The organism is Embleya sp. NPDC059237 (assembly GCF_042754105.1).
Classification (GTDB): Bacteria; Actinomycetota; Actinomycetes; order Streptomycetales; family Streptomycetaceae; genus Embleya.
The window spans coordinates 285354-343024 of sequence record NZ_JBHZAE010000011.1; the positions used below are offsets into that span (position 1 = coordinate 285354).

Sequence of the window (57671 nt, forward strand, 5' to 3'; positions counted from 1 at the left end):
GTCGATGGTAGGCCGGGCGAGTTGCAGGGACAGGACCCGCCGCAGCCGGGCGTGGTCGGGTCCGTCACAGGGCGGCACGGTCCGGGCCGCGAGCGGCACGTCGCCTCGGGCCGGTCGGGTTCCCGACCCGGCCGTAGGCGGCGGTTATCCGAGTCGTCGGGGCACGGGGAAGGGTGGGATCCGTCGCCGGGCGTGGGTGACGGATCCGGGGGTCATGCCGGCACCAGGGCGGGCAGACGCCTGGGCAGTGCGACGCTGAGGGCGAGGGCGATCGTGCCGACCGCCGCGCTGATCACGAAGGTGGTCGTGTATGCGTCCCAGGTCGGTATCGGCGTGCCGGGAACGGGGTCGGAGGCGAGCACGCCGGCGCCGATCTGGCCGCCGAGGGTGGCTCCGACGCTGCGCAGGACGAACGCGGTGCCGGCCACGCTCGCGGTGCGTTCGGCGGGAACGACGCTGACCACGATGTTCATCGACTGGGTCGTGCTGAAGCCGATGCCGATGCCGCAGACGGCGCCGGCGAGGTAGAGGGCTGCGGAGTTCCCGTGGGCGAGGAGCAGCAGAAGGCTGGAGCCGACGATGAGCGCGGTGCTCAGCGTCATCACGCCGCGGGTGCCGAAAAGACGCTCCAAGCGAGGGGTGAGCGGAGAGCTCACCAGAGCGAACACCCCCAGGGGCAGGAGCAGGAGACCGACGGCGGCGGTGTCGGCTCCGAGTCCGTATCCGGTGCTCGTGGGCAGGCTGGCCAGGCTGGGTACCACGACGTACAGCGCGAACGTGCCGAACCCGACGACGAAGGCCACCACGCAGGTCAGGACGACCGGCCGGTTCCGGAGTCCGCGCAGGTCGATCAACGGGTGTGTGGTGCGCAGTTCGGCGGGCACGAACACGGTGAGCAGTACGGCTGCGATCGCGACGCGGACGAGGAACGGCTCGGAGGTCCATCCGTGTTCGGGGGCGACCGTCAGGCCCAGCAGCAGGGCGACCAGCCCGCCCCCCAGGAGGACGGCGCCGAGCCAGTCGATCGATCCCCTGCCTGCGGGTGGGCATTCGGGCACGATCCGACAGACGGCGACGAGTGCGACGAACATGAGGGTCAGCGGGATCCAGAACAGCCAGGTGAACGACAGCGTGCTGATGATCCAGCCGGATGCCAGGAGGCCGAAGGCGGCGGCCAGTGCCGTGGCGCCGACTATCAGGCCGATGGCGGCCTTGATCCGGTGCGCGGGTTGGGTGTCGTTGAGCAGGCCGATGGAGAGGGGTTGGAGTCCGGCACCCACACCCTGGATCATCTGGCCCGCGATCAATTGCCCCACCGAGTCCGCGGTTGCGGACACCACGATGCCGACGAGCACGATGGCGACGACGCCGATGAGGACCCGGCGCTTGTCGGCGATGTCGCAGAGGCGGCCGATGATCGGGGTGGCGACGGCGCCGACGAGCAGCAGGGCGGTGAAGGCCCAGGTGATTGCCTGGGGCGAGGCGTCGAGATCTGCCCGGATCTGCGGCAGTGCCGGGATCAGCATCGACTCCAGGGCGGTGTAGACGGAGAGCACCACCGTGAGGACAACGGGCGTCGCGCCCGCTCTTGCCGTACGAATGGATCTGACTTCAGCGTTCATGACGATTCTCCTGGTCGGGGATCACGGCAGCTGGTCGGTGTTGGGGTGTGTGGGGGGAACGCCGCTCGTCGTGGCAGGCGTTCGGCACTGTCATCGGTCGGGCACGTCCTGGACTCGGACGGGGCGTCCGGGGACGGCTCGATGATCGGGCCGGGGGTGGTGTGGGCGGCCTCCCTGACGGGCGCGCGGCTCCGCAGGGGGTCTATCCGAGCTGTTCGGCGAGGTGTTCGGCACCGGCGGGGAAGGGCTGCATCGCGTATCCCTCCGGTGGTTGCGTCCCGAGCAGGTGTCGCACGAGGTGATCCCACGTCCGGCGCGTGACGTAGTGGCCGCGGCCCATGAAGCTGTGTTCGACGCCGGGGACGATGAGCAGGTCGAAGTCCTTGTCGGCGTCGATGAGGGCGTCGACGAGGTTGAGGGTCTGGTAGGGCAGGACGTTGTCGTCGAGCTCGCCGTGGACGAGCAGCAGCCGCCCGGTCAGATTGGCGGCGAGGTTCGGATTGGCGACGTCGGCCCACTGCTCCGCGGTGCCTTCGCCGAGGTAGGTGTCGGCCCACAGCGCCAGGTAGTGACGGATGTCGTGATTGCCGCACAGGGCAACGCCGACCTTGTAGAGGTCGGGGTGGGTGAGCATCGCCCTGACGGTGGCGAAGCCGCCGCCGGATACTCCGGCGATGCCGACCCGGTCGAGGTCGATCCAGGGGTGGCGGTCGGCCAGTTGGTGGATCGCGGCGACGTGGTCCTCGATGAAGCCGGCGTTGCCGAGGTTGCCGTAGGAGGCGTCGTGGAAGGCCTTGCTGCGGCCGGGGGTGCCGCGTCCGTCCATGGTGACGACGGCGAATCCCAGGGCGGCGAGCGCTTCCGGCGACACGAAGTGGGGGTTGGAGAAACCCGCGGTGGCGCGCATGATCTGAGGGCCGGGGTAGGCCGAATCGACCAGCGGATATCGCCGCGAAGGATCAAAACCGTGGGGGCGCCAGAGTGTGCCGTGGATGTCGGTGACCCCGTCGGCGGCCTTTGCGCTGAACCGCTCCGGTGGCGTCCAGCCCGCGGCGACCAGCAACGCGGTGTCCGGTCGCTCGAGTTCGACCACCGTCGCGCCGGCGGCATCGCGCACGACGGTTCTCGGCGGTGTGTCCACGGCGGAGGCCGTGTCGAGGAAGTAGGCGCCGGACGGGGCGGCGACGACCTCGTGATCGAACGCGTCGTCGTTGTGATTGGTGAATCCGGTGCCGTCGAGTCCCACGGTGCACAGCTGCCGGGCGTAGGGTTCACCGGGCACCAGCCCGGACGTGAGGAACAGGACGGTGCGGTTGTCCTCGTCGACGTGGAGGATGCGGCGGACCGCCCACGCCCCCGTCGTGATCCGGGTCGGCTCGTCGGTCGACGCGGAGCCGGGCCGCGGGAGTGCGGGGTAGAGGTACAGGTGTCCCCAGCCGTCGCGCTGGGAGTACCACAGGACCTCACCGGTGCTCAGCACTCGGACCATCGGTCGGTCGAAGATCAGTTGTGCGGGTTCCACGCGGGTGGTGCCGTGTTCGTCCACGAGGAGGTCGACGGCGCCGGTGTCGGGATCGAGGCGGTACAGCCCGAGCGAGCGGGCGTAGCGGGGCTGTCGCAGGAAATACAGGGCTGCGCCGTCGTGGGACCACCAGACCCAGCCGCGCGCGAACGGGGACAGGTGGCCGATGTACGAGGGGCCGGTCGCTTCCCACACCACCGAGCGGCGCGTCACGTCCAGCACGACGAAGCGGGCGCCGGCGTGCTGTTCGTCCTGGGGCATGGCGTAGCGGAACGAGTGCGCCACCGGCGGCCCGCCGTCGCGGGGGGTCGACTCGACCAACACCTGTTCGCGCAGGTGCCGTTGGTCGATCCGGTGGGTGATCAGTCGGCGCGAGTCGGGCGACCAGGCCAGCATCGGGGGCGCGGTGACGCCCGCGTTGCGAAGCATGGTCCGCGACAGTGCCACGTCGAGGTTCGATCCGTAGTCGAAGTACTTTTCGCCGTCGTCGGTGAGAGCGAACTCCTCGGTGTGGTCGGCGGAACGCACCCAGATGTCGTGGTCGCGCACGAACGCGACCCATTGGCCGTCGGGTGAGGGCCGCTCATGGATGGCGGCCTGGTCGGGCGCGTCGATCCGGATGCACCGGTCGTCGTCGGGTACGTACCGCCATCGGGTGTCGAACGCGGTGAATTCGACGGTGTCGCCGCTGCGGCTGATCGAGGTGAACGGAAGATGTGCTCCTTCCACCGCCGTGCCGGAGGCCGACGACAGGGCCGCGGCCAGCCGGTCGTGATCGAACGCTGCCTTGCGATCGCCGGCGGCGGGGTCGACCAGTACGAATCGCCGACCCTGTGCGGTGTCGACGCGGTACCAGAACCTGTCGGTGCCGTCCTCGCGGTTCGGGCGGATCTTCGCGCCCGGAACGAGGCGCGCCGCGTTGTGCGGCAGCAGTTGTTCGGCGCGGCGGTAGTCGGCGGTCGTGAGTGTGGTCACGATGCACCCCTTTTCAGGCAGTTCGTTGTGATGAAAGCCCAGGGAGACTTCGCCGGATCCGCCTACCGGGGCGGAATCTGCCGAAGGATGAGATCGAGCCCGTGCTCGAAGAGTTCTTCCTGGGTGAAGGCGGGAAGTCCCAGCCCCAAGGCGTGCAGCGTCGGATACTCCTCGGTGGGGAGGGCTTGCATGCTCCGCTGTGCCTTCGACCACGCGTCCGGGTCTGCGTCCGACGGCTTGCGCGTCGGATACAAGGTGGCGGCGCCGATCGTGAAGCGGATCAGGGTGGCGACCATTCCCACCGCGTCGCGTACGCCCATGCCGTGGTCCAGCAGGATGGCGTAGAGCGTCTCGCTGATCCGTAGGTCGCTGGGGCCGGAGGCGTCGACGGCGAGATGGATACGGGCGACTTCGGCGTGTTCGACCAGCAGTCGGAAGTACGACCGCAGCAGCGTGTGGATGCCCTCGATGCCCTCCTCCACCGCCGGGACCTGCACTGCGGCGATCGCGTTGTCGTATACCGCGGCGAGGACCTCGTCCTTGCTGCGGAAGTGGGTGTACAGCGACATCGGGCGCACGTGGAGTTCGTCGGCGATGCGCCGCATCGTGATCGCCTCGATGCCGTCCGAGTCCATGATCGCCGTCGCGGCGGCGACCACCCGCGCCCGGTCGAGGGATCCGCGTGGCGCGCGTTTGCGCGGAGCGGTGGGTTTCGAAGGACTGTCGTCCATGGTGTCGCTCCCGAGGTTTGCCCAGCCGACCCCTTGAGGCCGCTAGCCGTACGAGTACCGTACATGTACGGTAGCAAATGTCAACGCGAAACGCCGAGACGCCGAGACGGCGATCGTCCGACTTCCGGTCGGGCCACGGGCGACGACGAACGCCCCGTGTCACCGAGTACCGCCCCCCTTCTCATCGAAATGGCTGGGGAGATCCGGCGGCGTGGACACCACGTGAAGGGAAAAGTCATTGTTGGAAAAGTGGAGCGCCTCCATGCAGTACGAGAGGGTTCTGGAGCACCTGCGTGCGTTGCACGGGCCCGGATTCGGTGGGCCCTCGAGCCTTCGGGAACCGCACGTGACGCGCGACGGCACCCGCACGGTGGTGACCGCGGACGTCCTGCACAAACTCGCGGGAGCGCCGCGAACCGCCCTGTTCACCGCGGAGGACGGCCGATTCCGGCAGGTGTCGGCGCCCGGCGCCTCGGCGCGGGCGGGGCGGTTCTCCCCCGACGGGCGCACGCTGGCATTCCTGTCGGACCGCGCGAACAAGGGCGTGTACCAGTTGCACCTGTGGGCGCAGGATCGACTGGGTGAGGCGCAGGCGGCGCCCGCTGTGCCGGGCACGGTGGAATACCTCTACTGGTCGCCGGACGGTCGACGCATCCTGCTGGGCGTCGCCGGTCTCGGCGCCGAACTCTCCGGCGGACAGGGATCGGGCACCAACCGCGGGGGCATCGACGACGCGCCCCCGTGGTTCCCGCGCGTCGACGCCGGCGTCGCCGACGAGGCCTGGCGCAGCCTGTGGCTGTACACGCCCGCCACCGGCGTACTCGAACGCCTCTCCCCCGAGGGCCTGAACTGCTGGGAAGCCGGATGGTGCGGGCCCGGGCGTGTCGCGGCGATCACGTCCGAGGCGCCCTGGGAGGACGCTTGGTACGGCGCGGTCCTGAGCCTGATCGACCTGGACGGCGCGGTACACGAGGTGTTGGACAGCGAGGTTCAACTCGGGCTGCCCACCGGCTCGCCGAACGGGAGTTGGGTGGCGGTCGCGGAGGCGGTGTGCAGCGACCGCTGGCTGGTCGCCGGTGACTTGCTCCTGATCGACGGCGTCTCCGGTGCGGTGCGGCGGATCGACACGCGCGGCACCGACGTGACCCGCCTCGAGTGGATCGACGACGAGCGGCTCGGCTACCTCGGGCAGCGCCGGTTGCATTCGGTGGCCGGCATCGTCCGGATCGACGACGGCAGCGTCCGCGAGGTCCTCGTCACCGCGAACGCCTGCGGTGGCAGTACCTTCCACACCGACGGCGCGTTCACCGACGACGGCCGCGTGTGCACGATCCAGGAGTCCTACCGGCTGCCGCAGCAACTGGTGCTGTCCGGAAGCGACGGCGAGCGGGTCCTCGCGTCCACCGCCCATCCGGGCACCGACTACCTGCGGTCGGTGGCCGGCACCGCGGAGGCGGTGACCTGGAACGCCCCCGACGGCACGGAGATCGACGGCATCCTGTGCAGGCCCGCAGGAGAAGGGCCCTTCCCCTTGGTCGTGAACATCCACGGCGGCCCGATCTGGCAGTTCCGCGACATGTGGTCGATGAAGTACCCGTGGGTGCCGCTGCTGGTGTCGCGGGGATACGCGGTGCTCAACCCCAATCCCCGCGGCAGCAGCGGCCGCGGACAGACCTTCGCGAACCTGGTCGTGGGCGACATGGGCGGCGACGACACCCGGGACTACCTGTCCGGGATCGACGCGCTCGTCGAACGCGGCGTCGTCGACGGGACCAGGGTCGGCCTGATCGGCGCGAGTTACGGAGGCTACATGTCGTCGTGGCTCGTCACCCAGGACACGCGGTTCGCGGCGGCCGTGCCCATCTCCCCGGTGACCGACTGGTACAGCCAGGGCTTCACGAGCAACATTGCCGCGTGGGGCAACCGGTTCCTCGACGCCGACCCGGCGCAGCCCGGATCCCGCGTGCACACGCGCAGCCCGGTGCTGCACGCGGGCAAGGCCCGCACACCGTGTCTGAACATCGCCGGCGCCCTGGACAACTGCACCCCGCCGACACAGGCGCAGGAGTTCCACCACGCGCTTCGCGCGCACGGCGTGCCCTCGACGCTGGTGATCTACCCGCAGGAGGGACACGGGGTGCGGGCCTACCCCGCGCAGATTGACTTCATGGCCCGCATGCTGGACTGGTTCGAGCGCTACATGCCCGGCGAACACGCTCTCGGGACGCACCGGAACAAGGAGCGGACGAGTGTCTGACTACTGGATCGTGGGAGCGCGGATCGTCGACGGCACGGGCAGGGATCCGGTGCACGGGCCGGCGATCCACGTCGAGGATGACCGCATTACGGCGCTGGGCAGGCCGCCCGCGGGTGCGCGGGCACTCGACGCCCGGGGGCTGACGATCACGCCGGGGCTGATCGACGCGCACGTCCACCTGGGCCTGTCCAGTGACATCAACCCGAGTCTGCGGCGGGAGCTTTCGGTCGCCGAGCTGGCGGCGGACATGTTCGACAACTGCGGCCGAACCCTGGACGCCGGCTTCACCACGGTACGAGACACCGGAGGCATCGACGCCGGGCTGGCACGGGTGGTGGCGGGCGGAAAGGTACGCGGGCCGCGGATTCTGCAGTGCGGGCCGGTCCAGTGCCAGACCGGCGGCCACGGACACTTCGCCGCCGAGTGGGAACCGACGGCCAACTGGTACGACCACGACATCCCCGGGTTGCGGTCGATATCGCTCCTGTCCGACGGGCCCGAACAGATGCGCAGGAACGTGCGCGAGACGTTTCGCCGCGGCGCCGACTTCCTCAAACTGTGCGTGACCGGCGGCGTGATGTCGACACACGACAAGATCGGCGACACCCAATTCACCACCGAGGAAATCGCGGTCGCGGTGGCCGAGGCGAACGCTCGCGGCAGCTACGTCACCGTCCACGCGCACAACAACGCGGGCATCCGCAACGCGGTCCACGCCGGTGTCGCCTGCGTGGAACACGGTTCCGAGATGGACGAGGAGACCGCCGGCCTGATGGCGGCGAAGGGAGTGGCTCTGGTGCCGACACTCGCGACGATGCACGCACTTCTCCAGGACGCCACACGGGCCGGCCTGCCGGCGGGAATCGCAGACCGGGTCGGCCCCGTTCTGCAGGGTCAGATCGACGGACTGCTCGCCGCCCGGGCCGCCGGCGTCAGGACCGGCCTGGGCTCCGACCTCATCGGCGCCGACCAACGCGGCCGCGGCCGCGAGTTGACCCTGCGCTCGGACATCGAGAGCCCGATGCTCGCGCTGGAGGCGGCCACCCGCGTCAACGCCGAGATCCTGCGCATCGCCGACCGGGTGGGGACCGTCGAGGTCGGCAAGCTCGCCGACCTCACCGCGTGGGCGAGCGACCCCCTGGACAACCCCGAGGTGTTCGGCGAACCCGACAACGTCGCGCTGGTGATCCGGGGTGGCCGCGTCGTCAAGGAGGCCCGCTGATGGCCGCGCTCACCTACGCCGCGCCGTCGGGCCCCTACCCCGTCGGAGTGCGGGACGGCGAGGTCCTGGACACGACATATCCCACGCTGCGGCCCCAGGACGCGGGCGGACGCCGCCTCATGGTTCGCGTCTGGTACCCCGCACTGACGGACGGCGGGACCTTCCGCCCCTACCTCGTGGACGACGAGGCGCGGTCGCTGCGGTGGCTCACCGAGGCGACGGGCACACCCGAGGAGTGGGTGGACCGACTGGCCGACGTGAGGACCCACAGCGTCGCCGGCGCGAAACCGGCGGGCCGCGGGTTCCCGACACTCGTGTACTCGCACGGCGCCGTCGGTTGGGTGTCCCAGAACACCCCGCTGATGGAACACCTCGCGAGCCACGGATACATCGTGTGGAGCGTCGCGCACCCGGGAGAGGCGTGCGGCGTGCGCTATCCCAACGGCGACACGGTCAGATACGACGACGCGTTCAACGAAACATTCCTCGGCACGGTCGCGGACCCGCACTACCTGGACAGGATCACCGGTGACGTCGCGACGCGCTTCGCGCAGACGCCGGCGTTCCTGGACGAGCACACCATGGGCCCGTGGTCGCAGCGCTGGGTCGACGACATGCGCGCGGTGATCGACGCGCTCGAGGCGGGTGCGGTCGCCGGCGCCGGCGGCCTCGCCGAAGCCGGCGACACGTCCCGAATGGGCGTGTTCGGCATGTCCTTCGGCGCCGCGGCGGCCGCCTCGACCGCGCAGCAGGACCACCGGGTGAAGGCGGTGGTCAACCTCGACGGCGGGCAATTCCTGTCGGACCTGCTCGACACCGACATCCGCGTGCCGTTGCTCCACCTCGCGACCGACATGCGCGTGCAACTGGAGGCCATGGGCTTCCCGCCCGTCACCGCGATCGACGCCAACGAGTTCTTCTTCGAACCCCTTCGCACCGCCGGCACGAGAGGTGACGTACACCGACTGCGCATGACCGATGTGAGCCACCTCGAACTGACGGACCTCGTGCTGATCCCGGCCCACGACCGCGCGACCGTACTGCCCGGCGGCGGAAAGGCCGAGGCGCAACGCACGATCGACCTCGTGAACGCCTTCATCCGCGCCTACTTCGACGCGGCACTGCTCGGCATCGACAACCGCTTCCCGCAACCGCAGATGGCCGAGTTCCCCGAGGTCGTGCCGATCGACCTCGCCCCCGTCCGTACATGGGCACTCGCGAACACGAACCCCCCGACGCATCCGGGGACCTAGCCCACCGAGCCCTGCCCACGGCAGCCCCGCGAGCCAGGCCGGGCAACCCCGGCCGGGCACGGGTCCGGTCAAGGCGCAGGACGGCCGACCGCTCGCCGTCGCCGCGGGCGTCGCCGAACGCCGGCTCGCCCGCGGCGCGTTCTCACAGGGTGTCGGACACGGTTCGCCGGGCCGCGCCGAACCGTGCCGTCACCCGTGGAACTCATCTGCATGGAGGAGGACTTCGTGAGTGTCCGAGATCGGTCGGTGGGATCGCGCCGCGGCGTCGCGTCGGCGGTGCCGCGGTGATCCCTCCGTACACAGACACGATCCAGCAACTGGTCGACTCGCTCGCCGCGCGGATCCACCAGTCGGTCGCCGTGGACGACCGGCGCGGCAGCCTCATCGTGTCCAGCCGCCACTACGGTGACGAGGACAGGCTCCGTATCGACGTGGTGCTGTCCCGGCACCTGCCGGCCCGCGTCGCCGAATACCTCGACGGCTTCGGCATCTCCACCTCCGACAAGCCCCTGTCGATACCCGGCAGTCCGGCCCTCGGCCTCGATTCCCGACGGTGCTATCCGATCCGTGATCACGGACGGCTGCTCGGCTATCTGTGGCTGATCGACGAAGGCGCGGAGCGCTTGGACGAGTTGGTCGGTGCGTACGTGCTCCGGCTGTCGGCGCGGATGCGGGAGCGGATGCTCCAGGTGGCCGAGGAGGAAAGGCGACGCCGGGCCCTGGTGGCCGACCTCCTGGGCGGGGGCGAGGACTCCGCTCGCGCCGCGAAGGACCTGGTCGATCGGGGGCTCGTCGACGCCCGGGACGAGATCGTGGTCATCGCCACCGACGCGACCACCGACCCCGAGACGGTCGCGGCCGTGATCATGGATTCCACCGGCCGGGCCGGCGACGACGGGCCGGCCATCGGCCTGCTCACGGCCGCGCCGGGCGATCGCGGTGCGGTCCTGGTGACCGGCCGAAACGAGGTGGAACGCACGGCGGCACGGCTGGCCGCGGCGATCCGCAAGGGTGTGCGGCAGCGGGACGCCGGAGGTGATGGCGTCGTCGTCGGTCTGAGCGCCGTCGGCTCGCTCGGTCAGGCTCCGGATCTCTGGCGTCAAGCCGTGCTGGCGGCGTTCGCCGCCGCCGAGTTGCCGGAGTTGGCACCGGTTTCCTCCTGGCGGGACACCGGTGTGTACGGTCCGCTCATGCTCGCCGCGATGGCATCTCCCGAGTCGGTCGTGCCGCCCCGGATCGCCGACCTCGGTACCTCGCTGGCCCACACCGCCGAGGTGTTCCTGGATGCCGCCGGGGACACCGCGACGGCATCGGAGCAGTTGATGATCCACCGGACGACGTTGTACTACCGGCTGGCCCAGATCGAGAACAAAACCGGATGGAACCCGAAGAACGGCGGTGACCGGTTGACCTTGCACCTGGGACTGAAGATGCAGCGCCTCCTCGACAGCGGCATCCCGGCTTTGCTGCGGGGAGAGGAACAACGCCGAGGAGGTTCCTGATCCGTGCCGATGCCGGCGGGGGCCCGGCGGCTGGAGGCTGTACACACCCCGGCCGGTGGCCGCCGGGTGAGGATCGAACCCGAAGGAAACCCACACATGACCCTCCCCACCGACCGCGAGCGTGTCGCAAGCCGGCTGCGGATCGGCTCGGAACTGCTCTACCTGTCCCGGCAGGACGTCGAACACCTGCAACTGACGCGGGACGCCATCCTGGAGCTGACCCGCCAAGCCCTGGTCGAGCACGGCCTCCGCCGCTACGAGATGCCGGCCAAGATCGGCGTCCACCCGTACGACGACGTCTTCTACCACGCCATGCCGGCCTACCTGCCGGGGCCGGGGATCGTGGGCATGAAGTGGATCGAGTGCTACCCGGGCAACCCGCGCACGTTCGATCTCCCCCAGACCACCGGGCTGCTCGTCCTCAACGACGTGGACAGCGGCGTGCCGCTGGCCGTCATGGACTCGGCGTGGCTGACCGCGATGCGCACCCCGGCGGTGACGGTCCTGGCCGCCGCGGTGCTGCATCCCGACGCCACCACGTTCGCCATGTTCGGCTGCGGCGTGCAGGGCATCGAGCATGTCCGCTACGCGGCCCTGGCGATGCCCCGGTTGGAGACCGTCCACGTCTACGACACCCACGAGGCGGCCGCGGACGCGCTGATCGCGAAGCTGCAGCCGGAACTGGACCTGCGGATCGTCAAGGGTGAATCACCCGAAGCGGTCACCAAGAGCGCACAGGTGCTGAGTTCGGCCACGGTTATCCTGCGTGAGCCGCTCGTGGTGGTGAAGGACGAGTGGGTGACCGCCGGTCAGACGATCCTGCCGTGTGACCTGAACACTTTCTGGGATCCGCGCACCGCCCACCGCGCCGACAAGTACATCGTCGACAGCATCGAGGAACACGAACTGTTCGCGTCGATGGGGTACTTCCCCGGCGGCCTGCCCGAGGTCGCCGCCGAGACCGGCGAGGTGTTGGCCGGTGTGAAGCCCGGGCGGGAGAACGCCGACGAGATCATCGTCGACAGCAACATAGGCATGGCCGTCTGCGACATCGCGGTCGGTCACGCGCTCATGCACCATGCGCTGGAGCACGGCGTCGGCGTGCGACTGCCCCTGTGATCCGCAGTCCCGGGACAGGCAAGGCGGCGCCTGCCGGTAGCCGGATCTCCCGGTCCGGACGCGACCGCCAAAAGCCGCCGCAGACACCAGCGAACCAACCGCCCTCGTCGCAAACTGCCAACTGGCGGCGAGCGGGCGGCTACCCGCGTCGTCGCTCGCCACCGAGCGGCCCGGTCGTTCGGACAGCACCTGGACCAGGGGCTGCCGGTCGGACCGAGAGGTGTCGCAAGGGCGGCGTCCGTCGGCGCCAGTGTCCGGCCGTTGGGCGGACAGGGTGCATTTCCGGGCCGGGCGCCCGCCACCACGGTTCGATCGGTGGCCGTCCGGGGTCGTAAGGTCAGGGAGGAGACACGGATGAGTACAGACGTCGTGGTGATCGGCGCGGGCGTGATGGGTTCCTCGATCGCTCTCGAACTCGCCAGAGCGGGGCGGCGGGTCACCGTGGTGGACAAGGCCGGCGGCGTCGGCCTGGGTTCCACCAGTGCTTCCAGTGCCGTCGTGCGGTTCAACTTCTCCACGCACGCCGGAGTGGCCACGTCGTGGGAGGCGCACTTTTGCTGGCGGGCATGGGAGGAGCATCTGGGTTGCGTGGTCCCGGACCCGGTACGTTTCGTGCGCTGCGGGATGGCCGTGCTGGACGTGGACGCCGCGCCGCGCGGGGTCTACTTGCCGCTGTTCGACGCGGTCGGGGTGCCGTACGAGGAGTGGGACGCGGCCACCCTGGCGGCCAGGATCCCGGGCCTGGATGCCGGGCGGTACTGGCCGCCCAAACGACTGGACGACGACGCTTTCTGGGCGGCGACCGACGATACGCTCGGCGCCGTCTACACCCCCGACGCGGGGTATGTCGGCGATCCGCAACTGGCGGCGCTGAACCTGGCCGCCGCGGCGGAGCGACACGGCGCCGAGTTCCGGTTCCGGCGCATCGTGACCGCGGTGGAGTCGGCCGGCGGGCGGGTGACCACCGTGGTGCTCGACGACGGGTCCCGGTTGGGCTGTGCGACGGTGGTCAACGCGGCCGGCCCCTGGTCCGGGCGGATCAACGATCTGGCCGGGGTGGGCTCGGACTTCACCATCGGAGTCCGCCCCCTGCGACAGGAGGTCGGCCACCTTCGGACGCCCGGCGGCTTCGGCCGGGAGGAGTCGGTCGGGATTGCCGTGGCCGACATGGACCTGGGGGTGTACATCCGCGGCGAGGTCGGCGGCGGGCTCCTGATCGGCGGGACCGAGCCCGAGTGCGACCCGCTCGAGTGGGTCGACGATCCGGACGCGGTGAACCCCAACCCGACGTCGGCCGTGTTCCAGGCGCAGGTGACCCGGGCTGCCCGGCGGTTGAGCGGGTTGACCGTCCCGAATCGGGCGCGCGGTGTGGTCGGGGTGTACGACGTCACCGAAGACTGGACGCCGATCTACGATCGGACCGACCTGGAGGGCTACTACGTGGCCATGGGCACCAGCGGCAACCAGTTCAAGAACGCCCCACTGGTCGGGCAAATGATGGCCACTCTGATCGACCGGGTGGACAACGGCGCGGACCACGACGCGGATCCGGTGTGCTTCGTCGGCCCGCACACCGGCGAACGCATCGACCTGGGCGCGTTCTCCCGACTACGCAGCATCAACACCGCGAACTCCGGAACCGTGCTCGGCTGAGCCGGGACGGGCCGCCGCGCCGGGCATGCCGACCTCGGCAGACCGGTTCCACTTGCCAGTGGCCGGGTCGAACGCCGCCACCTTTTCCCGCTCGCCGGCGGACTGCACGTTCGTGTACACCGTGTTCGGTGCCACCGCGACGTCCGAGGTCCACCAGTCGTTGATCCGGATTCCGGGCGGGGTCGCCCACTGCCCATCCGGTGGCAGGACCGGGCGCGTTGGTGGCCGTCGCGGCGGCCGATGGATGTCGGAACCCGCTCGGAATCACCCACGATCACCGGTCGTGGGGACCCGCGCGGGGCGGTTCGCTTGCCGGGGTGGGCAAGTGCGGCAGGACCTGCTGCGCAGGCATCTCGCGCATATTGGCCGACCTTTTTGACCCTCGGCACAGTGAATGTCAGGGTGTTGGAAATTGAGCGCGACGCGGGGGAATCATGGAGCCTTTGCAGCACGACGACCCGCGCCGGCTGGGGCCCTTCAACCTGATCGGTCGGCTGGGTGCCGGCGGCATGGGTCGGGTGTATCTGGGGCGCGGTCCCGGTGGCCGGACGGTCGCGGTCAAGGTGGTGCGTTCCGAACTGCTGGAGGACGGTGACGGTTTCCGTCGGCGATTCGCCCGCGAGATCGCCGCCGCGCGGGCCGTCACCGGCGGCTTCACCGCGCGGTTGGTGGACGCCGATCCGGACGCCGCCACACCGTGGCTGGCCACCGCCTACATGCCGGGCGTCACGCTCGCCGACGCCGTCTCCGCACACGGTGCGCTGCCGGGGCGAACGGTGCGCCATTTGGCGCGTGGGCTCGCGGTTGCGCTCGACCACATCCACGCCGTCGGCCTCGTCCACCGCGATATCAAGCCGTCCAACGTCTTGTTGACGGCAGACGGGCCGCGGCTGATCGACTTCGGGATCGCCTACCTGGGCGGCGCGACCTCGCTCACCCGCGCGTCTCAAACGCTCGGCTCGATCGCCTTCATGTCGCCGGAGCAGTTCGACTCGGCCGAAGTCGGTCCGGCCAGCGATGTGTTCTCGTGTGGGATCGTCCTCGCCTACGCGTCGAGTGCCAAGTTGCCGTTCGGCGAGGGGCCGTTGCCGCTTTTGCTGGCGAACATCACGCTCCGTGAGCCCGATCTCGACGGTGTACCACAGGAGTTCCGGAGCTTCATCCGGGCATGTCTGCTCAAGCGCCCACAGGACCGGCCACTGCCGAGGGAACTCGTGGCGGAACTGGACAAGATGGTCGACACCGCGGATCCGAGTCGAGAAGCGGCGGCCTGGTTGCCCGCCGATGTCGCCCATCAGGTGATGCGTGTGGCCACGGACGTGCTCGGCTCGGACTGGGACGCGCAGGGTGTGGCACGCGACAGCGGAGATCCCGACCGCCGGGACTCGGTGCAGGCCGCGAACCCCTGGCTCGGACTGACTCCCGGCGGCCCCTCGACATCCGTGGCGCCCGTGCCGCTTTCCGGCGTCGCATCCGATTCCGTCCCGCCGACGCAGCACAGGCTCCCGCGCATCCCCGGTCCTCCCGCACCCGGAATGTACGACGACCATGCCGAGGCGCCGCCCTCGACTCGGCGGCCGACGGATTCGGCCGACCGTCCGGCCGGCCCGAGTCGCCGACGGGCGCTCTACCTCGGTGTCGGCGCCCTGGCAGTCGGGCTGCCTGCTGCGGCGTTCCTGCAACAACGCCGCGATACGAAGCCGAGCACACCGGCCGGTCCTCCCGTGCTCTGGTCCCGCAGTGTCGGCTCTCCTGCCCGGCCGCTCGGCACTCCGGTCGTGTCCGGCGGCCGGGTCTTCGTCAGTGTCGCGGGGAAGGAACTCGCCGCCCTCGACGCCCGTACCGGGCAAGAACTCTGGCGCGTCCCCACCTTCGATCCCGCGTTGGAAGAGGTCCCCGTCCCGCACATGGTGCCCGTCGTGACCAACGGCCTCGTGTGCGTCGTCGACGCAAACCCCCGCACGACCGGCGTGGAACAGGACACGGGGCGGATCCGCTGGCGGGTCGAGACGGCCCCGAACCAGTCCCCCGGCTTCGGCGTCGACGGGGGGTTGCTGTGCTGGTGGAACATGACCCCTGGCGCCGATGACGCCTCTTTCTGGGCGGTCGAGCCGGCCAACGGCCAGGTCCAGTGGGGCCTCAATCTGAAAACGAGACTGTCCGCCGCGCCCACCGCGTCGGGGGATGTCACGTATCTGGTCACCAACGGCGGTGGGTTGATCGCCATCGACCTGGTGAAACACCGGGAGAGGTGGCGAACCGAGCCGCAGAGCTCCGGCGGAGCCTCGCCTCCGTTCCGCGGGAATGTGGCGTCCCCGGCCGGCTCCGTCTGCTGGATGCCCGCTTCGGGTCGCATCGATGCGGCGGACCCTCGGACCGGCGCCTTGCAGTGGAGTACGACGGTCCCCGGGCGATTCGACAACCTCGGCACCGTGGTGGCCGCCGACGGTACGTTGTTCACGTCCAGCACCGATGGCTTCGTCACCGCGCTGGCCGCCGTGTCGGGGGCGCAACGCTGGTCGCGTGCACTCACCGGGCCGCTCACGACGCCCGCGGTCGACGGCGGGGTCATGTACGTCGCCTCGACGAAAGGCCTGACCGCACTGGACGCCGGCAACGGCCACGTGAAGTGGACCGTCCCGGAGGCCAAGGGCGGATCGGCGCGAATCTGCGTCAAGGACCGCGTCGTGTACGTTGCGGACGACGCCGGAGCGCTGCGGGCGATCGCCGTCTGACCGACCACGAGCCCGCCGCCGGCCGCGGACTGGGACTCACCAGGCGGCAACCCACTGTCGGTTCGTGCCTGGGGACGCCGAACTGGATCCGAGCAGAGGAAAAGGTGTCGACCGTGAGCTCGGCCGCATCGTGGCCGTGAAGGTGTTGCCGGTCGAACCGACTCGTCAGGCGGAGTTCCGTCAGCGGTTTCGGCGCGAGGCGCGGACCGGCGCTGCGCTCTCCCACCACGGCGTGGGCTTGGTCCACCGGGACATCAAGCCGTCGAAAGTCATGGTCACCGCATCCGGTGCGGTCACGGTGCTCGGCTTCGGCATCGCCAAGGTGCTCGCGGAGTCGACGCCGCCATCGGGCTCATGGTCGGCATGCGGGACGTGCGCGCACTTCTCGACGGCCAGTCAGGGATGCTCGGCCGCGGGTACCGTCCGACGCCGGCCGGTGCGACCTGTCGGCCAGGCTTGCCGGGTGGGATGGAGAACGACCTCGTGCCGTGGAGCCGTCGCGGGCGGCCGCGCGGGGCGCGGAATGGTGCCGGTCGGCTCGTCGCCTGGGCGAACCTCATCCGCCGTACGGCCCTGTCACCGTCGGGCGCCTGCGGATCAGATGTGCGCGCCAACATCACGTCGACCTCGGGCGACCGCGTCGCACCCGCCCGCGCCCTGACTGGCGCTTCGCCGTCGACGTCGGGTGGGGCCGCACCGCCTCTCCTGCTCCCATGTCGTGTCGTGTCCGGGTCCATGAAGATTGCCGCCGCCACCGACCTGCGTTCCCGGGGGATATACCCATGAACGTTCGGCAACTCGCTGCTCTTGGCGTGCGACCGCGCGGGCGAGGCGCCGAGCCGATCGTGTTTCCGGAGCTCGCACCGACCGGGTACGCGCCCCGCATGACGGCCGACGCTCCCCACCTGGGGGTGGCCGCGGATGACGCGATCACCCTTCGAGACCGCCATCCGCTCCGTGGCGGGGGTTGGCGTCGGGCGCGAGCGGTCGATCCGCCGTCGTCGAGTCCTGGCCATGGATGACCTTGAGCGGGGCACACTCACCCCCGGGAAACGCACCACACCGCCCCCGCCGGCAGGCAAGACCCATTCGCCGTCCGGGCTCGATCCCGATGTCCCGGGTCGGCGAGGGCGGGTTTCCCCCGCGATGCGTCGCGGTTGTTGTTGTCGTCGTTACGGCACGAAGGAGTGCCGGTGGCCCGGGGAGTGATCCGGTGAGCGAACGAATTGGACTGGCCGAGGTGTTGGCGGCGGCGGAGGGTGCCGCGCCGGTGCGTTCCCTCGATGTCGTGGCACGCAACCTGCGCGAGCGTTTCGACGCGCGATACGTGTCCTTCCTGTTCGTCGACGTCGTCGGACGACGGCTGCTCCGGGTCAACGAGGCCCCTGATACCGACCACGAGCACCACACCGAAGAGGTCCCCCTCGCCGGCCGCAGCGTCTACGACGAGGTCCTGCGGGCCCAGAAACCGGTCTTCACGCCCCAGGGTGAGCAGGGGTACCGGGTACTCGCCCCCGTCACCAACCGCGGCGACACCATCGGTGTCCTGGAGCTGTTCCTCACCCACGTCACCGAGGACGTGCCGGCCCGGGTCGAGGAGGCCGCACACGCGCTGGCGTACATCATCGTCACCGACCGCCGCTTCACCGACCTCTATCACTGGGGCAACCGCACCACCACCGTCAGCCTGGCCGCGGAGATCCAACGCCAACTGCTGCCCTCCGCCCCCACCTGCGAGGCCCCCGAATTCACCCTCGCCGGCGCCCTGGTCCCCGCCTCCGACATCGCCGGCGACACCTACGACTACTCCCTCGACCACGACACCCTGCACCTGTCCGTCACCGACGCCATGGGTCACGACGTCGACGCCTCGCTCATGGCCACCCTCCTCGTCAACGCCTCCCGAGGCGCCCGCCGGGCCGGAGTCGATCTCGTCGAGCAGGCCCGCCAGACCCACCAGGCCCTCCTCGACCACGGCCGACAATCCTTCGCCACCGGCCAACTCCTGCGCATCGCCCTCGACGGAAGCAGCGTCCGACTCGTCAACGCCGGCCATCCCTGGCCCCTGCGACTGCGCGACGGAACGGTCGAAACACTGCGCCTGGCAGTGAACCTGCCCTTCGGCGTCGTCGGACAGGGCTCGTACCGCGTACAGGAACTCGACCTGCGCCCCGGCGACCGCCTACTGCTCCACACCGACGGTATGCAGGAACGCCAAGCGCATACCGTCGACCTGTCCGGCCTCGTCCGCAAAACCGCCGCCGAGCACCCGCGCGAGGTCGTCAGCACACTGGTCGCCGCCGTCGCCGATGCCTACGACGGCAAACCGCCCAAGGACGACGCCACGGTCCTGTGCCTGGACTGGCACGGCCCCCGACCGGGCCCCGGCCCCGAGAGCCGGCACCCGGACTCGTCCCGAACCTCGTACGGTCAAAGCTGATCATCGAGGGCGCCGCGCAGGTGGTTCGCGCGGCGCCCCGGCCGACCCCGCCGGGCCGCTTCGCCGCGGTCACGGCAGGCAGGGCGAGATCGTTCTCGACACGTGTGCCGGAACCCCGCCCGGACATGCACGGGCCACACGTTCCGCGGGGGTTCAGTCGGCGAGGAGTTGGGTGCGCAGTCCCGCGAGAGTGCGGGCCAGGAGACGGGAGACGTGCATCTGGGAAATGCCCAGGCGTTCACCGATCTGGGACTGTGTCAGGTCCTGGCCGAAGCGCATGGACAGGATGTCGCGTTCGCGCTGCGGGAGCGCCGCGATCAGCGGCTTGAGGGTGTGCAGGTTTTCGGCGAGGTCGTATCCGGGGTCGACGAACGAGGCGCGCGAGGCGTGGACTTCGGTGGGGCCGTCGTCGCCGGTCGGGGCGTCGAGGGAGGCGGCCGTATAGCCCGCGGCGGCGGTCAGGCCCTCGACGACCTCCTCGACGCCGATGCCGAGCTTGTCGGCGAGTTCGGCGGGGGTCGGTTCGCGGTCGTGTTCGGTGGTGAACGCGTCGCGGGCCTTGGCCAGTTCCAGACGCAGTTCCTGCAGGCGTCGTGGGACGTGCACGGCCCAGGAGGTGTCCCGGAAGAAGCGCTTGATCTCGCCGGAGATGGTGGGGACGGCGAAGGTGGGGAACTCGACGTCGTAGGAGGGATCGAAGCGGTCGATGGCCTTGATCAGGCCGATCGTGCCGACCTGGACCATTTCCTCCGCGGTCTCCGGGCGCGAGCGGAAGCGCCCCGCGACGAATCGCACCAGGGGGAGGTTGAGTTCGATCAGGGTGTTGCGCACGTACTGGTACTCGTGCGTGCCCTCTTCCAACACCCGCAGCCGGTCGAAAAAGATCTTCGACATCGCCCGCGCGTCGGTCGCCGAGACGCTGCCGGGATCGTCGACGATCGGCAGTTCGGCGAACGCGCCGTCCTCGGCGGCGGTCGCAGTCGTGTCGGGAACCGGGAAGGCGGTCGCGGCGGTGCGGTTCATGTCGGCGTCCTCCTGTTTTCGGACCGGCGGTGGGCCGGAGCATTGTGCCCCACGCTGCGGGGCGTACACCCGTTCGGGGGGTCGGATTCCGCGCCGACGACAGTGCCGCGTTCCTCGCCCCACCGGGGCCGGCGTCCGAAATACGGCATTCGCAGCGCCGAGTGCCGATCCACTCGATCGGGTGACGCTTGAGGCGCCGGCGGCCGGGCAGGTGTGCGGGCACGACGGCGTCGATTTCGGGGAGAGGTTGGTCGATGGTGTACGAACGGGCAGGTCACGGGCTCTGGGATGGATTCGCGGATTCCTGCTTCGACTCCGCGCTCGTTGATCGTCCGGACAAGGACGTGGGCGAGTCGTTCCGTATCCGTGCGCGTGGGCCGGGGCTGCACTGCGGCACCGTCCACCATCGGCCCACGTCCCTGTGAGAAAGGTCATGCCCTGGCGTCGTCGAACCCTCGTCCGCCGGCGCGTGCCGCGACGGACCGGGGCTTGTGCCCAGGCCCGTCGAGCCGTACGAGCCACCCTCGCCGACTGGGGTTGGAACGAGGATCGTGTGGCTGCGGCCGTCCTCGTCCTGTCGGAGATGTTGACCAACGCACAGCTGCACACCGACGGGGAAGTGGTCCTGGCCGTGCGCCGGACCGCGCGCGGGGTGCGGTTGTCCGTCACCGACGCCGATCCCCGGACGCCGACCCGACGCGACACCGGTCCCGAACACCAGGGTGGGTTCGGCCTGCACATCCTGGACACCATCACCACCGACTGGGGCATTCGCAAACACCGGGGCGGCAAGACCGTCTGGGCCGACTTGGTCGGCCCCCACCCCGACGCGCGCCGGCATCCGCGTCCGGTGCGCGCCGGACTCGGGGCCGCCACGATCCGGGCGGCGCTTGGCTCGATGCGTCGGGCGGGTCCGGCGGTGGCCCGCCGAGCGGCAGTGGCGCGTCGATCAAGGGCATGGGTACGGCGGCGCGGCGACTCCTCGGTGCGCGGGTGGGTCGCGGCGGCGATGCGGAGGCGGATACGGCACGGGGGTTCACGGCTGATGCTGGTAAACGTCCTCGCCGCGGTCCGACTCCGCGCGGCGGACACGCCCGCCGGGGCCGAAAGCAGCGTACGCGGTCGGTGGCTCCGCCCCGGTTGGTGAGCTTGCCGTCGAGGTTCCATTCGACGTTTTCGCGGTAGCCGATGCGCTTCTCGTACCCGGGCCCGTTGGTCGCCTGGCCGGCGCCGAAGCGGTCGACGAGCTCGGCGGCCTCGTGCTCCTCCTCGTGACTCGGGACGCGCACCAATTCCCACGTGTGGCCCTTGCTCCGGCCCTTGGCGAGGGTGATGGTGCCGAGTTCGTCCGCGTGCGGTGCGGCGTTCGTCGACGTCGGCCGCCCTATGGCCGACACGGATGGCGGGCCGCCGCTCGCTGCACTCGACGGCACCGCCGGCCAGGGCTCCGCGCCGGCGTCGGACCCGCCGGCCGGCTCGCCTGCGGGGCCCTGGGTTCGGTGCTCGCGGAGCAGCACGGGGGCGAGATCGCGCACGTCGGCGACACGATGCCGTTGACGGGCGGGTCACGGACTGGGCCGGCTGCACGCCCGTCACGGCCGGCCGCCGACAGCGCCCGGGCACGGGCAGCCTGCTCCTGCAGGGCGGATTGCATCGGGCGTGATTCGGCGGCGGCCGACTCCGTGACGTTCCCGCTCGACGACGTCCGGCATCCGCTGCCCGGCTTCCAACCCGGCCTCGACCGGTTCCTGCGCGGTTGCGCGGACCGAACCATGGCGACGTCCCGCGCCACGCCGACCTGGCAGGAGCGCTTCCGCGCGGCCCTGGACTCCGCGTTCCGAGGCGACGCGGTCGCCCTCGACCAGGTCGCCGCCCGCCTGCATCTCAGCGGCCGCAGCCTCCAGCGCGGATCGTCCGCGCACGGTACGACTTGGCGCGGCGAGGTCGCCGCTGCCTGCGAGGAACGCGCACTGAGGCTGCTGCGCGAGACCGACCTGCCGCAGCAGGCCATCGCCGCCCGCGTGGGCTACACGGACGCACGTATCCTCCGCCGAGCGATGCGCCGATGGCAGGGCGGGACCCCGCAGCCGGTCCGCGGCGTTCGGGTCGCCGAACATGTCCACGGCCTCGTACACCGTGACCTCGTCGCAAACGTGGCGCGTTCGTCCGTAGGCTTCGGCGGTGTTCGCCTACCTTCTCGCCGCGCTGTTCTTCCTGTTCTGCCTCGTCGGAGTCGTCCGCGACCGACGCCGCTTCGGCAACGCCGTTTTCCTCGGCCTGTCCGTCGTCGCCCTCGTCGTCGGACTGCTCGGCGAACTGCATCGTTTGCCCGAGCGCTTCGCCGACGCGGTGACGCTCCTGCTCCTGTTCCTACCGGCCCTGGGCCTGCTCCTGCTGGCCGGCGCGCTGGTGTCCAACGGCGTAACGATGGTGCGACGGGAGGGGGTTCGTCCCGCGAACCTGCTCTCATTGCTCGCCGGGCTGACCATCGTCGGCGTGATCGTCCTGCTCGTGACCGCCCTGTTCATCCGCTCGCGCACCCTGATCGTGATCGCCGGCACCGTGGTGCTGGTGGTCGGCTACGTGTCCTTCCTTCTGCTGTGCTTCCTCGGCTACGCCTTCCTCTACGAGCGGTTGCAGGTGCGCCGCTCGGTGGCCTTCGTGGTCGTACTCGGCTCCGGACTGGTCGGCGGCAAGAAGGTCCCGCCCCTGCTGGCCGCCCGACTCGATCGCTCGCGAAGGATCTACGACGCCCAGGTCGCGCGTGGGAACCGGCCCATGCTCATCACGTCGGGCGGCCAAGGCCCGGACGAAGATCTGCCGGAGTCGCACGCGATGGCCGACTATCTCATCGCCCAGGGCGTACCCGCGGAGCGAATCGTGCGCGAGGACCTTTCGCGGAACACCGAGGAGAACCTGCGCTTCAGCAAGACGATCATGACGAAGATCGATCCCGACTACCGGTGCGTGATCATCACCAACAACTTCCACGTCTTCCGTGCCGCACTGACCGCCCGACGTACCGGTGTCCGCGGCCAGGTGGTCGGCGCGCCGACGGCGAAGTACTTCCAACCCAGCGCAACGATCCGCGAGTTCGTCGCGGTGTTCCTGACCTACAAGGTCGTCAACCTCGGCGTGTGCCTGCTCATCGCGGTCTCCGGAGTCGCCGCGTGGCTGTGGCACTGACCGATGCCCGAGCACAAACGGCGGCCCGGCGACGCGCACCGCCACACCGAGCACGCCGACCTCCCGGCCGGATGCGTCGTCGGCGAACAGCCGTCCCCACTGCCGGCCCTCGAACGGATGTCACCGGAACTGGCTTGTGATGGTCGGATCGGTGATCAGGTCGTCGCGGGCCAGGCCGGTGACGCGCAAAAACCTGCCGTCGAGTTCGCACTGCGGTGCGATCGCGAGCCTGGGCAGCAGCCGGGCGAGCACGTCTCGTCGGGCGACGGCGCTGTCGGTGAGTTCGCCGAAGCTGTAGGACGACCAGTAGTCGCGGTAGCGCCCGTCCGGTCCGCCGTCCGCCCACGTCGGGTCGTTGCCGATGCCTGCGACCCCGACGAACAGGTCGATGTCGCGCATCACTTCACTGAACACGAGGGGCGGGATCGTCTCCAGTGGCAGCGGCGCCACGTCGTCCTCCGCGTGCCTGCCCGGCCGGCGGTAGGGACCCCCGCTCGCGTGCGCGGTGGCGACCGGCGCGTCGATCCGGTGGAATCGGACCTGGTCGGTGGCGATGTGCAGATGGCTGCCCGAGTCCGTGATCTCGTTGTCGCCGACGGCGCCGATCAGGAATTCGGCGCGCAGGCCCCACTCCGGCAGGCTCCGTATGGCCGGCGGGTACTCGTCGTCGACCGACAATCGCAGTTTGTTCGTCCAGCCCCGGGTGGCCGCCAGGGCGTGGAACAGGTGCTGCCGCAGGACGTGCGCGGTGTACCGGTTGGAGTAGGTCCCGGTGCGCTCCTCGGCGGCGGTAAGCGGGCGGACTTCGCGGTGGGCCTGCCGGAACGGCTGGGTGATCAGGTGGCGTTCGAGCCAGTCACGGGCTGCGAAGACTTCGTCGTGGGGCATCTCGATCGGGTGCCACAAACCGACGGCGGCGCCGGCCGCGGGCTCGATCGCCGTGTCGTCGAGCGTACGCAGCGCGCCGTCGGCATACCCACATGTGCGGCCGTCGACGGTCCACAGCAGGCGCCGCGCGAGGGTTCCCACGAGGGGGTGATCCAGGAACTGTGCACGCCATCGGTCGAAGCGCCAGGAGCGCCGGGCGAGGAAGAGGCGGTCGGACTGCGCGGCGAGCATCTTGGCGATGTCCTTGGCGTCCGCCTTCAGTTCACCGAGTGCGACACCGTGGTCGCGGCGCACGTCGGCGGGCGGCGCTTTGACCACCCGTCCGGCGGCGTTGCGCCAGACGATGGTCACCGTCCGGCCGGACACGGTCAGTTCCGCGGTGGCCTCGCCGAACCGCTCGACGCGTCGGCCCACTTCGGTAAGCCCGTATCCGGGGACAGCGAGCTCCTCGACCTCGGCCCGGCTCAGACCGAGGTCCGCCGCGCGAGTGTGTCGAGTGCCGCGCCGACCGCCTTCAGGGTGCTCCGGTAGGTCAATTTCACGGAGAGCCGGGCCAGTTCCCCGACGGCCGCCGGGCCGCCGAGCCGGGAAAGCGCGAAGACCGCCGCGTTGGCCACTTTCGAGCAGATCGGTCCGACTCCGGGAACCTTGCGGAGCGCGGTCTCGGCCGGCGTGCCCAATGCGCGCACGCTCTCGGGCGACTCCGGGGTGAACGCCGGCAGCCACACGAGACCGCGCAGAGCCACCATGTTGTACGGGTCGTATTCGGCGCCGACGTCCGATCCATGCGGTGTCTCCAACATGAGGGTGCGCGGGCGCCCGACCTGCGCCAACCACCGCAGGATGGCCGCAGTGGCCGCGTCCACACCGACCTCGGCCGGCACGTCCCGACCGGTCCGCTCCCACTTCTTGGCGGGCTTGGACGCGTCGGTGGTGCGGGCATGCGCGAGCAGCCGCTCCCACGCCTCGCCGCCGGCCGCGGCGTCGGCCATCGCCAAGTCGGCCCACGCCTCGCCCGGACTGAGTACGGGGCCGTCCACACGCGCCGGCAGCCGGGCGAGTTCGGGCCGTGTTTCGCGCGATCGGGAGAATTCGGCGCGGCGGCACGCGCGGGACAGGATCGGTGCCGCACATGGATCCCGCCCCCATCGGCGCTCGGGAGGGCCGTCGGCCGGATGGCGGCCGACGGCCCGTCCGGGGGCGCGCGACGGTATTCGTCCGGCCCCGGACCGCATGGTGCTACCGGAACATGCGATCGCTGCTGTTCGCCATGCGATGAGTGCCGCTGTGTGCGTTCACCCAGTCACGAACCATCTTCACGGCGTTGCCGCACTGCCAGTTGTCGTCGTAGTCGCGCACCCCCGTGTAAGCCCCGTAACCCGCGATGATGCCGTCCACGCGTGCGTCACCCAGGAGCTTGTCGACGTACCAAGGATCGTTGTAGGTGGTCGTCCAGGACAGGGTGGCCGCGAGGCGTCCGGCCGCGCGGTCCGCCGCGCCCTTCTTCAATTCGGCGCACGTGTTCCAGGTGGCCTCGGTGCAGTTGCCGAACCCCTTGGAGATGTCGCTGTCGCCGTAGTCCATCACCCGCCGGCCGGCCGGAAATCCGGAACCGGATCGGGCGAAAGCGTTTTGGACCTGGTCGCGGGTCCCGGTCGTGGTGATGCCCTCCAGTGGGCCGAGCCTGCCCTCCAGGCTCTTCCAGCCCCTGCCGCCGACGTCCGGGGTGTTGCCGCCGTGGTACTCGTAGAAGCCGTAGAGCACCTGGATCCCGGCATTGGTCAACCGCTGCGCCTTGTCCCGCAGTCCGGCGACACTGCACGTGCGGTTCGGCGCCTCCCCGCAGTAGTTCGGGTCCTTGATGTCCAGCCACACCAGCGCCGGCCGGCGCCCGCGATTGGCGTTGGACAAAATCCGGTCGATCATCGAGTCGAAACTGGGGCCCAACCGATTCTCACCGGCCGACGAACAGTCGTGCCAGGCACGCCACTCGTTCGGATTCCACCAGGCGCAGACATCGATCTCGATGGCGTTCGCACCGTGGTTGAGCGCGGCGTCCACGCCGTCGAGTGTGTCGACGCGATGCGCGATGTCATAGATCGCCTGACGCTGATCGGCCGCTGCCGCCGGAGTCGTCCCGAGTGCGGTGGTGGCGAGGAGACCGCACAGGGCGGCCATCAGCGCCAGTAACGTCCGTGGGCGGGTGACACGCCACAGGTGAGGGGTCAAGGAAGCACTCCTTCGTTTCGGCTTGCCGAAGCGCACAACCATTGGTCGCCGACATTCACGTCGGCGTTGGCGTCGCGCGCGGGGCGCGCCGGATCGGCTGCCGTGGGTTGCGGCAAAAAACGCTCGCTCGATGAGCCGATCGGGGTCCCGATCGTGATCACCGCAACCTCGTGGGCAGTTGACGAGTCGGCTGCCGGCGCCGGGTTCTCGACGCGAGCATCCACAGACGTCACGCCGCGGTCACGCTTCAGGTTGCATCGGGATTCGTACGGCCGCCGTGTCGTTCCCACGGAAGCTGCGCCCCATGGCTGCGGCCGGCGCCACCGCGGTGCCGGCGGTACCGGCGTCGTGGGCGGACCGGCGCACCATGCCACGAACACTCCCCGGTACGGGGCCGGTCGGCTTCACGGTCGCTGACAGTCGCCATCCCGTCGGTGATCGTTGCGGGGCTCGCGAGCCCATGGTGCAGGGCCGTCGCCTCGCCGGTGCCCCTGTCCGCGTCCCCCGTCCCCGGGGAAGCGCCCGGATCGTCCGCCTCCTCGAAGGCGCAAGCCCTGACCGGGGGCGGAGCCGATTCCCTGGCGGTGGGTGCTTCTGGAGGACAAGGGCGTGTTGCCGCCCGGTCGGCGGCCGGTGTTCGAGCGGATCGCGCGGGGGGAGTCCGTCCCCGATCGGGTCCGGCCCGAGGACACCGACACCATCGAGTCGGCCGGCGGGATGCGGCTCGCTTCGGTCCGCCGGTCGTTGCCGCAGAGCTTGGGCGGCCTCTCAAATACCGACACGACGGCGAGCCAGGCCGGCCAGGAGGACGACCGTGAGGACGACGGCGGCGCCGAGGCCGATCCAGGCGAACTCCAGGTCGAAGGTGGAGAACATGCCGTGAGGCACCTTTCAGGGGTGTGGGTCACGGGCCCGCCGCTCGGGGCGGCACGCAGGGTCAGAGGATCGGAAGGATGAAGCCCAGGCAGTCGTCGACGTGCCTCACCGGCTGTGTCTCGTCCGAGCCGCTCCATTCGATGAGTGCCGTGTCGACGGCCGTGGCGACCAGTGCGGCCAGGCAGGACAGTTCACCTTCGGTGTAGGCCGTTCTCGAGGTGGCGGCGATGAAGGCGCCGACGACTCGGGCGAGCGGGTCTCGCCCGTAGGCTCGTTTCACCTGAAGGCCGGGGTTGTCCCGTACGAGCCGAAGCCGTGTTCGGAGAACGCCCAGTTCGCTCTCGGGAAGGGTCAGGGCCGCCTCGATGGCCGCCTTCAGCCTCGCCGAGACCGAACCCTGCCGCGGAAGCTGTTCGAGCTGTGCGGAAAGCCGCCATGAAATGTCGTCGAGTCCCTCCCAGACGATCTGTTGTTTCGTGGGGTAGAAGCGGGCCAGGCTGGACCTGCTGATCCCTACGGCGGCTGCGATCTGCGCCGTACTGACCTCCTCGAACCCGAGTTCCTCGAGAAGGGCCAGCGCAGCGTCTCTCACATGGAAGCGGTCGATGTGAGCCGGCCGCCCCCTGGTGGCGCTCTCGGTCAAGGTTCCCTCCAGATTATAGAACAGCGTCTCATTAATCCTATCCTCTCGCGACGGCGACATGGCGAGCAGCGCCGGCTAAGCCGGCGGGTCACCCGCCAATGCTTGTCGCAGCCCGGCGGTCCGAATGCGCTCACGCGCGAATCCCCACCCAACTGCCGCCTGTGCCGACCTGCCGACTCTCCGGCAAGCCCGCTCCGCCGTCCGGCTCGCCCGACCTCGGACCCCGTCGACAGGCTCGCCGATGCCTCCCCAGACACGGAGGCCGTCACCTCTTCCCCATTATCGGACAGCGTGCTAGAAATGCTTTCGCGAGGTCGAGAGGTCGCGGCGAACACCACTCCGCATCCGAGACCCGCATCGCCCGAGCTTCGCGAACGGTGTGAACCCGCACGGGGTCGTTCGCGCCAAGCTCGGGAGGCATTCAATGTTCGGATCGTGCCGGGCTCGTCGAGAGCCGGCATCGAGAGCCGGGGCCCCTCCGCTTCGTCGTCGGACGTGTCGCGCGCAGCAGGGCTCCCGGCCATGGGATCGCCGAACGCGACATCATGCGCGTCCCCCGGCGACCGCGACCCCAGGAAAACCATCGGCGTGCGGCGTCTCGACGAAGCACGCCCACGACCGGCAGAAAGGGATGCAGATGGACCACCTCGTCGCGCACCTCGCGCACGTCGAAATCCTCACACCCAGGCTCGAGGAGAGCGTCGTGTTCTTCCATGACCTCCTCGGCATGGAGGTTGTCCTCGAACACGGCGATTCGGTCTTCCTCAGGACGTGGGGCAACTACCTCCCCTACGACCTGATCCTCACGCGGAGCCCGACGACGGGCCTCGGCCACATCGGATGGCGGGCCAGGAGCGCCGAAGCCCTCGATCTCGCGGCACGGCGCCTCGGCGCGGACAACGCGGGCCTGGGCTGGCAGGAACCGGCCCCCCGGCAGGGAAGGGCGTATCTCTTCGTCGGTCCCAACGGGCAGAAGCAGAAGCTCTTCTGGGAGACAGAGCGCTACCGGGCGCCTGGGCACCTGGCCTCGCCGCTGCCCACCCGCCCGCAGCGCAACCCCGCTCGCGGAATCGCGGCCCGCCATCTCGACCACGTGAACTTCCCCTCCGCGGACGTGCTCGGGGACGCGCGGTGGTACGAGAGGAACCTCGGCGTCTTCCTCACCGAATGGACGGAGGTGCCCGACGGAGGGCCGGCCATCTTCGCGACCCTGTCCACCGGTTCGGCGTTCCAACTGGCCTTCCTGCGCGACGACTCCGGGTATCGGGGCCGGTTCCACCACTTCGCCCTGCAGGTCGACGAGCGCGCCGACGTCTTCCGTGCCGCCGAGATCTTCCGCGAATCCGGAACCTCGATCGAATGGGGCCCGGGACGCCATGGGCACGGGGAGTCCGTCTCGGTCTACGTGCGCGAACCCGGAGGAATGCGTCTGGAGGTCGTCTCCCCCGGCCTCCAGCGCATCGCCCCGGACCACGAGCCGGTCATGTGGACTCCGGCCCAGGGATCCTCCGACTTCCACCTCGGCAACCCGTTGCCGGAGGCGTTCCTCGAAGTCCTGCCGGCCGTCTCGACCACCGGCCAACCAGCGTCCGCCATCGACGTGGCCGGACTCGGAAACCCCTGGGGCAACCCGTGAGATTCGCCAACGTCAACGGCCGCTCGACCCTCGTCACGGGCAGAGCCGGCGGCATCGACCTGGCCCGTGCCGCCGGGGACGAGAGCCTCGCCGACCCGCGCACCGCGCTGTCCCGGTGGGAGGAGGTCACCGCGCAAACGGCCGGGCTCGATCGCGGCTCGCCTCCCCCCGGGACGGCCGTCACCTGGAGCGAGAACGACCTCCTGTGTCCCTCGCCGGCACCCGGACAGATCATGTGCATCGGCCTCAACTACGTGAGCCACGCGGTCGAGTCCGGCCTCGCCATTCCCGAGCACCCGTTCGTGTTCGCGAAGTTCACGTCGTGCCTCGCGGGCCCGTTCGGACCGGTCACGATCGCCGACGACACGGTCGACTGGGAGGCCGAGGTGGTCGTGGTGATCGGACGGAGCGCCCACCGGGTCCCCGAGTCCGAGGCGTGGGGCCACGTGGCCGGCATCACCGCCGGTCAGGACATCTCCGACCGGTCGGTGCAAAACCGGCTGGGCGTGAACAGCCAACCCACCCTGGGCAAGTCCCGCCCCGGCTACGGACCGGTCGGGCCGTTCATCGTCACACCGGACGAGTTCGACGATCGGGACGACATCGGCATCACCTGTACTGTCAACGGCGAGACCGTCCAGAGCGGATCCACCAAGGACCTCATCTTCGGCATCCCGAAGGTGATCGCCTACCTCTCCGACATCGTCGTGCTGCGGCCCGGCGACCTGATCTTCACCGGAACCCCCTCGGGGGTCGGCATCGGCCGCACACCTCCGCGTTTCCTGCGCGACGGAGACGTCCTCGAAACCACCGTCGACGGGGTGGGGACCATGCGCCACGAGGCGCGTACCCGGCCGCTCGCTCCGGCCGGAATCGGGGCGGCCACCCGGTCGGGGACCAAGCAATGAGCGCGGCGTCGATCGACCTGGACGTCTGCATCGTCGGATACGGCCCGGTGGGCCAGACGCTGGCGGCCCTGCTCGGGCGGAAGGGCTGGAAGGTCGGCGTGTACGAGCGCTGGGAACTGCCGTATCCGCTTCCCAGGGCCGGGCACGTCGACGACGAGATCGTACGCATCCTCCAGTCGATCGGGGTCGCCGACCGGTTCGAGGTGCGGGCCGTCCCGGCGAGCGAGTACGACTGGATCGACGGCAACGGAGATCTCCTCTTCCGGATCGACTGGGGTAGGCCCACCACGTCGTCCTGGAGATCCGACTACATCTTCTACCAGCCCGATCTCGAGGCCTTGCTCTCGCAGGCGGCCGAGGCCCATGAGAACGTCTCCGTCCACCGCGGCTGGGAAGCAGTCGGCCTCGAACAACACGAGGACCGGGTGGAGATGACCTTCCGCAGCGGGACACAGGACGGACAGGAGTGGAAGCCGAACGGCGCCACCACGACAGTGCGCGCCCGCTACGTCATCGGAGCCGACGGAGCCAACTCGTTCGTCCGCAAGGCGGCCGGCATCACCTGGGACGACTTCGGATTCTCCGAGACGCTCTCCATCGTGGACGTCAGACTCCACGAACCGGATCGGAGGATCGCGATGCCCGCCTCCGGTCAGATGTGCGACCCCGAGCGTCCCGTGACCCTCTTCCGCTGGCTGGCCCGCGAGCACGCCCGGTGGGAGTTCATGCTGATGCCGGGGGAAGACCCCGCCGAACTCGTCAGCGAGGCCGGCTGCTGGAACAAGCTCGAACGCTGGGGCGTGACCCCCGAGAACGCGACGCTGATCCGACGGACCCTCTACACCTTCCACTCCCTTGTCGCCCACGACTTCGTCGGCGGGCGCGCGATCCTGGCCGGCGACGCCGCGCACCTCATGCCACCGTTCCTGGGACAGGGAATGTGCTCGGGAATCCGCGACGCCGCCAACCTCGCCTGGAAACTGGACCTGGTCCTGAACGGCACCGCCTCGGACGACATCCTGGAGACCTACACGCGGGAACGAGGCGACCACGTCCGCGAGATCACCCGGATCGCGATCTCGCTCGGCGCCATCCTGTGCGAGACCGACCCGCGGAAGGCGGCCGCGCGGGACGCCGAGATTCGCCGCGACGGACTGCCGCCCATACCCCCGCTGCCGGCCCTGACGACGGGCTTCCTCGGCAACGCCGACGGCGGCTCCGGTGCTCGTGGCCGGCTCGGAGTACAAGGCCTGATCGTCCACGAGGACAAGGTCAAGCGCTTCGACGACGTGGTGGGATCGGGGTGGACGCTGTTCTGCGCCGATCGTTGCCTTGCCGAGGATGCTCGCCGGATCTGTGACGCGGTGTCCGACTTCATCGGGATCAACGTGGTCTACGTCTCCAAAGCCCCCGTGGAGTTCCCGGGCTCCTATGTCGACTTCGACGGTACGTACGACCGGTGGTTCGCCTCCTCGAACGCGCGGGCGATCCTCGTCCGCCCGGACTTCTACACGTACGGACAGGCGAACACCTCGGCAGAAGTCGTCGATCTCCTCTGCGAAATGATCAGTCGCTTGCGGAACCCCCTGGATGCCGCTCCCGGTTCGCGCTGACGGCCGGGCAGTTCGAGGAGCCGGCGTGTCGATGCCGTGCGTCAGGAAGACGTGCCGGGCCGCGTCGAGAATCGGCCGCCTGCCGCGAGCCGCGTCCGCCCGCACGATGTACCGCCTTCCCTTGCCCCACCAAACCGGAGAACTTCTCTCCGCCTATGCTATCGTTCTGGAAGCGGAGAAAAGCTCTCCGCTCAAGAGATCCATCTCGTCGAAAGGAGCACGCCGTGAACGGCGCGCTGACCGTCCGGACCGTTATCGACGGCACGGAGTACACGCAGGACGACATCCGCCGGTGGGAACTGGACCGTGCCCGGAACGCGCTCGCCCTGCTCAAGGACCGGATCGGCGACGCGGCGATGCGGGAACTGCTCACCGAGGACCTCCGGGCGGCGGACGAGATCATGGCCCCGCTGCCGGACGCCTCGGGCGGCGCGTGGCGGTCCGCCGTGACCGAGATGGAGATCGGCGGGATCACCGCCGAGCAGTTCCTGACCTGGTGGCAGGGCCGGCTCGCGAGCGCCGACCGGACGGCTTTGCTCGCGGCCAATCCCGAGCACTACCTCGCCAATTCCGCCGACGGGGTGGTCGAGATCATCGAGACCATCGGCTCCGGACCGCTGCGCTTCTTCCTCACCTTCAACGACGGCGTCGAGATCGAGGACGAGGGCCACGAAACCTACCCCGTGCGGATCGGCGGCACCGGACGGCTCACGGACGGCACCGAGATCTGCCGCGTCATGCACGAGTTCGGCGACGGTCCGCGCGGCCTGCGCATCCGCCTGACGATCCAGTTCCCCGCCGGCGCCCCCGAGCACGTCTTCACCGGCCACCAGTGGCACTTCGCCTGCGAATTCCTCAACTGGCTGGAGGCCGCGCACACGACTCGCTGACGACGACCGAACGGCGGTGGGGAACCCCTCGCGCTGCCGGGTTCCCCACCCCGCGGTCCTGTCGGCACGCACCACACACCATCGAGGTCACCCCTCATGCGGCTCGGAAAACCACCCCCGAATCCAGACCCGCCCTCCTGCACGTCGCCTCTCCCGAAGCCCTCCCCGGCCTCTCCCCCGCTACGGCCCGCCCTCACCGGCCGAGTACCCACGGCAGGGCCGCCTCGCCACACCCTGCGCCGCGCCGCACACGAGTTCGGCCTCACCGCGCTGCTGCTCTTCCTCGTCGTCACCGCGATGCGATGGCTGCTCGCGCCCGACTCGCCCACGGCGATCGCGAATCCGGACCTCGCGCCGGTCGTACTCGGCGCACTCGTCGGCGTGCTGCTGACCGCGCTCATCCTGTCGCCTTCCGGGCGGTACTCCGGCGGACACCTGAACCCCGCCGTCACCGTGGCCCTGTGGCTTCTCCGAGCCTTTCCCGGGCGGGCCGTCCTCCCGTACATCGCCGCCCAGGCGGTCGGATCACTGGCCGGCACAGCGCTCGGCGGCCTCCTCTGGGGAGCCGCCGCCCGCGACGCCCCCATCGCGTACGCCGCCGTGGCACCCGCGCCGACCTGGGACGCCGCCGCGGTGTTCGCCGCGGAGGCCGGAGCCATCGCGATCGTGACGCTCATGCTCGGCGCCTTCCTGCGCCGCCCGTCCGCCCTGCCACTGCTGCCGTACGCCGTGGGCCTGGCCACCGCCCTCATCATCGCGTCACTGGGCTCCCACAGCGGCGGATCCGCCAACCCCGCACGGCAATTCGGCCCGGCACTGCTGTCCGGGAACACCACCCATCTGTGGATCTACCTGCTCGCCCCGGTGATCGGCGCCTTCATCGGCGGCGGAATCCGGCACACGCTCGCCGCACCCGCCCACCGGGCACGGGCCGGCCACGCCCCCGACACGGACTCCGACTCGTCAGCCACCGCTCCCGCGTCGGATACGCCGGCCGAAGCCGGCACGATCACCGCCCGCGGATAGCGGACATGCTCGTGCAGCCCGGTGCACGATCCGCGCTCCTCGGCCGGCGCCCGGACGCGGCCGCCGTGTCGGAGCTCCTACCGGCCGCCCGCTGACGGATCGTCCCGAGCCGGAGGGCCGGCCACCACGTGTCGCCACCGCTCGGCGCCCCGGGCCAGATCCCGGCCGATCCGGTCGAGGAACGTGCTCATGAGCGAGAGCCGCACTCCCGCCGGGGTGGCGGCGCCCAGCAGTCGGGCGCCGTCGAGGGCCACGGCGGCGATTCGGGCGTTGGCCTGGATGCTGGCCACAATGGCCTGCAACCAGACGTCGTTGTCGATGACATACAGCTCCGCTCGGCCGTGCGGGTGGCGCTCGCGCCGGATCAGCCCTTGTTCCTCGAGGTGGCCCACGGCCTTGGACACGGATGCCGGGCTGACCTGGAGGAACCGGACGAGTTCCGCCGAAGTGAGGCTGCCGGAGTCGGTGGCGTACAGGCACGCGAGCAGACGCGCCGCCATCCGCGGCAGGCCGGCCGCCATCAGCACGGGAGTGAAGCGCTCGCCGAACTCGCGGACGACTGCGGAGTCGGCGCCGGGCGCGGCGGTGTAGAGCACGGGATCGACGTGGCCGTCGTCCGCCGGGCCGCCGGTGCCCGCCGGGTCCGCCGGCCCGGTGCCGGCGGACCCGGCGGTCGCCTTGCCGCGCCGGGCGCGCCGGCCGGTGGCTTCCTGCGCCCGGTCCGCGTGGTAGCCGTCGGTGCCCCCGTTGCGTTCGACCTCGCGGCTCACGGTCGAGACGGGGCGGCCCAGGTCCGCGGCGATCCGCGAATAGCTGAGCCCGGCGCCCAGTCCCGCGCCGATACGCACCCGTTCGTCATGCGTCAGCCTGCCTCCGGGCATCGCCGCGTGCTCCTGCCGTGTCGTGTGCGCCCGTACCGGAGCGGTCCGGGCCGACGGCAAGTATGCATTCACCGTCAGGTCATTGCAATGAACCGCAGATGGGTTTGCATTCATCATCATTCTCATTGCAAATGATGTGCCGAACTTCCCCAGTAAATACCGCGCTTCGTGAGCTTTTTATTGCCGAAATGCTGAAAGCAAGGTAGCTTTCACGAATCCATGAAGATCGATTCTGGAGTCCTTCCATGCGCATTGTGGTCGGCGAGTTCATTGGACGGCGTCGTCCAGGCTCCCGTACAGCGGCGGTCGTCAGCGCCGTGGTGCCCTCCACCGGGATTCGGCGACCGGGTCCGGCACCGGGGAGTTCTCGGCGAGCTTCCCGGTGCCGGAGCAGGCGTCGTGCGTATCGCGGCCGGTGTGTCAGGCCGCCGGTACCGGGCGGTAGTCGAGGACGATGGCGCCCGAGCTGAAGGACTGGGTGCCCGCGAGGGTCCAGGTCTTCGGGGCGGCGCCATCCGCGAACAGGCGCTTGCCCGTGCCGACGGTCACCGGGTGGAGGAACAACTTCAGCTCGTCGACCAAGTCGTGCTCGATCAGGGTGTTGACGAGTGTGACGCTGCCGTAGATCAGGAGGTCGTCGCCCGGCTCGGCCTTGAGCTTGACCACCTGCTCGATGAGGTCGCCGTCGATGATCGCCGCGTTCCAGGTCGTCGTCTGCAGCGTGGTGGTGGCGACGTACTTGGGGATGTGGTTCATCCGCGCGGTGAACTCGTCCGACTCGTCGCGCGGCGACCATGCCTCCGCGAAGCCCTCGTAGGTGGCACGCCCCAGCAACAGGGCGCGGCTCGCGCGCAGTTGGCCGTTCTGGTACTTGGCGTGCTCGTCGTTCCAGAACGGGCCGGTCCAGACGGGGTCCTCGACGACGCCGTCCATCGTGATGTACATGACCGCAACGATCTTGCTCATGCGAAGTCTCCGTCTCGCGATGTGGGTGTGCCGCTACGAGGTCCCGGGTGTCCGTCGGACGCGGCTCCCCAAGCGTGCAGGACCCGCACGAGACGCAACAAGGCACGACCACGGCACGCTGGGTTGAGTACGACTAAACGATCAAGGGGTGGGCATGCTGGAGAGGCTCGAGCTCGAGGCGTTCCTCACGCTCGCCGAGGAACTGCACTTCGGGCGCACTGCCGAGCGCCTGCACGTCACGACCGGCCGGATCAGCCAGACCATCCGCAAGCTCGAACGCCGCATCGGCGGGCCGCTGTTCGAACGCAACAGTCGCAAGGTGACGCTGACCGCGCTCGGCGAGCAACTGCGCGACGACCTGCGTCCCGCCTACGACCGGATCGCCGCCGGACTGGCGCAGGCGATCACCACCAGTCGCGGCGTGCGGATCAAGGACGTGGTGCGCGTCGGGTTTTCCGGGGCCTGGTGCGGCAACCTGCTCGTCAAGGCCGCCGACCTGTTCCGCGTGCGGCATCCGGACAGCGCGGTGGAGATCCAGGAGATCCAACTCCTCGACCCGCTCGGCCGCATGCGGGCAGGAGAGGTGCATCTGCAACTCACCGAATTCCCCATTGTCGAGCCCGACATCGTCCAGGGCCCCCTGATGTTCGCCGAACCCCGCGGGCTGTTGGTGCCTGCTGCCCACCCGTTCGCCACCAGGGAGTCCGTGTCGGTGGAAGAACTCGCCGACACGACCCTGGTCACCATCGCCGCGGACAACATCCCCCAGTACTGGATGGACTACTACTTCCCACGCACGACCCCGGCCGGCCGGCCGATCCCGCAGGGGCCGGCAACCCGGTTCTGGCCCGAGGTCCTGGTCCACGTCAGCATGGGCGTCGGCGTCAGCACGGTGGCACTTCGCGCGAAGGACTACCACTCCCGCCCGGGAATGGTGTTCATCCCGCTGCACGACGCCCCGCCGATCGACTACGGCTTCCTGTGGCCACGCACCGGACTCACCCCCGGCGCCTCGACCTACCTCGACATCGTCCTGGAACTCGCCACCACCGTCCACTGACCACTACTCGGCCGGACCCCGCGCCGAAGGCAAACCCGAACGCACGCACGCCCAACCGGCGGCGCGTGACGGCGCCGCGGTCCGGCGGCGACGTCACGCCGCCACGGGGAGTCCTTCGGCCACGCGTCGCCGGTGTCCGGCGCGATGTGCCCGGAGGAAGTGTCGGGGGCCGTCGGGCTCGGTTGACGTGCGCCGGGGTACGCGGCAGAGCGTGGTGTGGCCGTCGTGTGCCGGAGTGAGCTTCGGGTGGCGGATGCGCGCCCTGTCGGAGGCGGTCGGCGTGGCGTCAGTCTGGTGGGGCAACGTGTGCTTCGCGGCGGGAGGCGACGGTCGTGTTCGAACGGGTGGCGGGGCGCGGGCGTGGGGGTTCGTCGGCGGTTGTTCCGTTCGCGGCGGGGGCGTTGCCGGTGGTGGGGCACGGTGTGCGTCTGTTGCGTGATCCGTTGGGGTTCCTGTCGTCGTTGCCCGCGTACGGGGATCTGGTGGGGGTCGGTCTGGGTCCGCATCGGGTGGTCGTGGTGTGCGATGCGGACCTGACGCGTCGGGTGTTGTTGGATCCGGTGACGTTCGACAAGGGAGGCCCGTTCTACGACCGGGTCGGGGAGTTGCTCGGTGCCGGCGCCGCTGACGGAGCGGGAGGTCGCCGATCAGGTGATGACGTTTTTCGTCGCGGGGATGAAGAGCACCGCGTCCACGCCGGCGTGGGCGATCCACCTGTTGGCCGCTCATCCGCAGGTGCAGGACCGGGTCCGAAAGGAGGCCGATCGCAGATCGGCCTCGGCGCGGGCGGCGGATGTGGGGTCGATCGGGGACGGTGAAGCGGGGCGGGTCGTCGCGGAGACATTGCGGTTGTTCCCGCCGGGTTGGTTCCTGACCCGCCGGGTCACCCACGACACCGTTTTGGGTGCCACCCCGCTGAAGGCCGGGACGACCGTCGCGTTCAGTGCCTGGATCCTGCATCGGCGACCGGACCTGCACCCCGATCCGGACCGTTTCGACCCCGACCGCTGGTCGACGCCTCCGGGCCGGGAGACATACGTACCGTTCGGAGCCGGGGCCCGCATGTGCATCGGGGACCGTTTCGCCGTGACGGAGATGGCACTCGCTCTGGAACGCATCGTCTCCCACTGGCAGTTGCGGCCGGTCGGCCCGACCCCGAGGGTGGCGGCCCGCCTGGCGCTTCTCCCCGGGACGTGCGCGTGCAGGTCCTGGACCGTGAGCACGCCGATGGCCGGTGACGTCGTCGACGGGCCGCGTGTCCGGTCTGCCCCGGACGCGGACGCGATCCGCGAGGAGGTGAACGAGCGTTTGCGCGCACACCTCGCCGAACAGGCCGCCCCGCCGCGGCCGGGAACGCGAGAGCCCGTCGTGCCGCCGGAACTGCTGCGCGTGGCACACCAATACCTGTTCTCCGGAGGCAAGCGACTACGGCCCCTGCTGTGCGTGACCGGATGGCGCGCTGCGGGCGGCCGCGGCCGCCCGCAGCCCCTGATCGACGTCGCCGCCGCACTGGAGATGTTCCACGTGTTCGCGCTCGTGCACGACGACGTCATGGACGACAGCATGCTGCGCCGGGGCCGGCCCACCGCGCAGCGGATGTTGGCCCGGCATCATCGGGGGCGTCCGGACGCCGGTCGGTTGGGGGTGTGCGGGGCGATCCTGCTCGGCGACCTGGCACTGGTGTGGTCGGATCGTCTGTTGCGCGGTGCGGGTCTGGCGCCGGATCGCCTGTGTGCCGCGGGCGCCGTGGTGGACGCGATGCGCACGGCGACGTTGTGTGGGCAGTACGCCGACGTGGTCGCCACCGGTGTCGGCGGCACGGACGAGGAGTTGGCGATCGCCATCGCACGCGACAAGACGGCGAAGTACACCGTCGAAGGCCCGTTGCACCTGGGGGCGGTGTTGGCCGGCGCGGACGACGCCCTGCTGGAGCGGTTGTCGGCGTTCGCGGTGCCGCTGGGGGTCGCCTTCCAACTGCACGACGACCTGCTGGGGGTATTCGGCGATCCCACCCGGACCGGGAAATCGTGCTCGGAGGACCTGCGGGGCGGCAAGTACACGCTGTTGATGGTGCTGGCGCTGCGGCACGCCGCTCCCGCGGACCGCGCCCGGCTGCTGCGGCTGCTCGCAGGCCCTCGCCCGGACAAAACGAAGACGAAGACGAGGACGGAGATGGAGGGAGAGGCAGCGGCGAAGGCTGGGGCGGATGTGGTCGAGGTTCGTCGGCTGCTGGAGGCGTGCGGTGCGCGCGAGCTCGTCCGGGAACGCATCCGCGCGCTGCGGGGTCAGGCCCTGGCGATCGTCGACGACGCCGCGTTCGCCGCCCCTGCCGCCGCCGAACTGCGCGGCTGGGCGAAGGTTTTGGCACCGACACCGACACCGAGCCGGGCCCGGGACGCCGATCGAGAACAAGGGGAGGTGTCGTCGTGACCCGGGCGTCGCTCGTACTTCCCGACCTGCCGTGTCCGTTCGTCTCCACGTTCGCCGAGCGCACCCACCCCCACGCCGAGACCGTCGAGGAGGAAGTCCTCGCACTGCTGCGCGCGCACGGCATGCCGTCCACCCTGCGGGACTCCCTCGCCGCGATCCGCCTGGGCGAATTCACTGGTCGGCTCCACCCCACGGCCTCCCGCCACGGCCTGTACCTGATCATGCTCAACAACGCCCTGGCGTGCCTGCACGAGGACTCGGTCGCCGAAACGGACGACGCGGGAAGGCCGCGCACGTCCGTCGACCTCACCGCCGCCCACGAACGCATCCTGGACGTCTTCGACGGCGCGGCTCCCGCCTCCGACGACCCGCCGCCGGCGCGACTCGCCGCGCCGCTCGCCCGGGCGATACGCCGCTTCGGTCCCTCCCACCACGCAGACCGCCATCGCGCGGCGCTGCACGACTACCTGCACGCCCACCAGTGGGAGGTCGACCTGCAACGCCTTCACCGCACGCCCTCGCTTGCCGAATACCGGCAACTGCGCCCCGACGTCCTGGGCATCCGGCCCTTGGTCGCGCTGCTGCCACCCGCCACGAACACGCTCGTCCCGCGGCGCCTGCTCGACCATCCCCTGGTCCGCGCCCTCGTACGCCTTCTGGACAACCACCACGTCCTGGTCAACGACCTGTTCTCCCTCGACAAGGAACTCGACACGGAACGAGCGGTCAACATCCTGCCGGTGCTGTGCGCGGAACGGCACGTGAGTCTGCCGGACGGCGTCGACCTCGTCGTTCGCGCCCTCGACGAGGAACACACCGCCTACCTAAGGCTGAAGGCCACCCTGCCCCGCGTGGGACTCGACCACCCGGGCCTGCTCAACCACCTCGACAACCTCGAGCACCTCGCGGCGGACGCCATCGCCTGGCACACGGCCGCCCCCCGCTACGACCGCACCGCGCCCGGCGAACCCTCCCTCGACGAAAGGGCCGACGCCCGACCGAAGGCCGTGTTGTCACCGGACCGGCGCGTTGCTCGTCACCATCGCCGGACAACGCAGAGGCCGGTACGGGCTCTACTCGACGTAGAGGAACTCCGGTCCGTAGGTCTTCCCGCCGCCGTCCGGAAGCGGCTTGACCATCAGGGAGCGGGCGAGGGGCCCCATGTTGAACATGTGGCCGACCGCGATACCCACTTCGCTCTTGCCCGCGTTGGGATCGTCCGCCCGCCACGCGCGCTCCAGCGCCCGCAGCATCGAGCTGAACTCGGTGTTGAACGCGTCGAGAGTCTCCCGGATCTCGGGGGTGGGAGCGTACGTCGGGTCGTTGGCCCAGCCGCCCTCGGGAACCCTGCCCATGGGGTACGCCGGGGGCAGGGGAATGTCGTCACCCTTGAAATCCCAGACATCCGGGGATTCCGAGACCTTGATCAGCTTCCGGCCGTGGAAGAGTTCGCGAAACACGTAGAAGTGCGCGAGTTCTCCCGGCTTCCCGGGGAAGGGATTCTCGGGCGAGGCGGAGGTTCCCTCGCCCTGCTCCTTGATGACCTCGATGGCGGCGCGGACCTTCTCGATGGTGTCGAGCGGGACGATGTTGTTGCCCTGCCCGTGGTGGGCCAGCGAGTACTCGATCTGTCGGGCGCCGGTGATCAGGTGGCTGTGCGCTTCGAACGCTTCCTCGATCGCGGTGTAGAAGGCCCCGATCGTAGTGAACGTCTCGAATTGCGCGATGGGGTCGTCCGGGCGCTCGATCTCGGAGAACATCTCGACGGAAGCCTTGTTCAAGCCCTCCAGGAAGACGATCAACTCGGGGCGCACACCACCCGGCAACGGTTGCTCGTACTTCGGCACCACGCCCGCGTCGGCGATGACCGGATTCCCGCCGATGGTGGTGAGCATGTTGCACACCAACCCCATGTGGGTCATCTCGTCGAACATGACCGCCCGGATGGCGTCGTAGACGGGCCCCTGGTTCTTCTCGATCGACCACAGGCCACTCGCGTAGGGGCCGAGGGTCGCGACCTCGACCATGATCGCCTGCTGTAGGGCGTTCCTGAGCCACTCCGCGTCGCGCTCCGTGGGGCGAACCCCCATCAGTTCGACGATGGCGTTGCTCTGGTACTCGAGAGTTTGGGTCACACCGCAACCTTTCCGATCCGTGCATGAAGACGTGCCGGCCATGAGCCGCCGCCGACGGATTCCACCGTCACGGTCGGCTCCGCGCACGGCGCATCGGTCGAGAGCGCATCCCACCCAACGACCATCCGACACAAAGGAAACGGCCGGCCGTACCAACATCCGATCGAGGCCCTCCTGGGACCGGAGTGGAACCAGCCGCAACAGCGCCCGGACCACCCGCTCGGCTGATGGTCGAGCCTCGCGGATGGCCCGTTCCGGGCTGGTTCCGGCGTGGTGCGCAGGCAGGCCGAGGGGTTCAGGTCGCGGCGAGGGCTTCGGTCGGGGGCAGCCGGGAGGCGCGTATGGCCGGGTAGAGGCCGGCGATGGCGCCGATGAGGAGGGTGGCGCCGAGACCGCCGATGGTGGCCCAGGCGGGGATGACCGCATCCCACTGACGGGTGCCGGCGTACACCGTGGTCACGGCCGTGCCGAGGGTGACTCCGGCGAGTCCGCCGAGGGCGGACAACATGAGGGATTCGACGAGGAACTGGGCGCGGATCTGGCCGCGGGTGGCGCCGAGGGAGCGGCGCAGGCCGATCTCGCCGCGGCGTTCCAGGACGGTGATGACCATGGTGTTCGCGACGCCGACGCCGCCGACGAGCAGGGCGACGGCGCCGAGGCCGAGCAGCAGGCCGGTGAAGGCTTCGTCGGTGGCCTGCCGGGCGGCGAGCGCGTCGGAAGGGCGCGACACCTTGACCTCGTTGGGGTTGCGCGGATTGGCGGTTCGGGCGAGCACGTCGCGGACGGCGGCCACCGCGGAATCGGCGGTACGTGTGTAGACGGTGGTGGGGTGGCCGTCGAAGCCGAGGTACCCGGCTGCGGCGGGCCGTCCGACGAGGGCGGCGGAGTCGAGTTCCGGGGCGAGCGGCACCGGGTCGAGGATGCCGACCACGGTGAACCAGCGTCCGCCGAGGTATACGCGCATGTCGGGCCCGGCGCGGCCGATCCCGAGCCGGTCGGCGGCGGTGGCGCCGAGGACGGCGGCGGGGTAGCGCTCGGTGGCCGCGTTGAGCCACGTACCGCCGGCCATCCGGGCGCCGACCGTCTCGGGCAGCTTCAGGTCCGCGGCCTGCACGGACAGCCCGCCGCTTTCCGCCGCCGGGATGCGGTCGTTGCGGTACACCTTGGCGGTCTTGACGACGCCGGTGACGGCGACCTGTCGGACCGGGCCGATGCGGGAGATCATCGCCGGCGCATCGAGCGGCAGCGATGCCGCGCCGCCGCTCAGCGCGCTGCCGGGCGCCACGGTGAGCAGGTTGGTGCCGAGTGCGGCGAGCCGGGCGTCGAGATCGGCGCGGCTGGACGTGGAGATCCCCGCGACCGCGGTCATCGCGGTGATGCCGATGGCGATGCCGAGCGCGGACAGGAAGACCCGCATCGGCCGGGTGCGCAGCCCGACGGCGCCGACGGCGGCGACGTCGCGGGGGCGGAGGCGGCTGGGCTGGTAGGCGGTCGTCATGTCTCAGGCCTCCCTGCCTGTGGAGGCGAGCGCCCCCGGGTGGGTTCGGCTGTCGGGCGCGGCGATCCGGCCGTCGCGCATCGTCACTTGGCGGGGCAACGCGGCGGCGATGTCGCGGTCGTGGGTGATGACGAGGACGGTGGTTCCGGCGGCGTGGAGTTCCCGGAGAAGATCCATCACGCCCTGGCCGGAGGCCGTGTCGAGGTTGCCGGTGGGTTCGTCGGCGAGCAGTAGCACGGGGTCGCCGGCGACGGCGCGGGCGATGGCGACGCGTTGGCGTTGTCCGCCGGACAGTTCGTGCGGGAGGTGGTCCATGCGGTCGGCGAGGCCGACGCGTTCGAGGGTTGCCTGGGCGCGACGGCGGCGTTCGCGGGGCGAGTGTCCGGCGTAGAGCAGCCCGTCGGCGACGTTTTCGCAGGCGGTGCGGCCGGGGGCGAGGTGGAACTGTTGGAAGACGAAGCCGATGCGGTGTGCGCGGAGCGCGGACAGGCGGCGGTCGGACAGGGCGGCGACGTCGTGGCCGTCGATGCGGACGGTGCCGGCGGTGGGGCGGTCGAGGGTGCCGATGAGGTTGAGCATGGTGGATTTGCCGGATCCGGACGGGCCGACGATGCCGGCGAGTTCGCCGTAGCCGACGGTCAGGTCGATGTCGGCGAGGGCGACGACACCGCCGGCGTATTCCTTGCAGACGCCGACGAGTTCGACGAGGGGTTCGGTCGGCCGGTTCACGAGGGCATCCCCACGACGGTGCCTTCGGCGATGCCCTGGCCGGATACTTCGACGCGACCGCCGGCGAACATGCCCGTCTCGACCGGGACCAGGCGTGTCGCGGTCCCGTCGACGACCTGGACGCCGTAGCCGCCTTCGGCGAGCGCGAGGAGCGCGGCCACCGGCACGGTCAGCACGTTCTCGTGGCGCGAGGCGGTGAAGCCGACGTCGATCGAGGCCTGGTCGAGCCCGGCGACGGCGGTCGCGTCGTCCGGTGTGACGGTCGCCTTGAGCTTGGTGGTCGGGGTCGCCGGGGTTGCGCCGCTGTCCTTGCCCGGGTCGACGACGGTGGCGGTGGCGGTGATCCTGCCCGGGACGGTCCTGCCGTCGGGCAGCTTCAGGGTGACCGCGGTGCCGGTCTTGGCGAGGCTCGCGTACGCCATTTCCAGGTCGACGCCGACCACACGGCGCGTGCCGGTGTACGTGAGCAGGGCCTGCCCTGGCTGGACGGCGTCGCCGAGGGCCGCTTTGTCGGTCTCCACGCGGAGTTCGCCGGGCGCGAAGTGCACGCGGCCGAGTTCGACGGTGCCGGTCTGCGTCATCCCGTTCGCCTTCTGCCACTTCCTGACGGCGGCGGCCGTGGTTTCGGTGTACTTCTTGTCGACGGTGAATCCGCCGTAGCCGAGGGCGGCGAGGTTCTCCTCGAACTGCTGCACGTCGGGGCCCTCGATGCCGACGGCGAGGTCGCGGTACGCGGGAAGCGTGCCGTACAGCAGCACGACGGGTGTGTTGTCGACCTTGTAGAGCGGCTTCCCGCGCACCACCGTCGAGCCGGGTGCGGACACCGAGGTGAGCGTGCCGGTGACTTTGCCGCCGTTGAGGGTCGCGGTGTCGCCGTAGTCGAGCTTTCCGGATTTGGTCGTGGTGTCGACGAGGGTCTGCCGGGTGACGGTGCCGGTGGCGGGCGGGAGGCTGCCGCGGGACGGCTTGGGGTCGTCGTTCTTCGCGGGCAGACCGATGCCGGTGCCGGCCGCGGCGGCGGCGCCTGCGGCGAGAACTGCGGTCACCGCGACGGCGATGCGGCCGGTGCGGCGCTTGCGGCGGGGCGTCATGCGTGGCCGCCCCCGTCGCCGGCGTTGCGGGTGGCCTTGCCTGCTCCGCCGCCGGGCGGCTGCGGCATGTACTGCGTGCAAGCCTCGTCGGCGGCTTTGAACTTCGGGTCGTCGGGGCCGAGGCCGAGCTGGTCGTTGTTGATCTGCAGGCCGCCGTTGGGCGCGGGGTCGGGGAACTGCGGAAGGCCGTGCTCGCGCATGCACTTGGCGTACCGGCGGAGCTTCTCGGTGATCGCCGGGTCGACCTTCTGGTTCTCGCCGCCGTTGGGCATGAGGTCCTTGCACTTGCTCTGTGCGGCGTCGACAGCTTTCGGATCGGTGCCCTGCGGCAGGTCGAGCGAGACTCCGCCTTCGCCGTTGAACTGCGGGTCGGGGAAGGCGGGCACGCCGTTGTGGCGCATGCACTGGGCGTACTTGAGCATCGCGTCCTTCTCGTCGGCGGGCTTGGGCGTCTTGCTGCCCGCCGACTGCGTGGCGGTGGGGGTGCCGGCGGAGGCGACCTGGTCTTCGTCGCCTCCGCCGCCCCCGCCACACGCGGCGACGAGGGGGAAGAGCAGGGCGAGGAGGAGGCCGGTTTTCCCGCGTGTGCTCGTCATCATCGATCCTTCGGTCGTCCGGCCGCCCGGTCGGCGGCGTCGGACGCCATTCGAGCCGGACCCGCGTCGCCGGGCCGTCACCGTTTGCGTTGACGCGGATGTGACACGCCGCTCGCCATGATGGACGTATGCGCATCCTGGTGGTGGAAGACGAACCGCTGTTCGCGGACGCGGTCGCGGAGTGGCTGCGCGGCGACGCGCACGCGGTGGACGTCGTCCACGACGGCGGCACGGCCCTGGAGAACCTGGCGGTGCACGACTACGACGTGGTCGTCCTCGACCGCGACCTACCCGTCGTGCACGGCGACGACGTCTGCCGCTCGATCGCCGCCGGCTCCGCCACCGCCCGCGTCCTGATGCTCACCGCGGCCGGCACCCTCGACGACCGGGTCGCCGGCCTCGGCCTGGGTGCGGACGACTACCTCGCCAAGCCCTTCGCGTTCCGCGAACTCGGCGCCCGCGTCGTCGCGCTCGGCCGCCGAGCCCGGCCGGCCGCTCCCCCGGTCCTGGCACGCGCCGGGATCCGGCTCGACCTGCACCGCCGCGAGGTCTACCGCGACGGCCGGTACGTCCCGCTGTCCCGCAAGGAATTCGCCGTCCTCGCCGAACTCCTGCGCGCCGACGGGGCCGCGGTCTCGGCCGAACTGCTCCTGGAGAAGGCATGGGACGAACACACCGACCCGTTCACCAACGTGGTGCGCATGACGATCCTGAAGCTGCGCCGGAAGCTCGGGGAACCGCAGGTGGTGGAAACGGAACCGGGCGTCGGGTACCGGATCCGGTGATCCGCCGGTTCACGGCCCGGCTCACTCCCGGGTGGGCGCGGCCGTCGCGGTGGGCAATCCGGGCGCGGCTGACGCTCGTCTACGGAGTGCTGTTCTTCGTGGCGGGAGTCGTCGTGCTCGGCGTGACGTATCTGCTGGTGTCGCAGCAGTTGCCGACGGATTCGCAGGTGACGATGAGCGGGCCCCAGGCGCCGGGTGAGGCGGGCGCGCCCGTGTCGGACCAGGGGGCACCTCAGCGGCAGTTCACCCACGCATCGAACGGCAGCACCCGCAGCGACGCGCTCAGCGCGCTGCTGACCCAGGGGGGCATTGCCGTCGCCGCGGTCGGACTGGCCGCGACGCTGCTGGCGTGGCTGGTCGCCGGGCGCATGCTCCAGCCGTTGCAGCGGATGACCGACACCGCGCGCCGCATCGCAGAAGCCCCGGCGGCCGACCGCAACCTGCACGAACGCATCGCGCTGGCCGGTCCGGAGGACGAACTCAAGCGCCTCGCCGACACGTTCGACCTGATGCTGGAACGGCTCGACCATTCGTTCGACGGGCAGCGGCGGTTCATCGCCAACGCGTCCCACGAACTGCGGACGCCGCTCGCGCTGAACCAAGCGCTGCTGGAGGTCGCGATCTACCGGCGGGAGGCGTCCGACGACGTGCGGAACCTGGGCGAGACCCTGCTCGAGATCAACAGCCGGCACGAGCGGCTCATCGACGGGCTGCTGCTCCTCGCCCGCTCGGAACACGACGTGGTGGAACGGTCGTTCGTCGACTTGGCGGACATCGTCGAGCACGTGGCCTCGCAGGTGCCGTCCGAAGGCTCCGTCAAGGTCGAAGCCGCCGCCGAGGAGGCCGCGACGACGGGGAACCCCGTGCTCCTGGAACGACTCGTGCACAACCTCGTGGAGAACGGGATCCGGTACAACGTGTCCGACGGCTGGGTGCGGCTGAGCAGCCACACCGCGTCCGACGGATGGGCGGTGGTCGAGGTCGCGAACACCGGCCCGGTCGTGCCGCGCTACGAAGTCCCGTCACTGTTCGAACCGTTTCGCCGCCTCGGCGACGAGCGCCCGGCGCGCCGGACGAAGGGCGCCGGTCTCGGCCTCTCCATCGTTCGCGCGGTCGCGCGCGCCCACGGCGGCGAGGTCACCGCGGAGCCACGCGACGGCGGCGGACTCGTGGTCCGACTACGCCTCCCCGGCACATGACCTCCGGGGTCGGTCGAGGCGATGTGCATCATGGCACCCCGGACCATGATGCGGAACTCCGCAGCCCGCTTCGCGGCAGGGCAAACCCCGGACAACGGGCCGGGGCGTGCGCCAGAATTTCCCACGGCTCGGCCCCGGGACAACCGTCTCGGGAACTGACGTTGGGTGGGGGACACTCATGTACATACCTTGGCCAAGGCCGCACAGGGCAACCATTTTGACAATCCTCGCGTTACTGTTCGCGTTAACCATCGCCGCACCGGGGGCATCCCGGGCGGCCGCGAACGACCCGGCCCCGCCGGCCGGCTGCCCATGCACGCTGTGGGCGTCGACCGAACAGCCCTCCTCCGGTCCCGATCCGGACACCTCCGCCACCGAACTCGGCGTCAAGTTCCAGGCGGACCAGGCCGGTTACATCACCGGCGTACGTTTCTGGAAGGACGCCACCAACACCGGCACGCACACCGGGACCCTGTGGTCGGCGGCCGGCGATCGACTGGCCACCGCCACGTTCACCGACGAGTCCGAATCGGGCTGGCAACAGGTCAACTTCGCCCAACCCGTCGCGGTCACCGCCGGCACCACCTACGTGGCGTCCTACCAGGCACCCAACGGCAGGTACAACGCCGACCAGGGCGGCCTGACCACCGCGCACGTGCGCGGGCCGCTCACCGCACCCGCGAGCGAGGCCGCCGGCGGCAACGGCGTGTACCTCTACGGCGCCGGATTCCCGAACTCGACCTGGAACGACTCCAATTACTGGGTCGACCCGGTGTTCAACACCACCGACGTCCCCGGCCCCGCGCCGGCGGTCATCGAGATCTCCCCGACACAAGGGGAGGTCTCCGTCCCGGTCGACACCAACATCACCGCCACCTTCGACCGGGAGGTGCAACCCTCCAGCATCCGGTGGGTGGTCTGGCAGGGTGAGAGCGGCGGCCGGCCCGGCAGCACGACCTACAACGCCGCCTCCCGCATCACCACCTTCGATCTCACCTACCATCTGGCGCCCGCCAACACCTACTTCGTCGATCTGGTGGGCGTGAAATCCCTCGACGGCACCCCGATGCCGACGAAGAGGTGGTCCTTCACGACGGCCGACAGCCCGCCACCGGTCTGCAACCCGTCCTGCACCATCTGGCCGGCGACCGCGACGCCGGACGTGCTCGCGGACACCGACGCCACCGGCATCGAAGTCGGCGTCAAATTCGGCGTCAACACGCACGGGTTCGCCACCGGCCTGCGGTTCTACAAGGGCCCGGGCAACATCGGCCCGCACACCGGAACCATCTGGATGGGCGCGGGGTTTCCCATGGCCACCGCCACGTTCACCAACGAGTCCGAATCGGGCTGGCAGCAGGTGACGTTCGACCAACCGGTCCCGATCTACCCCAACGTCACCTACGTGGCCTCGTACTTCGCCCCCGCGGGCCGATACTCCTCCACCGAGGGCGGATTGACGGACGCGGTCGGAGGCGCGATCATCGCCCCCGCGTCCGGCAGTGTCGGCGGCAACGGCGTGTACAAGTCCGGCGCGGCCGGCTATCCGACCAGCTCGCGGAACGGTACCAACTTCTGGGTGGACGTCGTCTTCACCACCAACAGCTAGACCGTTCCTTCATCGCGATCGAATACCCATCGCCTCGCCGGCCGGGCCCGGCCGGCGAGGCGCGTGGACACACGGCGCAGCACGACGGTCCCGCGGAGGGCCGTGTCGAAAGTGACCAACCCGCCGGGGACCAGACGGTCAACCGCGCATACACCGGGCGTGGCGCGACCTTCGACTTCTACCTCAAGGCGTACGGTCGGCACTCGATCGACGACTCCGGACTGCCGCTCGACGCCACCGTCCACTACGGCGAGCAGTACGGCAACGCGTTTGGGGACGGCCGGCAGATGGTCTTCGGGGACTGTCTCCTCGACCTCACCACCCAGATCGACGTCATCGGCCACGAACTCACCCACGGTGTCACCCGGTACACCGCCGATCTGGAGTACTACGGGCAAGCCGGCGCGCTCAACGAGTCGATCTCGGACGTCTTCGGCTCGCTGATCAAGCAGTACTCGCTCGGCCGGAGCGCGAACCAGGCGGACTGGCTCATCGGCGCCGGACTGCTCGGCCCCGCCCTCCAGGGCCGGGCGCTGCGCTCGCTCAAGGCCCCGGGCACGGCCTACGACGATCCCCAACTCGGCCGGGACTCCCAGCCGGCCACCATGGACGGCTATGTGCGGACCAATCGCGACAGCGGCGGCGTACACATCAACTCCGGCATCCCCAACCACGCCTTCCATCAGCCGGCCACCTCCCTCGGCGGCCACGCCTGGGAGCGGCCCGGTCGAATCTGGTACGCCGTGCTGAGCGGGGGCGAGCTTGCCGCCGACGCCCAATTCGCGGACTTCGCGCGACTGACCGTCGCGAGCGCCCGAAGCCTGTACGGCGACGGCGAGGAGATCCGGGCACTCCTCAAGGCGTGGTCGACCGTCGGAATCCCCACCGACTGGTCAGGGCGGCCGGTGGTTTCGCCCGGGCACGTTCGACGCAGGCGGCCCACAGGTCCTCGCCGTCGTGCCCCCACCGGCCGGGAGTGGGGAGGATCAGCTCGCCGGGGCCCGACCACGCTGAAATGGCGGCGACGGTGGTGTTGTGGTTGCCGAAGTCGAGTTCGAGATTGGGCTCGTCGCCGATCGGCCGTAGGTAGTCGCCGCTGCCCGTGGCGGGGTCGATCGTGGTCTCGAAGTGGTCGTAGTCGTCCGCGAGGACGTAGCCGACCAGCCCGTCGTATGTGCGCGAGGTGCTCGGGGAGTTTGTCGGGGCCGGCGAGGATGTCGGCGGGAGGGCCGGGCAACTCGGGCAAGGCGGCCGTTGGGTCGGGCCGTCCTCGGGCGACGCACGGCCGGCGAAACTCACCCGGACGAGCGACCCATGGCACGTCGGGGCGCGGGCAGGAACACAGGGGGCGCGGCACCGGGTCCTCGGGGAAGGACGACCCGATGCCGCGCCCCACAACGTCGCCCGCCCCCACACGACCGCCGACGAACCCCCAACGCCGTAGGGACCGTACAGGATGCGGACGTTGCGCCGAACGGGCCGACCGGCGCCCGGGACGGCCGGGTGCCGCGAAGTCGGCCCGTGCCCGAATCCGTCCTCGTCACCGGGCGTCCGGGGGTGTTGTCCCGCGTTATCCCGCGCCACGGCCGTAGCCGCCGGCCGCGACTGCATCGTCGTCACGCGGCGGGCCGCCCGGGCCGATCATTCGCCACCACCCGAACGGCGCATGGCGCCCATCCGCGGCGGGCGACAGCCCGCTCGAACGGCGACGTCGGCGCGTTGGCGGCCCCGGTCGCCCAGACACGACTGTGGAACGACCCACAGCCGCCCCCGGATCGGGGATGGACGTTCACCGCAGCCTTCGCCGACGCGATCGGCAACCGTCCGGGACGCCCCACCTCCCGCCTTCGCACACTCCGGACGAAACGACGCCGAACCCGCGACGCGGACCGCTCGTTGGACAGCGCGTGAGCGGCTCACACGCACAACCCGAACCCACGCCCGCCCAAGACCGCCAGGACACCCCGGTGTTCGACGCCCTGTCGAACGAATGGATCGCGGCCGGACGCGAACTGCCCTGGGAAACCCCCGCCACACCGGCGAACACCGGCCCCGGACCCCACACCCGCCCACCCGAAACCGGCGGACCCACCCCCGTCCCCGGCCCCCGCACCGGAAGCCCGTGAACACCCGCCCTACATTCCCCAACCGGCGCGAACGGCCCACCACCCCACCCCCCGGGGAGGCGGCACCGGCATGACGACCGGGCACCAGGCCCGCATGTTGATCGGACAGAGGCGTATCGAGGACGCGATCGCAATGCACCGGCTGCCGGAACTCCCCGTTCTGTGGCCGGCGGACGATGTTCGAGACCTGGCGCATCGTCGTACCGACGAACCTGCCCAGGCCCCGGTGTACGACGCCCACACATCGACGACCACCCCGGAAAACCGCGTCGTCGACCCCGAGCGCGAACCGTCCCGTGCGGGTCGCCCCGTGGGAGGTCGGGCGGTGCGGGACGCGCTCGACGCCGCCGCCGTCAGGAATCGGGTGAACGATGCGTCGGGAGATCGTCGGCCGCGGGACTTCTCGGTAGCGCCAGGATGTGGAGCGCGTGATCGCAGGCGGCCGTCTCGTCGGGGAAATCGGCGACCACGTGCCATCTGCCGCGTTCGAAGACGCCGGTTTGCCAGGTCTCGGCGGCTCGGCGCAGGAATACGAACTCGGGTGGGAGCGGTACGGGTTCGTGTGCGTCCTGGATCCATATCTCGCCCTGCGCCACGCCGCCGCGGCGCAGGGCGAGAAAAAGCTCGTACCGATCCATCGCTCAGTGTGTCGGGGAAAAAACGGCGGGGAGGGACGCGGATCCGGCGCGGCCTTCGTCCTCGTCGGGCTTGAGGTAGTCGTGCTCCAAGAGCCACTTGACGTTGAGCCGTTGGCCCTCGCCCGGGTTCACGAGCGCCGGGTCCAGGAGGATCTGTCGTCCGCCACCGGGCTGTTCGAACCATGGGGCGATGTGTCCCTGCCAGACCTTGAACGGCCGGGTGACCTGGTAGCGGTGGTAGCCGCAGGGAAAGACGGGATCGCGTGTCATCAGGTTCTGCGGCGGCAGGGCTCGCTTGGCATACCGGTCCCCGGCAGGGGCGAGGAAGCTGCCGTACTCCGATCCGAAGCGATCCAGGTCCTGTCCGGCCCGCAAGGTCGTCTCGTGTTTGTCGAGTTCCCCGTTGATCCGGGCGAAGCCGTCGTCGGGCGGGTACTTCCAGGCGTTCGCCTCGTTGTTCCAGTACTTGTCCAAGAACGCCGTCGAGGTCAGGTTGCCGGTACGTCGGTAGCCGGACAACAGCGGGCCCACGGGCGGCTCCGCGCGGGTGGGCAGATCCTGCGGACCGAGCCGCTCGTCCCCGTCCAGCGGATCCACGCACACGACCCGCGCCGAGCCCGACCCGACGACGGCGAACTTCGACTCCACCGGCGCCGCCTGAACGGTTCCGGCACCGGCCAGCACCACAGCGGCCAACGCCGCCCCGCTCGCCGCGGCGACCCATCGCCCTCGTGTGAACATCCGCACGTGTCGCCTCCCGAGATCATCAGCCAGGTACAAGCCACTCATATCGCCTGGGAGGTATTCGATGGTGGTTCACCACTGCGAAGTCACCTGAACGGACCCACGTCGGCATGGGAGTTGCAGGGTGATGGTGGCAAAACGCGGCCGGGACAAGGGGCCGGGCGGCGGCAGGGCAGTGGCCGCACATGGGAGCGGGGTGACCGACCGTGCTTTCGGCGGTCGTCGGGCGGGTATGGGGCCGTGAGACCGGCGAGGCAGTGTCCTCTCCGACGTCCCAATCCGATGGCAGCGATCCCGTCTCGGGGTGCCGGCACCCCGAGACGGGATCGGTTGCGCCGTAGTCCCTCTCGTTTGTTCCGCAGCACTGAAGGGTGTTTCGTCATGGGCCGAGGCTTGATTATCGTGGATGTGCAGAACGACTTTTGTGAGGGAGGCAGTGTGCCCGTCGCCGGCGGGGAGCGAATCGCAGCCGCGATCGCCGATCTGGTCGAGCAGAGCGCCGGATCCGATTATCACTACGTCGTCGCGACCCGGGACCACCACATCGACCCGGGATCCCACTTCTCCGAGAACCCGGACTTCAAGGACAGCTTCCCCGTCCACTGCGTGGCGGGCAACGAAGGCGGGGAGTTCCACCCCAATTTCGCCCCCGCCGTCACGGGCGGCAAGGTGGATGCCGTCTTCTTCAAGGGTGCCCACAGCGCGTCCAAGAGCGGCTTCGAGGGGGCCGACGAGGAGGGCACGCCCCTGGCCGACTGGCTGCGCTCACGCGGGGTGGAGGACGTCGACATCGTGGGCATCGCCACGGACCACTGTGTACGCGCCACCGCGCTGGACGCCGTCAAGGCCGGCCTCCGGGCCCGGGTGCGCCTCGACTACTCGGTCGGGGTAGCCCCGGACACCACGGCCGCGACGCTGGAAGACTTCCGCCGAGCAGGCGTCGCCGTAACCGGCGAGTCGCCGGCCCCCCGATAGCACCCGTCACCAGGCGCTCGCCGGGTGTGGTTCAGACCGGTGGGTCGCGGCGTCGGCCGGGGATGTGTCGTCGGGGTGGGCGGGTGAGGGTGATCTGGCGGACGAGCTGGTGCAGGCAGGCCGTGGTCGCCACCGCGGGCAGGACGGCGACGAGGACGCCTTGGACGGTCATCGGGGCATGCGTGAGGGACAGCGCCATCGACAGGCCCGCGAAGGCTGCGACCACGATCCACGAGTGCAGTGCCCGACGGCGGTGCAGACTCGAGCGCAGGATCGACAACGAGGCCACCACCCACGGCCCCTGGACCAGGACGGGCCACCACCGGGCCGGGCCGGAGGTCGCGCCGACGGTATGCCCCAGCGGCGCGAGGGTGATCAAGGCACCGAGCACACCGATCGCGGCAACCAATACGACGCTGACCACCACCAGGGACCGGCTGATCCGGTCCACCCGCCGTTCGCCGGCGGCCGGCAGAGCGGACGGAGCGGGCCGCCGGCGATGACCGGCCGGATCCCGGACCGGGGCCGGGAGTTCGACGGTGACGGGAGCCTCCTCGACGGGGTTCCCCAGGAGCCGAGCCAGGTCGGCCTCGAACCGCGGGTCCCCCACCACCGCGAAGGACGGGGAGAGCCCGTCGGGCAACACGGCCGCGTTCGGTACCGGCCACTCCACCACGCCGGGCGACGACACGACGCCCGGCGGAACCGGCATGCCGGACGGGGGATACGGGTCGTATCCATAACCTTCATACATGGGCCTGGCTCATTCAAGGGATCGGACGTCGCGCGGCACCGCCACGAACCACGGTGCCGAATACGCATGTCGATGGTCGGCGGACGGTCGGTCGGTCCCGGTTCACGATCGCGGATCGTCCAGGACGTCGTCGAGACGGCGCGAGTACTCCGCCGCGATCAACACCATCGCCAGGGCGAACTGCTCCATGTCGGCGGAACAATGCCGAAGCGCGACGCGACAGCCCGCACGTTCGATGTACGCGTACGGAGACCGTTTGCGGAATGTCGCCGCACGAGGGGTGAGCACCCAATCCCCCATGGGAAAGGCACGTTGGGCGAGAGCGGGAGGCGCGAAGGCGGAGTCGGAGGCTCTGGGATTCACGCCCGGCTAACGACGCGCCGTCCCCGACGGCGCTGGTCCGAAACGGTGAACCACGCACCGGGGTTCGCGACTTTACCGACCACGTTTCGCACATTTTCGGACACCGGACCCGCAAGGCCCGCACCACCGGAAACTCGAACTCCGTGGCATTACAGGGAAGCGTGACCGTTCATCAGAGAGTCCTTTTACCCACCCCACGGGAAACTCACGGGTTGGTAAAGGTTTCCGAGTAAACGGCATACGCACGCGAACACTCACCCCTGCGCAGACCCTCCACCGAGCAGCACTCGCCAACGGCGGGACCATCTTCCGCCGCGCAACATATTCGAGCAAAAAACTTGCGCTCGCAGAATTTCCTCCGCGTACACGGTGCCGGCCGTCGCACTCCGGGGGCATGGCGAACCGACCGACGGCTCGCGGGACCATGTGCGAGCGTCGGTGGCGCAGGTGGTGCGGGCGGCGCCGCCCCGGCCGGAGGCGGCCACACCGGAGCCTCCGGCAACTCCACCCTCCCTGCTGAGCGCATCACACAAGCAGGACCGGGCCCGTGCTCCGTCACCGAAGCTCGCATCCGAACGGCAGCTGCGCAGAGCCCGCATCGAATACACCGTCGACCCGTTGGCAGCCGACCCGAAGTGGCGTCGGTAGTGCGCGCTCAGGCCGACGTGATGGGTTTTGGCGGAAGCGGGGATACCGCATCGAGGGTCGGGACACCGTGCGGTCCGCCGGCGGGAGGTGCGTCAGTTCCTCGGGACGAGGGTCGGCAGCGGGGGAAAGATCGGCGTGGGTTGCGGCCCGGTCGGGAAGGTGAGGCCCGGGTCGTGGGTGGAGCGTCCCGGTGTGCCGAGCCCCGGCAGTCGCTCGTCTCCCGGACGCAGCGGCTGATACGTCGGGATCGGGCGCTTGTTGTAGTGGTCCGGCTCGAACACCACGACGTACAGCGCGACCGCCACGCTGCCCATGATCATCGTCCCCAGAATCAGCGCGTTGAAGACGGTGTTGGCTCTGCGTTCCTCCCGGGTTCGCCGGGGCAGGAGCAGTCTTCGCCACCGGGGGACGAAGTCGATCCCGGCTTCACCGACCGCGTCCACGCGCTCATCGGCGTCGTGCCCGGCCGCGCCGCGGTGGCGTCCGGGTGCGGGGCCCGCATCGAGGTCGACGCCGACCGAGGCCAGAACGTTGCGAAGGCGGGTTGCCTCCTCGGGGTCGTGGGGCGCCGCCCGTACGAGGTCCAGGTACGGCGGCATCGGCCCGATGGTCTCCACAAGGTCAGGCCGCGTCCACGACGGCACCCAGCGGGCCCGGCGGGCGGCGACGAGAGCCTCGTTGACCAGGGCCGCCAGGTGTGCGGTCAGTTCGTGAGGGTCCGGTGCCGGCCGCCCCGGAGCGGGAGTCCCCTCGGCGGCCAGGGCGGCGGCCATTCGGGCCCCGTGGCCGCGGCCGAGCAGATCCAGAATCGTTCCGATCCCGGGGTTCGGCACGCCGGAGTACTGGGCCGCGACGGCCCGCAACCGATCTGCGGCGTCGCCGGCGAGCAGTGCCGTGATCCGCTGCCGCCACTCGTCGTTGGGCAACAACCGCGCGGTCGCCAAGGGCGGTTCGATCTCGCCCTCGCAGCGAAGGCCGCGGGCGAGGATGTCCCAGTCGCCCAGCAAGGCGACGGCCGGTCGCGCGGGGCCGCGGCCGTGGCCGGATGGCGCACCCAGTGCGGCGATCCGTCGAGCGAGGGGCGGGTGGGTGTCCCGCGGGGTGCGTGGGGGTTCGGGTGGCGACATCCGCAACCGGTCGACGGTGGCCCGATAGGCGACGTCGTCGAGCATGTCGGCGAACAGGTCGAAGGGTCGTTCGGGGGCGATCCCGTGCTCGTGGCCCGGCGCCACGTAGGCTGCGATCAGCCGATTCCAGGAGTAGGTCAACGCCGCCTGGGTGCGAAGCGCGTCGACGACGACGCCGCGCCCGTCGATCGGGGTGGTATCCGGATCGCCCGCGGATGCGGGTGAGCCGGCCTCCGCAGACACCGCAACGCGTGCGGCGACCGCGTCCGCGTCGAACTCCTGTCGCCGGCCCATGGCCAGGGTGAGCAGGTCGAAGCACTTGGCATAGCCGACGAAGAACTTGCGTACCACCCAGACGAAGAGGACGGTGTACGAGGCGACCCGGGCGGTGAGTTCCAGCCGTCGCACGATCTCGTGCAGCGACTCACGGGATCGGTGGGTGATCGCGAGGAGCCGGGTGTGTCGGCCGGCGTAGTGACCGAGTTCGTGGGCGATCACGGCGCGCAGTTCGTCGTGGGTCAGCCCGAGTATCAGGGGCAATCCGAGGTACAGGCGGCGGCGTCCGCCGACGAGGCCCAGCAACCACGCCTCCTCGGTGACGCCGGCGTTCACCTCGGCCACCAGGTGGATCTCGGTCGGCGCCGACGTACCGACGGCGTCGGCCAGTTGCCGGGTCGTGTGCCACAACAGCGGTGCCTGTTCGGGCGTGAGTGGTATCGATCCCACGTCGGTGAACGTCGGCCGGCTCACCGCGGCGAGTCCCCAGAAGAGCGCCCCGACCACGGGCACCGTGATCAGCGCGCCGAAGGGGCTCGAGGTGTCCGCCGCGTCCGTGGTCTCGGTCAGTAGGACCTCGAAGACCAACACGGCGTCCCCGACCGCCAGGCCCAGGACCAGCACGTAGACGCCCATCAGGAGTCCGACGGCGACCACCGCCCGGAATGTGGCCACGACGCCGGTCACCGCGGGGCCTGCGAATCCGGGGAACCCTGTTCCGCCGCCACCCGGTTCGCGACGCGGTCGCGTCCCACGCCGTCGTTCTCGTACGAGGCGCGCAGCCATGCCTGGGTTCGGTGCAACCAGACCCGGAGCAGGTCGTACAGCACGTCCCGGCTCTCGTCGGCCGGTTGCGCCACCAGGTCCTCGCCGAGCCGGCGGACCCGGGCGGCGGGCATCGCGGCCACGAGCGGTCGGTGCAGGGATCGACGGGCTCGCTTCAATTCGGCCGCGATGGCGCCCTGGGAGAGACCGGACTCGGCGGCGATCGCCCCCGGGGTCATCCCCTGCAGGCAGTTCAGTTCGATCACGGCGCGCTGTCGCCGCGTAAGGCCCGCCATGGCCCCCAGGGCGCTCAGCGCGTCGGCGGTC

44 protein-coding genes and 3 pseudogenes (1 of these 47 only partly in view) are annotated in these 57671 nt (G+C 70.2%); 25 read left to right on the top strand and 22 right to left on the bottom strand.

The window, feature by feature from the left end; all coding sequences use genetic code 11:
• Positions 1–212: 212 nt before the first annotated feature.
• The 3 genes from ACFXKZ_RS31845 to ACFXKZ_RS31855 all read right to left on the bottom strand — a co-directional run bounded on the left by ACFXKZ_RS31845 (position 213) and on the right by ACFXKZ_RS31855 (position 4850).
• Entirely contained in the window at positions 213–1622 is a 1410-nt protein-coding gene (locus ACFXKZ_RS31845) for an MFS transporter (protein ID WP_380004891.1), read from the bottom strand.
• A 202-nt stretch (positions 1623–1824) separates the two neighbouring features.
• A complete protein-coding gene (locus ACFXKZ_RS31850) occupies positions 1825–4119 on the bottom strand; it encodes a prolyl oligopeptidase family serine peptidase (protein ID WP_380004893.1) in 2295 nt (764 codons plus the stop codon).
• Positions 4120–4181: 62 nt separating this feature from the next.
• Positions 4182–4850, bottom strand: coding sequence for a TetR/AcrR family transcriptional regulator (locus ACFXKZ_RS31855; protein ID WP_380004895.1), 669 nt, complete (start codon positions 4848–4850; stop codon positions 4182–4184).
• A 262-nt stretch (positions 4851–5112) separates the two neighbouring features.
• Between ACFXKZ_RS31855 and ACFXKZ_RS31860 the strand changes: the two genes are divergently transcribed.
• The 8 genes from ACFXKZ_RS31860 (at position 5113) to ACFXKZ_RS31895 (ending at position 19031) form a co-directional block, all read left to right on the top strand.
• Positions 5113–7107 carry a prolyl oligopeptidase family serine peptidase gene (locus ACFXKZ_RS31860; protein ID WP_380004897.1) on the top strand — a complete coding sequence of 665 codons (1995 nt, stop codon included), beginning with the start codon at positions 5113–5115 and terminating at the stop codon, positions 7105–7107.
• Positions 7100–8329, top strand: a complete 1230-nt coding sequence (locus ACFXKZ_RS31865) for an amidohydrolase family protein (RefSeq protein WP_380004899.1) — start codon at positions 7100–7102, stop codon at positions 8327–8329. Before ACFXKZ_RS31860 ends, ACFXKZ_RS31865 begins: the two co-directional genes overlap by 8 nt.
• Entirely contained in the window at positions 8329–9582 is a 1254-nt protein-coding gene (locus ACFXKZ_RS31870; protein ID WP_380004901.1) for a hypothetical protein, read from the top strand. The genes ACFXKZ_RS31865 and ACFXKZ_RS31870 overlap by 1 nt, the downstream gene beginning before the upstream one ends.
• A 284-nt stretch (positions 9583–9866) precedes the next feature.
• Positions 9867–11084 (top strand): PucR family transcriptional regulator, encoded by a 1218-nt coding sequence (locus ACFXKZ_RS31875; RefSeq protein WP_380004903.1) that lies wholly within the window; start codon positions 9867–9869, stop codon positions 11082–11084.
• 96 nt (positions 11085–11180) lie between these two features.
• The gene (locus ACFXKZ_RS31880; RefSeq protein ID WP_380004905.1) at positions 11181–12203 is read left to right on the top strand and encodes an ornithine cyclodeaminase family protein; all 1023 of its coding nucleotides are present in this window, start codon (positions 11181–11183) and stop codon (positions 12201–12203) included.
• Positions 12204–12557: 354 nt separating this feature from the next.
• Positions 12558–13856, top strand: coding sequence for an NAD(P)/FAD-dependent oxidoreductase (locus tag ACFXKZ_RS31885; RefSeq protein WP_380004907.1), 1299 nt, complete (start codon positions 12558–12560; stop codon positions 13854–13856).
• A gap of 434 nt (positions 13857–14290) precedes the next feature.
• The gene (locus ACFXKZ_RS31890) at positions 14291–16591 is read left to right on the top strand and encodes a PQQ-binding-like beta-propeller repeat protein (RefSeq protein ID WP_380004909.1); all 2301 of its coding nucleotides are present in this window, start codon (positions 14291–14293) and stop codon (positions 16589–16591) included.
• 1213 nt (positions 16592–17804) lie between these two features.
• Positions 17805–19031, top strand: coding sequence for a PP2C family protein-serine/threonine phosphatase (locus tag ACFXKZ_RS31895; protein ID WP_380004911.1), 1227 nt, complete (start codon positions 17805–17807; stop codon positions 19029–19031).
• Positions 19032–19184: 153 nt separating this feature from the next.
• Here ACFXKZ_RS31895 and ACFXKZ_RS31900 read toward each other — a convergent pair whose 3' ends face one another.
• Positions 19185–20054, bottom strand: coding sequence for an RNA polymerase sigma factor SigF (locus ACFXKZ_RS31900; protein WP_380004913.1), 870 nt, complete (start codon positions 20052–20054; stop codon positions 19185–19187).
• A 433-nt stretch (positions 20055–20487) separates the two neighbouring features.
• On the opposite strand from ACFXKZ_RS31900, the gene ACFXKZ_RS31905 reads away from it, so the two are divergent.
• The 3 genes and pseudogenes from ACFXKZ_RS31905 to ACFXKZ_RS31915 all read left to right on the top strand — a co-directional run bounded on the left by ACFXKZ_RS31905 (position 20488) and on the right by ACFXKZ_RS31915 (position 23240).
• Entirely contained in the window at positions 20488–21201 is a 714-nt protein-coding gene (locus tag ACFXKZ_RS31905) for an ATP-binding protein (protein ID WP_380004915.1), read from the top strand.
• A gap of 625 nt (positions 21202–21826) precedes the next feature.
• Positions 21827–22090: pseudogene (locus ACFXKZ_RS31910) on the top strand (hypothetical protein); the annotation flags it as partial.
• Between the two features lie 145 nt (positions 22091–22235).
• Positions 22236–23240 carry a YdcF family protein gene (locus ACFXKZ_RS31915; protein ID WP_380004917.1) on the top strand — a complete coding sequence of 335 codons (1005 nt, stop codon included), beginning with the start codon at positions 22236–22238 and terminating at the stop codon, positions 23238–23240.
• A gap of 120 nt (positions 23241–23360) precedes the next feature.
• On the opposite strand, the gene ACFXKZ_RS31920 is transcribed toward ACFXKZ_RS31915, so the two are convergent.
• From ACFXKZ_RS31920 to ACFXKZ_RS31935, 4 genes are all read right to left on the bottom strand, one after another.
• Entirely contained in the window at positions 23361–24542 is a 1182-nt protein-coding gene (locus tag ACFXKZ_RS31920) for a DUF4132 domain-containing protein (protein WP_380004919.1), read from the bottom strand.
• A gap of 50 nt (positions 24543–24592) precedes the next feature.
• Positions 24593–25168: a hypothetical protein gene (locus ACFXKZ_RS31925; RefSeq protein ID WP_380004921.1), complete on the bottom strand. Its 576-nt coding sequence runs from the start codon at positions 25166–25168 to the stop codon at positions 24593–24595.
• A 199-nt stretch (positions 25169–25367) separates the two neighbouring features.
• Positions 25368–26357 carry a phospholipase gene (locus ACFXKZ_RS31930; protein ID WP_380004923.1) on the bottom strand — a complete coding sequence of 330 codons (990 nt, stop codon included), beginning with the start codon at positions 26355–26357 and terminating at the stop codon, positions 25368–25370.
• Positions 26358–27294: 937 nt separating this feature from the next.
• The gene (locus tag ACFXKZ_RS31935; protein WP_380004925.1) at positions 27295–27936 is read right to left on the bottom strand and encodes a TetR/AcrR family transcriptional regulator; all 642 of its coding nucleotides are present in this window, start codon (positions 27934–27936) and stop codon (positions 27295–27297) included.
• A 577-nt stretch (positions 27937–28513) separates the two neighbouring features.
• Here ACFXKZ_RS31935 and ACFXKZ_RS31940 point away from each other — a divergent pair.
• The 5 genes from ACFXKZ_RS31940 to ACFXKZ_RS31960 all read left to right on the top strand — a co-directional run bounded on the left by ACFXKZ_RS31940 (position 28514) and on the right by ACFXKZ_RS31960 (position 33949).
• Entirely contained in the window at positions 28514–29512 is a 999-nt protein-coding gene (locus ACFXKZ_RS31940; protein ID WP_380004927.1) for a VOC family protein, read from the top strand.
• Complete coding sequence (locus tag ACFXKZ_RS31945; RefSeq protein WP_380004929.1) at positions 29509–30420, top strand: fumarylacetoacetate hydrolase family protein; 912 nt, start codon at positions 29509–29511, stop codon at positions 30418–30420. The genes ACFXKZ_RS31940 and ACFXKZ_RS31945 overlap by 4 nt, the downstream gene beginning before the upstream one ends.
• Positions 30417–32033, top strand: a complete 1617-nt coding sequence (locus ACFXKZ_RS31950; RefSeq protein WP_380004931.1) for a bifunctional 3-(3-hydroxy-phenyl)propionate/3-hydroxycinnamic acid hydroxylase — start codon at positions 30417–30419, stop codon at positions 32031–32033. The genes ACFXKZ_RS31945 and ACFXKZ_RS31950 overlap by 4 nt, the downstream gene beginning before the upstream one ends.
• A 224-nt stretch (positions 32034–32257) precedes the next feature.
• A complete protein-coding gene (locus ACFXKZ_RS31955; protein WP_380004933.1) occupies positions 32258–32923 on the top strand; it encodes a hypothetical protein in 666 nt (221 codons plus the stop codon).
• Between the two features lie 96 nt (positions 32924–33019).
• Entirely contained in the window at positions 33020–33949 is a 930-nt protein-coding gene (locus tag ACFXKZ_RS31960; RefSeq protein ID WP_380004935.1) for an MIP/aquaporin family protein, read from the top strand.
• A gap of 77 nt (positions 33950–34026) precedes the next feature.
• Here ACFXKZ_RS31960 and ACFXKZ_RS31965 read toward each other — a convergent pair whose 3' ends face one another.
• Positions 34027–34830: a MarR family transcriptional regulator gene (locus ACFXKZ_RS31965; protein WP_380004937.1), complete on the bottom strand. Its 804-nt coding sequence runs from the start codon at positions 34828–34830 to the stop codon at positions 34027–34029.
• A gap of 420 nt (positions 34831–35250) precedes the next feature.
• Positions 35251–35796 carry a dihydrofolate reductase family protein gene (locus ACFXKZ_RS31970; protein ID WP_380004939.1) on the bottom strand — a complete coding sequence of 182 codons (546 nt, stop codon included), beginning with the start codon at positions 35794–35796 and terminating at the stop codon, positions 35251–35253.
• A gap of 154 nt (positions 35797–35950) precedes the next feature.
• Between ACFXKZ_RS31970 and ACFXKZ_RS31975 the strand changes: the two genes are divergently transcribed.
• From ACFXKZ_RS31975 to ACFXKZ_RS31985, 3 genes and pseudogenes are all read left to right on the top strand, one after another.
• Positions 35951–36856 (top strand): LysR family transcriptional regulator, encoded by a 906-nt coding sequence (locus ACFXKZ_RS31975; protein WP_380004942.1) that lies wholly within the window; start codon positions 35951–35953, stop codon positions 36854–36856.
• A gap of 612 nt (positions 36857–37468) precedes the next feature.
• Positions 37469–39286 carry a cytochrome P450 gene (locus ACFXKZ_RS31980; protein ID WP_380004944.1) on the top strand — a complete coding sequence of 606 codons (1818 nt, stop codon included), beginning with the start codon at positions 37469–37471 and terminating at the stop codon, positions 39284–39286.
• Positions 39287–39507: 221 nt separating this feature from the next.
• Positions 39508–40035, top strand: a pseudogene (locus tag ACFXKZ_RS31985) (terpene synthase family protein); the annotation flags it as partial.
• 324 nt (positions 40036–40359) lie between these two features.
• On the opposite strand, the gene ACFXKZ_RS31990 reads toward ACFXKZ_RS31985, so the two are convergent.
• The 5 genes from ACFXKZ_RS31990 to ACFXKZ_RS32010 all read right to left on the bottom strand — a co-directional run bounded on the left by ACFXKZ_RS31990 (position 40360) and on the right by ACFXKZ_RS32010 (position 45335).
• A complete protein-coding gene (locus ACFXKZ_RS31990) occupies positions 40360–41421 on the bottom strand; it encodes a ferritin-like protein (protein ID WP_380004946.1) in 1062 nt (353 codons plus the stop codon).
• 295 nt (positions 41422–41716) lie between these two features.
• Positions 41717–42919 carry an ABC transporter permease gene (locus ACFXKZ_RS31995; RefSeq protein WP_380004948.1) on the bottom strand — a complete coding sequence of 401 codons (1203 nt, stop codon included), beginning with the start codon at positions 42917–42919 and terminating at the stop codon, positions 41717–41719.
• A gap of 3 nt (positions 42920–42922) precedes the next feature.
• On the bottom strand, positions 42923–43648 hold the full coding sequence (locus tag ACFXKZ_RS32000; RefSeq protein WP_380004950.1) for an ABC transporter ATP-binding protein: 726 nt from the start codon (positions 43646–43648) through the stop codon (positions 42923–42925).
• Positions 43645–44739 (bottom strand): efflux RND transporter periplasmic adaptor subunit, encoded by a 1095-nt coding sequence (locus ACFXKZ_RS32005; protein WP_380004952.1) that lies wholly within the window; start codon positions 44737–44739, stop codon positions 43645–43647. Before ACFXKZ_RS32005 ends, ACFXKZ_RS32000 begins: the two co-directional genes overlap by 4 nt.
• Positions 44736–45335, bottom strand: a complete 600-nt coding sequence (locus ACFXKZ_RS32010; RefSeq protein WP_380004955.1) for a hypothetical protein — start codon at positions 45333–45335, stop codon at positions 44736–44738. Before ACFXKZ_RS32010 ends, ACFXKZ_RS32005 begins: the two co-directional genes overlap by 4 nt.
• 128 nt (positions 45336–45463) lie before the next feature.
• On the opposite strand from ACFXKZ_RS32010, the gene ACFXKZ_RS32015 reads away from it, so the two are divergent.
• The 4 genes and pseudogenes from ACFXKZ_RS32015 to ACFXKZ_RS32030 all read left to right on the top strand — a co-directional run.
• Positions 45464–46120 (top strand): response regulator transcription factor, encoded by a 657-nt coding sequence (locus tag ACFXKZ_RS32015; RefSeq protein ID WP_380004957.1) that lies wholly within the window; start codon positions 45464–45466, stop codon positions 46118–46120.
• Positions 46117–47319 carry a sensor histidine kinase gene (locus tag ACFXKZ_RS32020; RefSeq protein WP_380004959.1) on the top strand — a complete coding sequence of 401 codons (1203 nt, stop codon included), beginning with the start codon at positions 46117–46119 and terminating at the stop codon, positions 47317–47319. Before ACFXKZ_RS32015 ends, ACFXKZ_RS32020 begins: the two co-directional genes overlap by 4 nt.
• Before the next feature lie 217 nt (positions 47320–47536).
• Positions 47537–48928, top strand: a complete 1392-nt coding sequence (locus ACFXKZ_RS32025) for a DUF4082 domain-containing protein (protein WP_380004962.1) — start codon at positions 47537–47539, stop codon at positions 48926–48928.
• A gap of 101 nt (positions 48929–49029) precedes the next feature.
• Positions 49030–49818, top strand: a pseudogene (locus ACFXKZ_RS32030) (M4 family metallopeptidase); the annotation flags it as partial.
• Here ACFXKZ_RS32030 and ACFXKZ_RS32035 read toward each other — a convergent pair.
• Entirely contained in the window at positions 49784–50227 is a 444-nt protein-coding gene (locus ACFXKZ_RS32035; RefSeq protein ID WP_380004964.1) for a hypothetical protein, read from the bottom strand. The pseudogene ACFXKZ_RS32030 and the gene ACFXKZ_RS32035 overlap by 35 nt on opposite strands.
• Before the next feature lie 608 nt (positions 50228–50835).
• Here ACFXKZ_RS32035 and ACFXKZ_RS32040 point away from each other — a divergent pair.
• Positions 50836–51054 (top strand): hypothetical protein, encoded by a 219-nt coding sequence (locus tag ACFXKZ_RS32040; protein WP_380004966.1) that lies wholly within the window; start codon positions 50836–50838, stop codon positions 51052–51054.
• Positions 51055–51407: 353 nt separating this feature from the next.
• Here the strand turns inward: ACFXKZ_RS32040 and ACFXKZ_RS32045 are convergent, their stop codons facing one another.
• Both ACFXKZ_RS32045 and ACFXKZ_RS32050 read right to left on the bottom strand, forming a co-directional pair.
• A complete protein-coding gene (locus tag ACFXKZ_RS32045) occupies positions 51408–51692 on the bottom strand; it encodes a hypothetical protein (RefSeq protein WP_380004968.1) in 285 nt (94 codons plus the stop codon).
• A gap of 3 nt (positions 51693–51695) precedes the next feature.
• On the bottom strand, positions 51696–52433 hold the full coding sequence (locus ACFXKZ_RS32050) for a TNT domain-containing protein (RefSeq protein ID WP_380005032.1): 738 nt from the start codon (positions 52431–52433) through the stop codon (positions 51696–51698).
• A gap of 384 nt (positions 52434–52817) precedes the next feature.
• Between ACFXKZ_RS32050 and ACFXKZ_RS32055 the strand changes: the two genes are divergently transcribed.
• Positions 52818–53411, top strand: a complete 594-nt coding sequence (locus ACFXKZ_RS32055; RefSeq protein ID WP_380004970.1) for an isochorismatase family protein — start codon at positions 52818–52820, stop codon at positions 53409–53411.
• Positions 53412–53442: 31 nt separating this feature from the next.
• On the opposite strand, the gene ACFXKZ_RS32060 is transcribed toward ACFXKZ_RS32055, so the two are convergent.
• From ACFXKZ_RS32060 to ACFXKZ_RS32075, 4 genes are all read right to left on the bottom strand, one after another.
• Complete coding sequence (locus ACFXKZ_RS32060) at positions 53443–54165, bottom strand: DUF2637 domain-containing protein (RefSeq protein ID WP_380004972.1); 723 nt, start codon at positions 54163–54165, stop codon at positions 53443–53445.
• Positions 54166–54267: 102 nt separating this feature from the next.
• Positions 54268–54465, bottom strand: coding sequence for a hypothetical protein (locus ACFXKZ_RS32065; RefSeq protein ID WP_380004974.1), 198 nt, complete (start codon positions 54463–54465; stop codon positions 54268–54270).
• Between the two features lie 803 nt (positions 54466–55268).
• Positions 55269–57254: a M48 family metalloprotease gene (locus ACFXKZ_RS32070; protein WP_380004976.1), complete on the bottom strand. Its 1986-nt coding sequence runs from the start codon at positions 57252–57254 to the stop codon at positions 55269–55271.
• Between the two features lie 8 nt (positions 57255–57262).
• Positions 57263–57671: the final stretch of a sigma-70 family RNA polymerase sigma factor gene (locus tag ACFXKZ_RS32075; protein ID WP_380004978.1), read on the bottom strand. 1469 nt of this gene lie beyond the right edge of the window; 409 of the gene's 1878 nt are visible here — the last part of the coding sequence; its start codon lies off the right edge, out of view — the gene reads right to left on this strand; its stop codon occupies positions 57263–57265.

Coding starts and splice junctions, on each gene's coding strand:
- ACFXKZ_RS31845 (WP_380004891.1), bottom strand. CDS start 1,622: ATGAACGCTGAAGTCAGATCCATTCGTACGGCAAGAGCGGGCGCGACG.
- ACFXKZ_RS31855 (WP_380004895.1), bottom strand. CDS start 4,850: ATGGACGACAGTCCTTCGAAACCCACCGCTCCGCGCAAACGCGCGCCA.
- ACFXKZ_RS31860 (WP_380004897.1), top strand. CDS start 5,113: ATGCAGTACGAGAGGGTTCTGGAGCACCTGCGTGCGTTGCACGGGCCC.
- ACFXKZ_RS31870 (WP_380004901.1), top strand. CDS start 8,329: ATGGCCGCGCTCACCTACGCCGCGCCGTCGGGCCCCTACCCCGTCGGA.
- ACFXKZ_RS31880 (WP_380004905.1), top strand. CDS start 11,181: ATGACCCTCCCCACCGACCGCGAGCGTGTCGCAAGCCGGCTGCGGATC.
- ACFXKZ_RS31885 (WP_380004907.1), top strand. CDS start 12,558: ATGAGTACAGACGTCGTGGTGATCGGCGCGGGCGTGATGGGTTCCTCG.
- ACFXKZ_RS31890 (WP_380004909.1), top strand. CDS start 14,291: ATGGAGCCTTTGCAGCACGACGACCCGCGCCGGCTGGGGCCCTTCAAC.
- ACFXKZ_RS31900 (WP_380004913.1), bottom strand. CDS start 20,054: ATGAACCGCACCGCCGCGACCGCCTTCCCGGTTCCCGACACGACTGCG.
- ACFXKZ_RS31905 (WP_380004915.1), top strand. CDS start 20,488: ATGCCCTGGCGTCGTCGAACCCTCGTCCGCCGGCGCGTGCCGCGACGG.
- ACFXKZ_RS31935 (WP_380004925.1), bottom strand. CDS start 27,936: ATGTCGCCGTCGCGAGAGGATAGGATTAATGAGACGCTGTTCTATAAT.
- ACFXKZ_RS31940 (WP_380004927.1), top strand. CDS start 28,514: ATGGACCACCTCGTCGCGCACCTCGCGCACGTCGAAATCCTCACACCC.
- ACFXKZ_RS31950 (WP_380004931.1), top strand. CDS start 30,417: ATGAGCGCGGCGTCGATCGACCTGGACGTCTGCATCGTCGGATACGGC.
- ACFXKZ_RS31960 (WP_380004935.1), top strand. CDS start 33,020: ATGCGGCTCGGAAAACCACCCCCGAATCCAGACCCGCCCTCCTGCACG.
- ACFXKZ_RS31965 (WP_380004937.1), bottom strand. CDS start 34,830: ATGCCCGGAGGCAGGCTGACGCATGACGAACGGGTGCGTATCGGCGCG.
- ACFXKZ_RS31970 (WP_380004939.1), bottom strand. CDS start 35,796: ATGAGCAAGATCGTTGCGGTCATGTACATCACGATGGACGGCGTCGTC.
- ACFXKZ_RS31975 (WP_380004942.1), top strand. CDS start 35,951: ATGCTGGAGAGGCTCGAGCTCGAGGCGTTCCTCACGCTCGCCGAGGAA.
- ACFXKZ_RS31995 (WP_380004948.1), bottom strand. CDS start 42,919: ATGACGACCGCCTACCAGCCCAGCCGCCTCCGCCCCCGCGACGTCGCC.
- ACFXKZ_RS32005 (WP_380004952.1), bottom strand. CDS start 44,739: ATGACGCCCCGCCGCAAGCGCCGCACCGGCCGCATCGCCGTCGCGGTG.
- ACFXKZ_RS32010 (WP_380004955.1), bottom strand. CDS start 45,335: ATGACGAGCACACGCGGGAAAACCGGCCTCCTCCTCGCCCTGCTCTTC.
- ACFXKZ_RS32015 (WP_380004957.1), top strand. CDS start 45,464: ATGCGCATCCTGGTGGTGGAAGACGAACCGCTGTTCGCGGACGCGGTC.
- ACFXKZ_RS32045 (WP_380004968.1), bottom strand. CDS start 51,692: ATGGATCGGTACGAGCTTTTTCTCGCCCTGCGCCGCGGCGGCGTGGCG.
- ACFXKZ_RS32050 (WP_380005032.1), bottom strand. CDS start 52,433: ATGTTCACACGAGGGCGATGGGTCGCCGCGGCGAGCGGGGCGGCGTTG.
- ACFXKZ_RS32055 (WP_380004970.1), top strand. CDS start 52,818: ATGGGCCGAGGCTTGATTATCGTGGATGTGCAGAACGACTTTTGTGAG.
- ACFXKZ_RS32060 (WP_380004972.1), bottom strand. CDS start 54,165: ATGTATGAAGGTTATGGATACGACCCGTATCCCCCGTCCGGCATGCCG.
- ACFXKZ_RS32065 (WP_380004974.1), bottom strand. CDS start 54,465: ATGGGGGATTGGGTGCTCACCCCTCGTGCGGCGACATTCCGCAAACGG.